Origin of the sequence: Chishuiella sp. (genome assembly GCF_032109125.1) — a bacterium.
GTDB lineage: Bacteria > Bacteroidota > Bacteroidia > Flavobacteriales > Weeksellaceae > Empedobacter.
In genome coordinates, this window is record NZ_DAMCLZ010000002.1 from 1 (window position 1) to 57,671 (window position 57,671).

The 57,671-nt window shown below is 28.5% G+C and carries 51 protein-coding genes, 1 pseudogene and 1 riboswitch; of the genes and pseudogenes, 20 read left to right on the forward strand and 32 right to left on the reverse strand.

The annotated features are described in order from the left end of the window. The first annotated feature begins 1,004 nt into the window (after window positions 1-1,004). Window positions 1,005-2,171, forward strand: coding sequence for an MFS transporter (locus RT575_RS02900; protein WP_313385117.1), 1,167 nt, complete (start codon window positions 1,005-1,007; stop codon window positions 2,169-2,171). 53 nt (window positions 2,172-2,224) lie between these two features. After that, a complete protein-coding gene (locus RT575_RS02905) occupies window positions 2,225-2,548 on the forward strand; it encodes a hypothetical protein (protein ID WP_313578681.1) in 324 nt (107 codons plus the stop codon). Between the two features lie 48 nt (window positions 2,549-2,596). On the opposite strand, the gene lysA is transcribed toward RT575_RS02905, so the two are convergent. Continuing rightward, a complete protein-coding gene (gene lysA / locus RT575_RS02910) occupies window positions 2,597-3,808 on the reverse strand; it encodes a diaminopimelate decarboxylase (RefSeq protein WP_313385120.1) in 1,212 nt (403 codons plus the stop codon). A 364-nt stretch (window positions 3,809-4,172) separates the two neighbouring features. Between lysA and RT575_RS02915 the strand changes: the two genes are divergently transcribed. The 8 genes from RT575_RS02915 to RT575_RS02950 all read left to right on the forward strand — a co-directional run bounded on the left by RT575_RS02915 (window position 4,173) and on the right by RT575_RS02950 (window position 13,119). Next, window positions 4,173-4,640, forward strand: coding sequence for a septal ring lytic transglycosylase RlpA family protein (locus RT575_RS02915; RefSeq protein ID WP_313385122.1), 468 nt, complete (start codon window positions 4,173-4,175; stop codon window positions 4,638-4,640). Window positions 4,641-4,916: 276 nt separating this feature from the next. Next, the gene (locus RT575_RS02920; RefSeq protein ID WP_313578683.1) at window positions 4,917-7,049 is read left to right on the forward strand and encodes a Tex family protein; all 2,133 of its coding nucleotides are present in this window, start codon (window positions 4,917-4,919) and stop codon (window positions 7,047-7,049) included. 387 nt (window positions 7,050-7,436) lie between these two features. After that, window positions 7,437-8,447, forward strand: a complete 1,011-nt coding sequence (locus RT575_RS02925) for a hypothetical protein (protein ID WP_313578684.1) — start codon at window positions 7,437-7,439, stop codon at window positions 8,445-8,447. 13 nt (window positions 8,448-8,460) lie between these two features. Then, entirely contained in the window at window positions 8,461-8,988 is a 528-nt protein-coding gene (locus RT575_RS02930) for a hypothetical protein (RefSeq protein ID WP_313578685.1), read from the forward strand. An 11-nt stretch (window positions 8,989-8,999) separates the two neighbouring features. Continuing rightward, complete coding sequence (locus RT575_RS02935; RefSeq protein ID WP_313578686.1) at window positions 9,000-9,743, forward strand: DUF6882 domain-containing protein; 744 nt, start codon at window positions 9,000-9,002, stop codon at window positions 9,741-9,743. A 96-nt stretch (window positions 9,744-9,839) separates the two neighbouring features. Continuing rightward, window positions 9,840-10,775: an alpha/beta hydrolase gene (locus RT575_RS02940; protein ID WP_313578688.1), complete on the forward strand. Its 936-nt coding sequence runs from the start codon at window positions 9,840-9,842 to the stop codon at window positions 10,773-10,775. Window positions 10,776-10,894: 119 nt separating this feature from the next. After that, complete coding sequence (locus RT575_RS02945) at window positions 10,895-11,404, forward strand: superoxide dismutase family protein (protein WP_313578690.1); 510 nt, start codon at window positions 10,895-10,897, stop codon at window positions 11,402-11,404. A gap of 307 nt (window positions 11,405-11,711) precedes the next feature. Next, a riboswitch (Fluoride riboswitch) is annotated at window positions 11,712-11,781 on the forward strand. Window positions 11,782-11,811: 30 nt separating this feature from the next. Continuing rightward, entirely contained in the window at window positions 11,812-13,119 is a 1,308-nt protein-coding gene (locus RT575_RS02950) for a voltage-gated chloride channel family protein (protein WP_313578692.1), read from the forward strand. A 199-nt stretch (window positions 13,120-13,318) separates the two neighbouring features. Here RT575_RS02950 and RT575_RS02955 read toward each other — a convergent pair whose 3' ends face one another. The 6 genes from RT575_RS02955 to RT575_RS02980 form a co-directional block, all read right to left on the reverse strand. Next, the gene (locus tag RT575_RS02955; protein ID WP_313579158.1) at window positions 13,319-14,641 is read right to left on the reverse strand and encodes an MATE family efflux transporter; all 1,323 of its coding nucleotides are present in this window, start codon (window positions 14,639-14,641) and stop codon (window positions 13,319-13,321) included. Window positions 14,642-14,659: 18 nt separating this feature from the next. After that, window positions 14,660-15,046: a hypothetical protein gene (locus RT575_RS02960; protein WP_313375542.1), complete on the reverse strand. Its 387-nt coding sequence runs from the start codon at window positions 15,044-15,046 to the stop codon at window positions 14,660-14,662. Between the two features lie 96 nt (window positions 15,047-15,142). Further along, window positions 15,143-16,198 carry a 3-dehydroquinate synthase gene (aroB, locus tag RT575_RS02965; protein WP_313375541.1) on the reverse strand — a complete coding sequence of 352 codons (1,056 nt, stop codon included), beginning with the start codon at window positions 16,196-16,198 and terminating at the stop codon, window positions 15,143-15,145. 144 nt (window positions 16,199-16,342) lie between these two features. Continuing rightward, window positions 16,343-18,583 carry a multicopper oxidase family protein gene (locus tag RT575_RS02970; protein WP_313578694.1) on the reverse strand — a complete coding sequence of 747 codons (2,241 nt, stop codon included), beginning with the start codon at window positions 18,581-18,583 and terminating at the stop codon, window positions 16,343-16,345. A gap of 6 nt (window positions 18,584-18,589) precedes the next feature. Continuing rightward, entirely contained in the window at window positions 18,590-19,420 is an 831-nt protein-coding gene (locus RT575_RS02975; protein ID WP_313578696.1) for a DUF3347 domain-containing protein, read from the reverse strand. A gap of 6 nt (window positions 19,421-19,426) precedes the next feature. Beyond that, window positions 19,427-19,999, reverse strand: a complete 573-nt coding sequence (locus RT575_RS02980) for an AraC family transcriptional regulator (RefSeq protein WP_313578698.1) — start codon at window positions 19,997-19,999, stop codon at window positions 19,427-19,429. Window positions 20,000-20,285: 286 nt separating this feature from the next. On the opposite strand from RT575_RS02980, the gene murI reads away from it, so the two are divergent. Beyond that, a complete protein-coding gene (murI, locus tag RT575_RS02985; protein ID WP_313578699.1) occupies window positions 20,286-21,098 on the forward strand; it encodes a glutamate racemase in 813 nt (270 codons plus the stop codon). A 51-nt stretch (window positions 21,099-21,149) separates the two neighbouring features. Next, a pseudogene (locus tag RT575_RS02990) lies at window positions 21,150-21,748 on the forward strand (CDP-alcohol phosphatidyltransferase family protein). A gap of 125 nt (window positions 21,749-21,873) precedes the next feature. Here RT575_RS02990 and RT575_RS02995 read toward each other — a convergent pair. From RT575_RS02995 to miaB, 13 genes are all read right to left on the reverse strand, one after another. Continuing rightward, the gene (locus RT575_RS02995; RefSeq protein WP_313578701.1) at window positions 21,874-22,509 is read right to left on the reverse strand and encodes a sel1 repeat family protein; all 636 of its coding nucleotides are present in this window, start codon (window positions 22,507-22,509) and stop codon (window positions 21,874-21,876) included. Window positions 22,510-23,299: 790 nt separating this feature from the next. After that, window positions 23,300-23,959: a hypothetical protein gene (locus tag RT575_RS03000; protein WP_313578703.1), complete on the reverse strand. Its 660-nt coding sequence runs from the start codon at window positions 23,957-23,959 to the stop codon at window positions 23,300-23,302. A 63-nt stretch (window positions 23,960-24,022) separates the two neighbouring features. Next, window positions 24,023-24,853 carry a restriction endonuclease gene (locus tag RT575_RS03005; protein WP_313578704.1) on the reverse strand — a complete coding sequence of 277 codons (831 nt, stop codon included), beginning with the start codon at window positions 24,851-24,853 and terminating at the stop codon, window positions 24,023-24,025. Window positions 24,854-25,068: 215 nt separating this feature from the next. Next, window positions 25,069-25,755, reverse strand: coding sequence for an SMUG2 DNA glycosylase family protein (locus tag RT575_RS03010; RefSeq protein WP_313578707.1), 687 nt, complete (start codon window positions 25,753-25,755; stop codon window positions 25,069-25,071). 87 nt (window positions 25,756-25,842) lie between these two features. Beyond that, window positions 25,843-27,471 carry a chaperonin GroEL gene (gene groL, locus RT575_RS03015; RefSeq protein ID WP_313375528.1) on the reverse strand — a complete coding sequence of 543 codons (1,629 nt, stop codon included), beginning with the start codon at window positions 27,469-27,471 and terminating at the stop codon, window positions 25,843-25,845. 70 nt (window positions 27,472-27,541) lie between these two features. Further along, window positions 27,542-27,820 carry a co-chaperone GroES gene (groES, locus tag RT575_RS03020; protein ID WP_313385150.1) on the reverse strand — a complete coding sequence of 93 codons (279 nt, stop codon included), beginning with the start codon at window positions 27,818-27,820 and terminating at the stop codon, window positions 27,542-27,544. A 157-nt stretch (window positions 27,821-27,977) separates the two neighbouring features. Continuing rightward, window positions 27,978-30,263 (reverse strand): zinc-dependent metalloprotease, encoded by a 2,286-nt coding sequence (locus RT575_RS03025; RefSeq protein WP_313578710.1) that lies wholly within the window; start codon window positions 30,261-30,263, stop codon window positions 27,978-27,980. 3 nt (window positions 30,264-30,266) lie between these two features. Continuing rightward, entirely contained in the window at window positions 30,267-30,692 is a 426-nt protein-coding gene (locus RT575_RS03030; protein ID WP_313578712.1) for a hypothetical protein, read from the reverse strand. Window positions 30,693-30,794: 102 nt separating this feature from the next. Next, entirely contained in the window at window positions 30,795-31,142 is a 348-nt protein-coding gene (gene secG / locus RT575_RS03035; RefSeq protein ID WP_313385153.1) for a preprotein translocase subunit SecG, read from the reverse strand. 4 nt (window positions 31,143-31,146) lie between these two features. Continuing rightward, window positions 31,147-32,139 (reverse strand): hypothetical protein, encoded by a 993-nt coding sequence (locus tag RT575_RS03040; RefSeq protein ID WP_313578714.1) that lies wholly within the window; start codon window positions 32,137-32,139, stop codon window positions 31,147-31,149. 18 nt (window positions 32,140-32,157) lie between these two features. Further along, window positions 32,158-32,667: an LptE family protein gene (locus RT575_RS03045; RefSeq protein WP_313578716.1), complete on the reverse strand. Its 510-nt coding sequence runs from the start codon at window positions 32,665-32,667 to the stop codon at window positions 32,158-32,160. A gap of 2 nt (window positions 32,668-32,669) precedes the next feature. Next, entirely contained in the window at window positions 32,670-33,932 is a 1,263-nt protein-coding gene (locus tag RT575_RS03050; RefSeq protein ID WP_313385156.1) for a sigma-54 dependent transcriptional regulator, read from the reverse strand. 78 nt (window positions 33,933-34,010) lie between these two features. Beyond that, window positions 34,011-35,456, reverse strand: a complete 1,446-nt coding sequence (gene miaB / locus RT575_RS03055) for a tRNA (N6-isopentenyl adenosine(37)-C2)-methylthiotransferase MiaB (RefSeq protein ID WP_313578718.1) — start codon at window positions 35,454-35,456, stop codon at window positions 34,011-34,013. 135 nt (window positions 35,457-35,591) lie between these two features. Here miaB and RT575_RS03060 point away from each other — a divergent pair, with 135 nt between their 5' ends. From RT575_RS03060 to gldN, 7 genes are all read left to right on the forward strand, one after another. Further along, on the forward strand, window positions 35,592-36,377 hold the full coding sequence (locus RT575_RS03060) for a hypothetical protein (protein WP_313578720.1): 786 nt from the start codon (window positions 35,592-35,594) through the stop codon (window positions 36,375-36,377). A 92-nt stretch (window positions 36,378-36,469) separates the two neighbouring features. Next, window positions 36,470-38,995, forward strand: coding sequence for a type I DNA topoisomerase (topA, locus tag RT575_RS03065; RefSeq protein ID WP_313578721.1), 2,526 nt, complete (start codon window positions 36,470-36,472; stop codon window positions 38,993-38,995). A 6-nt stretch (window positions 38,996-39,001) separates the two neighbouring features. Further along, a complete protein-coding gene (locus RT575_RS03070) occupies window positions 39,002-40,150 on the forward strand; it encodes a hypothetical protein (protein WP_313385162.1) in 1,149 nt (382 codons plus the stop codon). A 107-nt stretch (window positions 40,151-40,257) separates the two neighbouring features. After that, a complete protein-coding gene (gldK, locus tag RT575_RS03075) occupies window positions 40,258-41,697 on the forward strand; it encodes a gliding motility lipoprotein GldK (protein WP_313385163.1) in 1,440 nt (479 codons plus the stop codon). Between the two features lie 35 nt (window positions 41,698-41,732). Beyond that, the gene (gene gldL / locus RT575_RS03080) at window positions 41,733-42,404 is read left to right on the forward strand and encodes a gliding motility protein GldL (RefSeq protein WP_313385164.1); all 672 of its coding nucleotides are present in this window, start codon (window positions 41,733-41,735) and stop codon (window positions 42,402-42,404) included. A 57-nt stretch (window positions 42,405-42,461) separates the two neighbouring features. Then, entirely contained in the window at window positions 42,462-44,030 is a 1,569-nt protein-coding gene (locus tag RT575_RS03085; RefSeq protein ID WP_313578723.1) for a GldM family protein, read from the forward strand. Between the two features lie 25 nt (window positions 44,031-44,055). Beyond that, the gene (gene gldN / locus RT575_RS03090; protein ID WP_313578725.1) at window positions 44,056-44,958 is read left to right on the forward strand and encodes a gliding motility protein GldN; all 903 of its coding nucleotides are present in this window, start codon (window positions 44,056-44,058) and stop codon (window positions 44,956-44,958) included. A gap of 58 nt (window positions 44,959-45,016) precedes the next feature. On the opposite strand, the gene RT575_RS03095 is transcribed toward gldN, so the two are convergent. The 10 genes from RT575_RS03095 to RT575_RS03140 form a co-directional block, all read right to left on the reverse strand. Then, window positions 45,017-45,772: a LuxR C-terminal-related transcriptional regulator gene (locus RT575_RS03095; RefSeq protein WP_313385168.1), complete on the reverse strand. Its 756-nt coding sequence runs from the start codon at window positions 45,770-45,772 to the stop codon at window positions 45,017-45,019. 210 nt (window positions 45,773-45,982) lie between these two features. Beyond that, a complete protein-coding gene (locus RT575_RS03100) occupies window positions 45,983-46,924 on the reverse strand; it encodes a transketolase family protein (RefSeq protein ID WP_313385611.1) in 942 nt (313 codons plus the stop codon). A 23-nt stretch (window positions 46,925-46,947) separates the two neighbouring features. Beyond that, the gene (locus RT575_RS03105) at window positions 46,948-47,652 is read right to left on the reverse strand and encodes a hypothetical protein (protein ID WP_313578727.1); all 705 of its coding nucleotides are present in this window, start codon (window positions 47,650-47,652) and stop codon (window positions 46,948-46,950) included. A gap of 13 nt (window positions 47,653-47,665) precedes the next feature. Next, window positions 47,666-49,132, reverse strand: a complete 1,467-nt coding sequence (locus RT575_RS03110) for a hypothetical protein (RefSeq protein ID WP_313578729.1) — start codon at window positions 49,130-49,132, stop codon at window positions 47,666-47,668. A 20-nt stretch (window positions 49,133-49,152) separates the two neighbouring features. Beyond that, the gene (locus tag RT575_RS03115) at window positions 49,153-49,998 is read right to left on the reverse strand and encodes a transketolase (RefSeq protein ID WP_313385172.1); all 846 of its coding nucleotides are present in this window, start codon (window positions 49,996-49,998) and stop codon (window positions 49,153-49,155) included. A 377-nt stretch (window positions 49,999-50,375) separates the two neighbouring features. Further along, window positions 50,376-50,879, reverse strand: a complete 504-nt coding sequence (locus RT575_RS03120; RefSeq protein WP_313578731.1) for a hypothetical protein — start codon at window positions 50,877-50,879, stop codon at window positions 50,376-50,378. Window positions 50,880-50,980: 101 nt separating this feature from the next. Then, on the reverse strand, window positions 50,981-51,982 hold the full coding sequence (locus tag RT575_RS03125; protein WP_313578733.1) for an NADP-dependent oxidoreductase: 1,002 nt from the start codon (window positions 51,980-51,982) through the stop codon (window positions 50,981-50,983). Window positions 51,983-51,992: 10 nt separating this feature from the next. Continuing rightward, entirely contained in the window at window positions 51,993-52,766 is a 774-nt protein-coding gene (locus tag RT575_RS03130; RefSeq protein ID WP_313578735.1) for an SDR family NAD(P)-dependent oxidoreductase, read from the reverse strand. Window positions 52,767-52,833: 67 nt separating this feature from the next. Beyond that, a complete protein-coding gene (locus RT575_RS03135) occupies window positions 52,834-53,562 on the reverse strand; it encodes an SDR family NAD(P)-dependent oxidoreductase (RefSeq protein WP_313578737.1) in 729 nt (242 codons plus the stop codon). Window positions 53,563-53,592: 30 nt separating this feature from the next. Then, window positions 53,593-54,684, reverse strand: coding sequence for an alkene reductase (locus RT575_RS03140; protein WP_313578739.1), 1,092 nt, complete (start codon window positions 54,682-54,684; stop codon window positions 53,593-53,595). Window positions 54,685-54,772: 88 nt separating this feature from the next. Between RT575_RS03140 and RT575_RS03145 the strand changes: the two genes are divergently transcribed. Beyond that, window positions 54,773-55,180 carry a helix-turn-helix domain-containing protein gene (locus tag RT575_RS03145; RefSeq protein WP_313578741.1) on the forward strand — a complete coding sequence of 136 codons (408 nt, stop codon included), beginning with the start codon at window positions 54,773-54,775 and terminating at the stop codon, window positions 55,178-55,180. A 53-nt stretch (window positions 55,181-55,233) separates the two neighbouring features. Here the strand turns inward: RT575_RS03145 and RT575_RS03150 are convergent, their stop codons facing one another. Together RT575_RS03150 and RT575_RS03155 are read right to left on the reverse strand one after the other, a co-directional pair. Next, a complete protein-coding gene (locus RT575_RS03150; RefSeq protein WP_313578743.1) occupies window positions 55,234-56,508 on the reverse strand; it encodes a hypothetical protein in 1,275 nt (424 codons plus the stop codon). Between the two features lie 104 nt (window positions 56,509-56,612). Further along, on the reverse strand, window positions 56,613-57,617 hold the full coding sequence (locus RT575_RS03155; RefSeq protein ID WP_313578745.1) for a hypothetical protein: 1,005 nt from the start codon (window positions 57,615-57,617) through the stop codon (window positions 56,613-56,615). Window positions 57,618-57,671 lie beyond the last annotated feature (54 nt).

Consider the following 57,671-nt stretch of genomic DNA (forward strand, 5'->3'; position numbering starts at 1 on the left):
GCTTATAATTTACGTAATATGTACAATGTACAAAGTATTCGGGGTTGTTAAGTTTAAAATAAATGTATTACTTAGAACTAACAACTTATAACTTCTAATTTAGTTTTTCAGTTATTAGATACTTACATCTTAAGTTTGAAAAACATTAATAAAGAATAAAAGTTATAGGTTTAAAATTGGAAATATAGAACTATATTTGATTATAATGCTTATAAGGAAGTTTACGATTAATTATGTTTATTATTTATCAATTTATTTTGCTATTATTTTGTGTATTTATGTACATATTTTATCACCTACACATTCAACATATTTGATATATCAATATTATCATTTTTTTTTATTATAATATTTAATATATTCTTTTTATTTTCAGATTTCAAAGTTGAAAAAAACTCTATTGTTTTTAAAAACTTATTTAAAAAGAAATATTACCATAAAGATGATTTTAGAGAAATAACTAAATATTTTTTTTATTTTAAAAAAATAGAAATGAATGATGATAAATCATATATAGTTTGGGATATTTTAGAAAGTATAGAATATAAATAATAGAATGAGTAAAAGCATTGTTTTATTTGTAGCAATAAAATTATATTTTTTTAAGAAGTCTTTAAATTTTTTAGTAGCCAGTATTTTATCATTATTTTAAAAACTATTGTTTTAAATTCTATATCAGGTCTTCTAGATTTTAGTTATATAGTGTTTAAGTTTTTCAGTTATTAGTTTTTAATAATTAAACGTATTATGTAAAACTTATAACTTAGAATTACTTCTTCTAGTTTCTAAATTCAGACTTCCTAAGTTGCAATAGGGATTGCAGTGAAAATCCTTTTATAAACTGATGGCTGAAGGTAGTCGAAGTCTGTTTGGAAAGATTGTAACATAAAGCCTATTCCGAAGGGATTGCCTAAAATTATTAATATTTAAGTATAATTATTAATTTCTTAATTTTTTAAAAATTATCTGATGTACATTTGCAAAAATTATTCTAATTAACATTGATGCAGACAACAGAGTTTACTTCTCAGCAAAAAAATAGAATCAGAATAGCTGTTTCTTTATTTTATTTTTCTCAGGGATTGGCTTTTTCTTCTTGGGCAAGTCGTATTCCTACAATAAAACAAGCACTTGGTATTACTGAAGGACAATTAGGAACTTTATTGCTTATGATGCCAATTGGTCAACTATGTACAATGGTTTTATCTGGTAAATTAGTTTCTAAATATGGAAGTAGAAATGTATTACGAATAGTAGTATTAATTTATCCTCTTATTTTATGTTTAATTGGTTTTGCTCAAAATTTTTATCAATTAGCATTAGCATTATTCTTTTTTGGAGTTTTAGGAAATATGTGTAATATATCTGTGAATACACAAGGGGTTGAAGTTGAGAAAATATTTGGTAAGTCAATCATGTCTTCTTTTCATGGAGCATGGAGTATAGCTGGTTTTACTGGCGCATTGATAGGTTTATTAATGATGAATTTGAATATAGGCACTCCAATACATTTTATAATTATTTATTGTATTATAATAGTTAATTGGTTGATTAATTCTAAGTTTTTACTAAACTCAACAGGTGCAGTAAAAACAACTGAAAAAAAATCTTTTTTTTCTAAACCAGAAGGAGTTCTTGTTCAGCTAGGTATTATTGGTTTTTTAAGTATGGCTACTGAAGGAGCTATGTTTGATTGGAGTGGAGTTTATTTTCAGGATATAGTTAAGGCTCCTGAAAATTTAGTAGTTGTAGGATATGCATCTTTTATGGTAATGATGGCTACAGGACGTTTTATTGGAGACTATTTTATAAGTAAATATGGTAAGAAACGTATTATGCAAATTAGTGGTTTTTTTATGTCATCTGGATTATTACTTTCAGTTTTTTTTCCTCAGCTTATTGTTTGTACACTTGCTTTTATGATGGTAGGTTTAGGAGTTGCTTGTAACGTACCAACAGTTTATAGTGTTGCTGCAAAAAGTACAAAAGGAGCTGCTGGTGTTGCATTAGCAACAGTATCTAGTGTTTCTTTCCTAGGTTTTTTAATGGGACCTCCGTTAATTGGGTATATAGCTGAACTATTTGATCTGAGATATTCTTATGCATTGTTTGCATGTTTTGGACTTATTATGATTATTATGGTTGGACGTATGAAAGCTTTTAAAGAATAAAATAATGTATAACAGATATTTTTGTAACTTGTAGTATTATTTGATATTGCATTATGAAGAATTTATTTATTATTTTTTTACCATTATTAACATTTGCTCAAGGGAATTTTGATAAAAATAATAAGTTATCATTTTCTTTTAATCAAACAAATAAATATTTAAGTCATACTTATAAACAAGATTTATCCATAAAAATGAGTAATGAGTTAATAAAAAATAATTTATTTAATCAAACAAATAGTATACGTTTTTTTACTCCTTTAGAAAATCAAGATGATAAAATTCTTTATGAATATGATGATAAAAAAAGTGTTAGTGAAAATCTTGCTCTAGAGATTATACATACTATTTTCTTTAGTAAGAAAAAACATTTCTAAAAATATACATAAAAGCTCAATCCTAGGATTGAGCTTTTATGTATATTTTTAGAATTTTATATCTTCTGTTGTAGTAATTAAATCTTGAATTGTTTCACGACGACGAATTAAATAATCTTTATCATCAATTAATAAAACTTCTGCAGGTTTTAAACGTGAATTATAGTTTGATGCCATAGAAAAACAATATGCTCCAGCATTATGGAAACATAATACATCTCCTTCACTAATTTGATTAATTTTACGATTTGTACCAAAGGTATCTGTTTCACAAATATAACCAACAACTGTATAATAGCGGCTACGACCTTCTGGATTAGAAATATTTTCTATTTCGTGGTGAGCACTATAAAACATAGGACGAATTAAGTGATTGAAACCAGTATCTATTCCTGCAAAAACAGTAGAAGTTGTTTGTTTTACAACATTCACAGAAGCTAAGAAACTTCCAGCTTCGGAAACCATGAATTTACCTGGTTCGAACATTAATGTTAATGGTTTTCCATACGATTTTTCGAAATCATTGAAACGTTTTGATAAACGCTCTCCTAAATATTCAATATCTGTTTCTGCTGCACCTGGATAATAAGGAACTTTGAATCCTGAACCAAAATCGATGTAAGATAAGTTTTTGAATTCTGCTGCTACTTCGAATAATATTTCTGCTCCTTGTAAGAAAACATCAATATCTAAAATATCAGAACCTGTATGCATGTGTACTCCATCTAAATGTAAACCAGTATTTTCTACAACACGTTTGATATGTGGTAATTGATGAATAGATATTCCGAATTTAGAATCGATATGTCCTACAGAAATATTTGCATTTCCTCCAGCCATAATATGTGGATTGATACGAACACAAACAGGATAATTTGGATAATCTTGACCAAAAGTTTCTAATACTGTTAAATTATCAATATTAATACGTACTCCTAATTCTATTACTTGCTGAATTTCATGATAAGAAACTCCATTTGGAGTGTATATAATTTCTTTTGGTTTAAAACCAGCCATTAACCCTAATTCTACTTCTTGTATAGAAACAGTATCTAATCCTGAACCAAGAGATTTGAAATACTTTAAGATATTAAGATTAGTATTTGCCTTACATGCATAATTTAACTTTAAACGTTTGACAGTAGAAAATGCATTAGTCATTTTTTCATATTGCGATTTTATTTTATTCGCATCATATACATATAGTGGTGCACCATATTTTTGTACTAATTCTAATAGACGTTCTCTATTTAGTTCCATTTTATTATTTGTTTAAAGTTAAATTTGGTATGCAAAATTACATAATCCTATTCGTTTTCTGACGAAAATTCAAAATAAACTTAGTATAAATAATTTATTTTGAATTTTATATAGATTATTAAATGTAATTAAGAATTATATTCGATTATAAAGCATTTGTAGCTTTTACAATTCTTTATAAATATTAGAAATAATAGTTTTTACTCTGTTTATAAATTAAATTTACGATAGATCAATTAGAAATTACCTATAATTATTTAAAAAAATAGTAATTTGTGATTTCAATTATTTGAAATGAGAAGGATAATTTTTAATAATAATAATTAGAAAATAAGTTTGAAATAAATAATAGAAAATGATAAAAATGAAACTGAAAATACAAAGTTCACTACTATTACTATTTTTTACGTTTTGTGTAACCAAAGCAGAAATTATAGGAAATAAAAGAGATACAATTAATAATGATACTATTTCCATTTCTCGATTAGATAGTGCAGATGAATTTTATAGTTTTGATAATAACTATAGAAAACCGAAGAAGAAAAAAATTACAGGTAAAGCATCTTACTATTCAGATAAATACCAAAGAAAGAAAACTGCAAGTGGAGAAAAATATAAAAGAAGAAAAAAAACAGCTGCTCATAGAACTTTACCTTTTGGGACAAAAGTAAGAGTTAAAAATCTTGCCAATGGAAAATCAGTTAAAGTAAGAATTAATGATAGAGGACCTTTTGTTGCTGGTAGAGAAATAGATTTGAGTAAAAAAGCATTTTCGAAAATAGGGAATTTAAAAGATGGAATACTAAATGTAGAAATGACTATTCTGAATTAGATTTAGACCTTTCTGAAAAAAATAGTAATTTGCAGACTGAATGATAAATATACATTTGGGCTAAATTTTATGATTCCTTTTTGCGTTAGGGATTGCAGTGGAAATCCTTTTACAAACCGATGGTTGAGCGTAGTCGAAGTCTGTTTGTAAAAGATTGCAACGAAAAGCCCGACCTAAGGGAACGCCCAATTTATAAAGAAGTTGAATACATCAATTTTAAAATAATAAAAACAAATTATTCTATCATTCAATAAAATTTTAAACAGGACGCTTAACATGAATTTGACAACATACATTCATCATCAATTAAAAGACATTTCCGAAAAATCGATAGAGAACACCATCAATTGTTTGAACAACGATAATACAATTCCATTTATAGCGAGATATCGTAAGGAATTAACAGGGAATTTGGATGAAGTACAGATTTCGAACATCAAAAAATACAAAGCATTATTTGAAGAAATAGAAGCTAGAAAAAATTTCATTTTAACGACCTTAGATGAACAAAACCTACTAACGATAGAATTACAACAGCGTATTCAGAAAAGTTATGATTTGGTTCAGATAGAGGATTTATATCTTCCTTACAAAAAGAAAAGAAAAACAAAAGCTGCCATTGCCAAAGAAAAGGGATTGGAACCTTTGGCAAAAATCATTATGAAACAGAATAATATTTCTGATTTAGAAGATTTGGCAAAAAAATATATCAACTCAGAAGTTCCTACTTTGGAGGATGTTTATGCAGGAGCACAAGATATAATTGCGGAATGGATAAACGAAAATGAATATGTACGTAATAGATTACGAGGAATTTTCAGAAAATCGGCAATCATAGAAAGCAAATTGGTAAAAAGCAAAGCTGATGACGAAAAAGCAGCTACTTTTTCTAATTATTTCGATTATTCTGAAGCTCTAAAGAAAATAGCATCGCACCGATTATTGGCTATTTTGCGAGGAGAAAATGAAGGTTTCCTAAAAGTAGCGGTTAGTATAGAGAAAAAAGAAGCGATAGGTTTCTTAGAATATACGTTGATAAAATCTGTTCAGCCAGAAGTTTCTTGGGTAATAGAAGAAGCGATAAAAGATGCGTACAAGCGATTATTAGCTCCATCGATTTCTAATGAAATATTGAATGAAGCAAAGAAGAAAGCAGATGAAACATCGGTAGAAGTTTTCTCCAAAAACTTAAACCAACTGCTATTAGCTCCACCATTGGGAGAAAAAAGAATTTTAGCGATAGATCCTGGTTACAAATCGGGTTGTAAAGTAGTTGTTTTGGACGAACAAGGCGATTTGTTGCATAACGAAAACATTTATCCGCATGCTCCACAAAGCGAGAAAGCACAAGCTACAAAAAAACTAAAATCACTGGTGAATGCCTATGCAATAGATGCGATTTCTATAGGAAACGGAACAGCATCTCGAGAAACAGAACATTTGGTACAAAACATAGCCTTCGACCGTCCGCTGAAAGTATTTGTTGTGAACGAGGCAGGTGCATCTATTTATTCGGCATCGAAAATTGCACGAGACGAATTTCCTGACAAAGATGTTACTGTTCGTGGAGCAGTTTCTATTGGTCGTCGTTTGCAAGATCCGTTGGCAGAATTGGTAAAAATAGATCCTAAATCGATAGGTGTAGGGCAATATCAGCACGATGTCGACCAAACATTATTGAAAGATGAATTGAATGATGTTGTTTCTTTTTGTGTAAACAAAGTTGGTGTTAACCTGAATACTGCGAGTAAACATTTACTGAATTACGTTGCTGGAATAGGGGAAAAGATGGCAGAGAATATTGTGGCTTATAGAACAGAAAACGGAGCTTTCGAATCGAGAGAAGAATTGTTAAAAGTTCCTCGTTTGGGCGAAAAAGCTTTTCAACAAGCTTCGGCATTTCTTAGAATTCAGCAAGCTGCTAATCCGTTAGACAATTCTGCTGTTCACCCAGAATCTTATGCAATTGTCGAAAAAATGGCAAAAGACCTTAAGGTGCAAATAAAAGATTTAATAAAAGACAAAGAACTTATCAATCAGATAGATCTTACGAAGTATGTAACCAATTCTGTTGGTTTGCCTACGTTACAAGATATAAAAAACGAGTTGGAGAAACCAGGTTTAGATCCACGTTCTACAGCCAAAGTTTTTAGTTTTGATTCTAAATTAAAGAAATTCGAAGATTTACAATTGGGAATGAAAGTTCCAGGAATCATAAATAATATTACCAATTTTGGTTGTTTTGTAGACATAGGAATTAAAGAAAATGGATTGGTGCATATATCAAAAATATGCAACGAGTTTATTTCTGATGTTTCTACAAAAGTACATTTGCAACAACAAGTAGAAGTTACGGTTATTGGAATAGATACTGACAAGAAAAAAATTCAACTTTCTTTGATAGATTAGTTTTATTTGGGCGTTCCCTTCGGGCGGGCTTTTCATTACAATCTTTTCAACAACAAACGGGACTTTGCAAAGTCCCGTTTGTTGTTGAAAAGGATTTCTATTGTAATCTCTAACATGAATGTTTTTTATGAAAAAACATTCATTTATGGTTTTCCGTATTTTTATTTAAGTGTTTAGTTTTATTTTTGTGGGAGTGAGTTTAAAATAGTCAAGTTGTTTAAATTTCTAGTATAATTCATAACTATAGTGTCATTCATAATGTTTAAATTTTCATTTTGAATAGTTTATGAAATTTATAAAAAATTATATTTCGGCAGGCTCAACGTAACATAAAACAATAAAAACAAACAAGGATATAATTCATTACTATATCAAAAAAAATTTTAAATGAAAATTAAATTTTTATTTCTACTATGTTTAATTTACTTCAACTCTTTTGGTCAAAAAGTTATAAATGATGAAGTAACAAGTTTTGAAATTAATGATAAAAATCAAAAAATTGAATTTATTGTTTATGATAATAAACTAGAAGAAAAGAAATCAATTCTACTTTGGTGTCAAGGTTCATTACCTTATCCTATTTATGTAAATACAAATGATGGTTATTGGTTGATTGGAGGAGGAACTACAAATTTTGATATAGAATATATAAAAAAGTATTATCATTTGGTAGTGATATCAATGCCCGAAACACCATTAATAGTTAATGAAAATGAAATTAATGATTCTTATTGGTACTTTGGTAATTCAAAAGATAAGAATACACCAAGTATAGAATTTCAGAATGCAGATTATCTAGATAATTATGTTAATAGAGCAATCAAAGTTTTGAAGTATTTAAAAAAACAAAATTGGGTTGATAGTAAAAAAATAGTTGTAGCTGGTCACTCTCAAGGTAGTAAAGTTGCAACTAAAATAGCTAAGCAATATAAACATGTTTCAAAATTAGGATTATTTTCTCCCAATCCATTTGGTAGAATAGATCAAAACATAAGAGCATATAGAAAAAGAGCTGAAAATAAAGAAATTAATTGGGAAACTGCTTCAGATAATATAGAAAAAGAATATCAAATATATTATGATTCGTTTGATGAAGCAAAACGAAAAAAGTCTCCTTATTTAATTGCTTGGAATTCTTTTTCTGTTCCTTTAATAGATGATTGGTTAACATTTAATAAACCTATTTATATTGCTTATGGTACGAATGATATAGCATCAGAATTATGTGATTTAGTACCTCTTTATTTTATCAGAGAAAAAAAAGAAAATTTAACTTATAAAAGATATTTAAATTCTGAGCACAACTTTTTTCAAATTGACGAAAATGGTAAACCAGATCATCGTAATCCGAAATGGGTAGAAGTAATGAATAATTTTATAGATTGGTCTTTAAAATAATTTTTATTTACTGATGAATTTTATTGAAAGTATATCAAATTATGTTTTAGAGAATTTTACTGTAAAAGATTTACCAATGATTGGAATGATTGCTTTAACAGAAAATATTCAATCAGAATCTATTTACATTTTAGCTGGAATGAACGAAAATGATAATACATTTGAAATCTTACAGTATTTTAATTATAGTTTAAGTGAACTAAAAATTGTATTACCTTCTAAAATAGAATCAGCTAAAATTCTTACAAAATACTATTTAGGTAAAATAGTAAATAATCCAGATAATGCGTTCGAAATTATGAATAAGCTGAATAATGAAGTTTATATGCAAATGAATTGGGATTTTAAAAATTGTAAGAGAGAATATATTGGAGAAGAATTATATCTTGAACATCTTTATACTTGGTATCGTGAAATTCAAGATTGGAATGACGGAGCAAAGCTTTTGTATTATGACAATTTAACTCGTAATGAACAACGAATAAAATTTCAAGAAAACTTGGTAATTGAAGCAAACAAAGTTTTAAATACAAATTATTAAATTTCAAAAAAATGCTTGATTATAATGAATTTTCTCAGTCTGAATTAAATAAATTAATTCCAATTCAAGATAGGTTTAAAGAGAAATATAAAATAGATTCTTTTTCGAATTGGTTCTATGACGATGATTTAAAAATTATAAGATTATATAATGATGATAAACATGAAATTTTCTTCAAATATATTCCAATAGGGACTTATTCTTTAAAATCAGAAACTTGGATGTGGATCTGGTTTAATAATGATGAAAACAATGCAGAAACATTTAAAATCAAAAATTTTGGATTAGAAAATAATTATAGAAAATTGTACGAAGGTACTTTTCCTAGTGATATATATGATGGTTGGGAATTATTAGCAATAAGTTTTAATATTTTAGATGGAATAGGAGTATATACACTAAATACAGAGAATTTAAATTATTATTTGCTCTTAATTGAAAATTTGAATTCAGAAAATGATTCAGCCGTAAAAATTTTAAAACAACAAGTATTACATTGCCCGAATCATGGTTTACAAAGAAAAGCTTTTGTTTGTCAACATTTAAATTTAGAAAAACCTGTGGGCTTTATAGAAGCATTTGATACTTACCCTAAAATGGAATTAGAAGATGATGAAGATCTTCAAGCTTGGTGTAATGATTGTGAAAATATAAGACGTAAATATAATGGATGGAATGAGGAATCTGAACAATACGCACAAATAAAATTAATATGTGAAAATTGTTACTTCGAAATTAAAAATATCAATCAATAATTTTTTGAATGTAAATGATATAATTAATAATATAGCATTAGGATAAAACTAAAAGGAATAAATTTTGATAATTTTTTATCACGTAAAAAAACTATTATGTCATTTAGTGAACACTCATCATATCATTCTAATATAGATAATACTAAACTTTTTTATACCTTATTTATTCCAGAAAATACAGATGTAAAAGCAACACTTATCATTTTACATGGAATGCAGGAACATAGTGGACGATACAGAGAGTTAGCAATCAAATGTACAGAATTAGGTTTAGCAGTGCTTACTTATGATCATGTAGGACATGGAAAATCGGTGAATAATAAGCACGATTTTGGGTTTTTTAGAAAAAATAATCCTGCTGAAAAATTAATAAATGATGCCGATATAATGAGTGATTTAATAGAACAGAAATATCCTGCTATTCCTCACTTTATTTTAGGACATTCTATGGGGTCTTTTATTACACGATGTTTATTGCAACAAAAAAGTAATAAATTTTCTGGCGCTATTATCGTTGGTACAGGAGGATCTAAATTTGGAATAGGAATCTTGAAAACTTATTTTTTTATTACGAATTGCATCGCTTCAAAAAGAAAAACTTACTTTAATACCTTATTCAATAAGGTAAATAATTCTCATTTCAAAAAAGATAAAGATTATAGTCCTGTTAGTTGGCTGAGTCTTAATAAAGATAACAGACAAAAATTTCTTGATGATTCTTTATGTGGTTTACCTTTCACGAATAATGCTTATTATGCTCTGTTTTCAGTTTACAAACAAGCAACAAATAGAAATTGGGCGAACTCAATATCTAAATCCTTTCCATTTCTTTTTGTAAGTGGAGAAGAAGATCCGATAGGAGATTTTAGTAAGGGAGTTATTAAAACTATCGATCAATTGAGAGAAGATGGTTTTATAAATGTAGCATTTAAAATATTTCCTAAAATGCGTCATGAAATTTTATTAGAAGATAATCGAGAGCATGTCATTACTACAATTATTGATTGGATTGACCATGAATGTAATTATTAATGAAAATTAAATGAATAATTAAAAACAGTGCATAAAATAGTAATTGATATTTTAACACTAAAGGTTTATTAACTACTATCAAGTTTTGTAAATTTACTTTAACATTAAACTATTTTAAAATGAATAAAATAAAAACAATAGGTTTAGGATTATTAACAATTTTTGTTGTTTCATCATGTTCTTCAACAAAAAAAGTATATACTATAGCAGCTAAAAGTGATACAAAAACAAATGGAATTGTAACATTTAAAGAAAAAGGGAATATTGTTACCATGGAACTTGATGTAAAAGGTTTAACTCCTGGTGAGCACGCTATCCATATTCACGAGAAAGCAGATTGTTCAGCTCCTGATGGAACATCAACTGGTGGACATTGGAATCCGGGACATACAGATCATGGTAAGTGGGATGTAGGACATTTTCACCTTGGAGATATAGGTAATCTAGTTGCGAACGAAAAAGGAGAAGCTAAATTGACTTTCAAAACTGATAAATGGTGTTTGACTTGTAATGATGAATCAAAGAAAATTATTGGTCATGGATTAATTATTCATTCTACAAAAGATGATTTCCATACTCAACCTACTGGAAATGCAGGTGGTCGTGTTGGTTGTGTAGAAATTAAATAATTTCAACTGAAATCCTATTTATTTTCTAAGGGCAATTGCTACCCACCGTGCTTTATCGCTATATCTTTTTAGATTAGGCATTGCATTTCGATTTGGTCATTGAGCAAAGTCGAAATAAAAAACTAAGTCAAAATTGCCCAATCTAAAAAGGATGTCGCTTCAATCACTATTGCAAATGAATGCCTAATAATAAATTAATTACATAGTAATAATTATTATTAGGCATTATTCAAAAAAAAATGTTTTAAAAAATTATTTATAAAGAAAAATTTTACATTCAAAATAAAAAATATTTTATACATTTGATTCTATATAAGGAAATGGTGTTCTTCCTTTGATAAACCGCTTATAAAGAAGCTGATGACGCCTGATGAGTTAAATAAATTAATAATTTAATCAGGTAGATTATGTCAAAAAATAATAAAAAATCATTCAGCGAAAAATCAATTGTAAATTTTCTTTTTAATACGTTTCCTTCTTTTTCATATATTTTAAAATGGACTGCAATCAGTTTAATTATAGCTTCGTTTATAGGAACAGCTTCTGCGCTATTTTTAATTTCTTTGAATTGGGCAACTGATTTCAGAACATCTCATGAATGGTTAATTTACTTTTTACCTCTTGCAGGATTTATAGTTGGAGCAATTTATTATTATTACGGAAAAGATGCTGAGGCAGGAAATAATCTTTTAATTGATACTATTCATGAACCAACAAAGGAAAAAATTCCATTAAAAATGGCTCCTTTGGTTTATATTGGAACAATTGTAACACACTTTTTTGGAGGTTCTGCGGGTAGAGAAGGAACAGCTTTACAAATGGCAGGATCTATAGCAGATCAATTTTCAAAACCTTTTAGATTAAAACCTTCAGATCGATCGATTCTTATTATCACAGCTGTTGCAGCAGGATTTGGTTCTGTTTTTGGAACACCTTTGGCTGGAACTATTTTTGGTTTAGAATTTTATCTGATAGGTAGAATTCGTTATAATGCGATTTTTCCTGCACTTATTTCTGCTGTTATTGCAGATAATGTATGTAAATTATGGGGAGCTCATCATACACTTTATCATATTACTGCCATTATTCCAAATCTTTCTTTTCCGACTATATTTTATGCAATTTTAGCAGGAATACTTTTTGGTTTATGTGCAATTGTATTTAGTCGAGGACTTTCTTCAACATCAAAATTATTCAAAACAAAAATAAAATATCCGCCACTTCGTCCTTTTGTTGGAGGAATTATTGTGGTATTGGGTGTTTTACTATTAGGAACAACCAAATACATAGGTTTAGGAATTCCAACAATAGTAGATTCATTTCAAGAACAATTACCTGCTTATGATTTTGCCTTTAAAATTATTTTTACAGTAATTACTTTAGCAGCTGGATTTAAAGGAGGAGAAGTTACACCATTGTTTTTTATTGGAGCGACTTTAGGAAATGCATTAGGTTATTTTATTCCTTTACCTCCAAGTTTGTTGGCAGGAATGGGATTTGTAGCTGTTTTTTCTGGTGCAACAAATACTCCAATTGCTTGTAGTATAATGGCGATAGAATTATTTGGTGCTGAATGCGGAATCTTTGTTTCTATTGCTTGTGTTGTTGCTTATTTAGTTTCGGGACATACAAGTATTTATGGTAAACAAATGATTGGAGAATCTAAAAATGAGAAATTTATTTTAGATGAAGGAAAACGAATAAATGAATTGTAATTCTGTAGTTAATTCATTTCAATCAAAATAAATTGACATGATTAATGATTTCTTATGATTTGAAAATGAATGATTAATAAAATTTTATTCGCGTTAGGGATTGTAGTGGAAATCCTTTTACAAACCGAAGACTGAGTTTAGTTGAAGTCTGTTTGTAAAAGATTGTAACGAAAAGCCCGCTCGAACGCCCAAAAATAGTTTAAAAATAATTTATTCTTTTTTTGAAAATGTAGATTAAAGGAAAACTTCTTAGAAACATCCAAACCCCAAAAGCAATCCATATTCCATAAATTTTAAAACCAAATAAATCGGTTAGATATAGAGTAGGTAAGAAGCCAAAAAATGTTGCTACAATTAAGTTATTGCGTAAAAGTTTTGCATCACCCATTCCTTTGAAAAATCCATCGAAAATATACGCTAATGTATTGATAGGTTGCATGAGTAAAACCAGCCAAAAAACTGAATTGAAAATGAGTAAAACGTTTTTATCTTGGTTGAAAATAGAACCTATTTTTCCATAAAATATAAAACAAATGAGGATAAGTCCACATGCAACTAAAATAGAATATTTTGAAATATCTTTGCTTAACGCCCAAAGTTTCGGATAATTTTTTTCGCCTAATAATCGTCCTGCCATTGCATTTCCTGCACCTGCATAACCATCGATAAAAAAGGAGAAGAAAAGCCAAATGTTCATTAAAATACTTTGTGCTGCGATATAATCTTTTCCATAGTCTGTTGCATAAGAATTTGCCATAAAGAAAGCTACGTTTAAAGAAGCTGTTCTTAAAATAAAATTAAAACTTAGAGAAACATACTTTCTGAAAAAAGGATGTATATGTGAACCAGGATTGAGTGAAAAGCTAGTTTTTGTAAAGTAATAATAGAATGCCATAATTACCATAATAAACTGAGCTATAAGACTTGCATAGGCTGCTCCTTTGATATGAAAGGCTGGAATAATTCCTTCTATTCCGAAAATGAGTATATAATCTAAAAAGACGTGTATAAATGCTGCTACTAAGCTACATTTCATTGCCCAAATGGTATTTTGTATTCCACGGAATGCACCAAATAGGGTAAGAGAGATAAGTGTTAATGGGAAACCAAATGCTCTTATTCGGTAATAGTCGATAGAGAATTGTAAAACAGTATCTTTTGCATGGTATAGACCAAAGATATGGTTTGCAAATATATAGGTTGGGAGAAGGATTACTAAACTAAGAAAGATATTAAAATACAATGCTTGTGGAACGAGATATTTTACTTCTTCTAATTTTTTGGCACCAAAACTTTGTGAAACCAAAGAAGATATAGAGGTTTTGGTTTGTGCAACAATCCAAATGATACCAGATAATAGCGAACCAACTAATCCTGTAGCAGCTAATGCTTCTACAGAATTTTCTTTCACATTACCAACCATTGCAATGTCGGTTAATGTGATTAAGGATTCTGCAATTCCAGAAAAAATAGCTGGAATTGCTAATTGATTAATTTGTTTAAAAGTTATTCTATCTTTTATAGAATTCATGGAGAATTTTTATTTTTCTCTGCGTCTGTAAACAGGTTTATTTTTAAAAAGTAAGCTCATCATGAATGCTGTAATACCAACCAATGTGAAATAACCTAAAAGTGGTAATCCTTGTATGTTATAACCATTGTATTTGAACATGAAAATACAGAATAGATAACCTGCAAGAACTGTATAATAGAATAACTTTTTCAGAGAACCGTAATTAAATTTTCCACGAATAAATTCGATTAGATTAAGGAATATTAAAAAGAAATAAACGTAAAAGAATATTTCTCGTAATGGATTTATTGGAAGATCTGTAGTTCTTACATTGACCATTAGGTTGTAATTATATGTACCATTATAAATTAATAGTAATAAAATAAGAACAATGATTAGACGAGTAATTTTCATGATTAAATTTACTGAAAATATGTATTACATTAAAACAAAAAAAAGCTATAAAAATAGCTTTTTTGTAAATTATATATTTTTAATCTCCATAGGGGATTAAAAGCTTATCCATTGATTGTATTTTTCAAAAGCTTGTTTTATTTCTGCTTCTGTACAAATAATATCATAACGACAATGACCAATTTTGTTTACTAAACTAAAATTTATAGAACTGTTTTGGTTCTTTTTGTCATGTTTCATCCAAGCCATTAGGCTAGGGAATAATTTCATATCAATTGTGTTTAAAACATAAATAGATAAGAAACTTTCGCAAATTTCTTCTAAATCAGCTTTAGAAATTAACTCTTGTTCATAACTTAAAAATGATTCTATAATCATTCCAATAACAATAGCTTCTCCATGTAATAAAGGAAAATCTGTTTCTAAGGATTCACTTTCTATTGCATGACCAACTGTATGACCAAAATTTAATATTTTTCTTTCACCTTTCTCATAAGGATCGCTATCAACAACACTTTCTTTGATATGGATAGAATCCATAATAAAAGGAGCTAAAGATTCAGGATCATGTGTAGGTAATTGAACTAAGTTATCCCAATGATCTCTGTTTTTGATTAAACCATGTTTTAGCATTTCTGCTAAACCAGATTTTATTTGACGTTGATCTAGCGTTAATAAAAATTTAGGATCGATTAAAACCATTTCTGGTTGATTGAAAGTTCCAATCATGTTTTTCATTCCTTCTAAATCAATTCCATTTTTACCACCAGCAGAAGCATCTACCATAGATAATAATGTCGTTGGGATATTTACAAATTTAATTCCTCTTTTGAATGTAGAAGCCATAAAACCTCCCATATCAGTTAAAACACCTCCACCAACATTAATAACCAAAGAATGACGATCAGCATCTAGTTCACTTAAAGCTAACCAAAGGTTATTGACAGTTTCTATGTTTTTGTTCTCTTCTCCAGAATCAATTTCTAATATCTCATAAGCCGTAAGATTATCTAAATCGGCTAATAATAGAGGTAAACAATGTACATGCGTATTTTCATCTACTAAGAAAAAGATAGATGAAAAAGTATTCTTTGCAAGGTAATCGTCTAAAATATAAGCGATTGAACCAAAATGGATCGGAGCTGATTTCAAAATTCCAAAAAAATTATAAATGACTACAAAACTACGTAGACCTTTTGGTTCCGACCAAATAAATTGATAGTTTTATTTGAATGTTTTTTTTATCAATTTATTTGATCGAAACTTTTAAAAGCTATCTTGTAGTAAATGATTTGTTTAGTAAACAAGATTTAATCCGATACCAAATTTCATATCACTATCATAATGTGTTCTTAGTTGTAGATTTCGGTTTACAATGTAACTAAGTTCCCCCATATATTCTTTATCAGTATTCCACATAAAACCTGCACGAATACGTTTTGAAATAGGAATATCTTCTCGACCGACTTGTAAACGAACTTTTCCGTTATGATAAATTTCTGTTTGGAAATCGACTAACATCGGTAATCTATACACAAAACCAGCACTGAATAAACCTCTGTTACGATTTGTATCTTGACCAAATATATTTTTTTCTTTAGCGTGTTCTAATGATTTATATTTATTCAAATCAAATCCAACGAAAACTTGAAACCATTGGTTTTGATCTATAAATCGGCCTAAGTGAGTTTCAACTTCAATTCCATCTTGAGGTTTATATCCAATATTCCATTCAGAAGAAAGAACCCAACGTGCATTTTGTACCATAATTTGTCCATCTAAACCATTTGAAGCAAAATCATTTTGAGCAAAAAGATGTTTCATATTACTGTCCATTTGCAGCATTTTATACATGTGGTCTTTGTGATGAAAGTTTGGATTTTTATAATCACCAATATCAAAAACACGATTCATTCCAGCCATCATATGGTATAAAATATGACAATGAAAAAACCAATCACCTTCTGTATTTGCTTGAAATTCGATAACATCAGTTTCCATTGGCATAATATCCAATACATTTTTTAATGGTGAATATTCTCCATTTTTATTAAGAACTCGGAAGTCAAAACCATGTAAATGCATTGGATGACGCATCATGGAATTGTTGTATAAAGTAATACGAAGAATTTCTCCTTTTTTTACAGGAATTTTATCTGCTTCAGATAAAACTTTATTGTTCATACTCCAAACATAACGATTCATGTTACCAGTTAACTCGAAACGTAATTCTTTTACAGGTGCATCCTTTGGTAATTCTGTGTTATGTGGAGCACGTAACATTCCGTAGTTTAAAGTCGTGATATTTGGCAATTCAGTATTTTCATCAGAATCATTCATTCCCTTCATATCCTTCATTTTAGTTGAAGATTTTTTGGATTTCTTTTTTGCTTCACCAGTAATTTCAGGATACATCACTCGGTTCATATCCATTTGCTGTAAGTTCATTTTCATCCCCATGTCGTTCATAGAACCATTCATTTTCATCATATCATTCATCATCTTCATTCCCTCGAAATATTTTAATCTTCCAAGAGGTTCAAGCAATTGTTTTTTACCTTCTCCAATGAATAATGATGTAGATGCTATTCTATCTTCCGATGTTGCTTGTAATTCATAAGACAAACCACCTTCAGGAACAGTGACAATAACATCATAAGTTTCAGAAACACCAATAATTAATCGATCCACTTCAACTGGTTCTACATCTTGTCCGTCATTTGCAACAACAGTCATTTTTCCTCCACCATAACGTAACCAAAAGTAAGTTGAGTTAGAACCGTTAGAAATTCTCAAACGAACTTTATCTCCAGCTTTAAATTGTTTTAATTGACTTTCATTATGTCCGTTGATAGCAAATTTTTCATAATAAACATCACTCACATCCATTGCTAACATACGTTTCCATTCGTTAACGATTTTAGTTTTAAAATGACCTTCTTTTATCGCTTCAGCATAACTTTGTGTAGAACCTTTTTTTATTGCAAACCAATCGTTCGCATTCTGTAGCATACGTTGTACATTCTGTGGATTAAGGTCAGTCCAGTCAGATAGAATAACAGGAACTTCGGGTAAATCATCAATTCCTTTTCTGAAAGTAGGGTCGTCTTTTCTTTTCTTCAAGATAAGAGAACCATACATACCAACTTGCTCTTGGTAACCAGAATGACTATGGTACCAATGTGTTCCGTTTTGTATAATAGGGAACGTATACGTATAGGTTTCGCCAACTTCTATTGGCATTTGTGTTAACCAAGGAACACCATCTTCTTTGTTTGGTAACCATATCCCATGCCAATGCAGAGAAGTAGATTCTTTTTTCAATTCGTTATGAACGCGAATTACAGCAGTATCTCCTTCTGTAAACTCTAATATTGGCATCGGGATTTGACCATTTACAGCAATTGCTTTCTTTGGTTTTCCAGAATAGTTTACAATCGTATCACGAACATACAAATCATATTCGACTTTTTTTTGTGCATTTACATGCAAAGATATAAACCAAAGGAAGCCGAATATTTTGTATATATTTTTCATGTAATTCTAGTTTTTTAATTTCTCAACTGTACTTCCACATGTTAACATTTGGTTTCCATAAAAAGGATTTTTTATTGCATCATCTTTGCTCAACCAGTTTGCACCACCATTAAACATAGGACAATGTTGGTAATAAACAACATAACTTAGTTTAGAAACTTTTGCCAATTTGTACATAGAGTCAGATAAAGAAGCAAATAATTTACGTTGTTTATCAATATCTTTTTCTTGTGCTATTTTTTTAGAAGTCGATTCAATAGAACCTAAAACATCCATCCAAACCATATGTGCCTGATGCTCTATTTTTCCCATATCAACAGCCGATACACTTTTTTGAAAAGCGGTAATTTGACTAGTAACCTTGGCAGAATTTCCAGAGATAAAGGCATCTTTCAGATTAAAATAGGCATCAAAAACAGGACTTAATTCATTTTGTTTTTGGTCAGCTTCTGTGGTTGCCATACTTTCATGATTCATTACTGCATCATTCATAGTAGGCATTTCTTTGTCTCTCTTGTATTGGCAATCTTTTGGTAAGTTAGCATAAGCCTCATCAGGAGCCATATATTCATCATTATCAAAACCAGCAAAAGCAACTTTTTTCAGTACTTCACTTGCTGAGGTTTTATTTTTATCATAAGAAATTGTAGCAACATGACTTTTTGTATCATAATCTACAGCAGCAACTTTTTTTTGATTTCCTGCCTTTTCAATCATATTTTTTGCAAGTGTGCAATCTCCCTTTATATGAAAAGTTTTTGTTTCCTGATTTTTTATTTGTGCATTCAGTCCAAATACAAAAAGATTTGTACAAAGTAATAAGCTATATTTTTTCATGACATATTATATTTTATCAATAGATTTTCTATTATGTTTGTTTAATTGTTTGAATACAGATGGTGTTAAACCAGTTATTTTTTTGAACTGAGCACTAAGATGAGCAACACTAGAATAGTTCAACTGAAAAGCAATTTCACTCAATGACAGTTCATCATAAACCATCAATTCTTTTACTTTTTCTATTTTCTGATGTATAAAATATTTTTCAATCGTTTGTCCTTCCATTTCAGAAAATAAATTCGAAATATATTTATAATCCAAATTCGTTTTCTCACTCAAATAGTCAGATAAATTTACTTTTAATTCACCATTTTCTTGATGAATCAATTGTATAATCAATGTTTTAACCTGTTCTATTAATTTACTTCTTTTATTGTCTATCAGTTCAAAACCAACTTCTTCCAGTTCATTTTTTATCAAATTCAATTGTTCTTCATCAATTGGATTTGTAAGTTCAACTTCACCAAGCTCTATATGATTTGTTTCAATATTATTCATTTTCATAATACGACCAACAACTATTTTGCATCGGTAGCAAACCATATTTTTTATAAATAATTTATTTATATTTTCCATTCGGAACCATTTTTTAGCAAGTTGAAACTAATTTACAATTTATCTCTTACAAATTTCCGATACTTATCAATTATAAAACTTATACAATTATTCGAATGATATATATAATTTACAGATTTATTCTTTTTTAGGGCAAAACCTTCGGTCCGCGCTTTCTGTTGCAATCTTTTTCTAAGGAAAAAGGATTTCCACTACAATCGCTTTTGCAAATACGTTTTTGTAGTAATTGTGTTTTTCATTTCAACATAGCAAAGTCTTTTGTATTTTTGTAGTAAGCAATAAAAAAATGACGCAAGGACCAATTGGTATTTTTGATTCAGGATATGGAGGATTGACTGTTTTTAAAGAAATACAAAAAAAATTACCACAATACGATTACATATACTTAGGAGATAACGCACGTGTTCCTTACGGAACCCGCTCTTTTGAAACAGTATATGAATACACAAAAGAATGTGTGTATAAGTTATTCGATTTGGGATGTAATTTGGTTATTCTTGCTTGTAATACAGCTTCAGCAAAGGCATTGCGAACAATACAACAAAATGATTTACCAGAAGGAAAAAAAGTATTGGGAGTTATTCGTCCAACAACAGAATCTATCAATGATTATACAAAAAATAACAATGTTGGAATCTTGGCAACACAAGGAACAGTTTTGTCTGAATCGTATAAAATAGAAATCAACAAATTTTTTCCAAACATCAATGTTTTTCAACATGCTTGTCCACTGTGGGTTCCTTTGGTAGAAAACAATGAAATTACAAGTACAGCAGCACATGATATTGTAGAAAAAGATATACAACGATTATTTGCTCAATCAACAGCTATTGATACTATTGTATTGGCTTGTACTCATTATCCATTGCTATTGCCAGTGATAAAAGAATATATTCCCTCTCATGTTACGGTTTTATCGCAAGGAGAATTGGTAGCAAATAAATTAGAAGATTATTTGGTTCGTCATCCAGAAGTAGAATCAAAATGTTCTACGAATGCTTCACTTACTTTTTATACAACAGACGATGCAAAAAGTTTCGAAGAAAATACATCTATTTTCTATGGTCAACTGGTGAAAGCGTCACATATAGAAGTTTAGTTGATAGATTATGATAAAATTTTTATATATTAAATAAATTATATTTGATATATGAATATACCATATCTTTTGATTTTCCTAAGATTATTATTTGCACCAATTATAGTTTTATCAGCATTCTATTTGGATGATAAAGCGCGAGGTATTATTATTACCTTGATGTTTTAGGTTTAATATCAGATATTTTTGATGGGATAATAGCTAGAAAACAAAACATTTCTACAGTAAAAATGAGAAGACTTGATAGTCAAGTGGATTTAATTTTTTGGTTATCGATTAGTTTTAGTTGCTATATTTTAAATCCTGAAATTATAGAAAAACATAAGATTGGAATCTTGTTTTTAGTCATAATGGAAGGTTTATGTTATTTGATAAGTTTTATAAAATTTAGAAAAGAAACTTGTACACATGCTTTTTTATCGAAAATATGGGGATTGTTTTTGTTTTCAACTTTCTTATCTATTATAGGATTTAATTATGGAGGAATTATTCTTTATAGTACAATAATTTTGGGTATAATATCTCAACTTGATGTTATTTTAATTATTCTAATACTTCCAAAATGGCAAAATGATATTCCAAGTAGTTACCACTCTTATTTAATTAGAAAAGGTATTCCATTTAAAAAGAATAAATTATTAAATAGTTGAAACGAAAACTATTCGTTGCGTTAGAGATTGTAGTGGAAAGATTTTGCAAAAACTTTTTACAAAATGATTGCTCTGATTTTTAATTTAGCATTTAAACTCCGTATTTTTAATACAGGTGCAATTTTTTATCTTCCAATAATGTTTAGTAAATCATTAGAAATTTCATTATCATTCTGTGAAAGTAAAAATTTTGCATTTTGAATTTCATTATTTTCTAATGATAATAATGCTAATTGATAGTTAGCTTGTTCAATTTCGTAAACGGAATATTCATCAGCTTGATTTATTATGGTTAAAAAAATTTCCTTGGCTTTCAATTTATCTTTTTTTGTTCCTAATCCGTATAAATGATGAAAGGCTAATTCAATCGGAAATATGCCATCAATTTCAAAAACTTTATAAAGTAATTCAAAAACTTTTATATAATCATTTTTATCACGATAAATTGTAGATAAATTAAATGCAGCAATACTTAAATTTTCTGCAATTAATTCGTTGTAAAGTTCAATCGATTTATTAATGTCTTTTTTACATCCTAGTCCTTCAGATAAATAATCAGCAACTCTTATTTTACAATAATTAAAATTTGAACCTTTTAAATACCATTCGAAAGCTTTCTCAAAATTTTGTTTAATTTCAAAATTATTTTCAGAAAAAAGTCCGTCTTCGTAAATTTGGGCAATTAATAAAAATTCAAATTCATTCTTATTTTTTTTAATTAATAAATTGTTCCAATCTTCAAAATTTTCGATTTTTTTCATTTATGATGAGTTTGCTAGTGAAATTGCAGTTAACTTATTTGTAGTCCTAAATATAGGGTACTTTTTTGAATGTTTTTTCAAAAAAAAATGCGTTAGGGATTGTAGTGGAAATCCTTTTCAAAAACAAACAGACTTTGCTAAACTTGTTCAATACAATTTTAAAATAGTTTTTTTACATACACATATTTTATATGAACTAACTACAAAAAATAAACTTCCTTAAATAGCTTTTAAAGAGGTATGTTTTTATTAATCTTTTAATTTTATAAATTTTCCTGAGTTTATCATAACGTGTAAATCGACTCTATAAATAAATTCAAATTTAGAATTATTAATTTTTTTAAATGTATAAAATAAGTCTTGTTTGTTTAACATTTTTTGGACATAAGTTAGATTTGTTTCGTCTATTTTTTCTTTTTCAATTACCAAACTACAATCAAATTTTTTCTCGATTTTACGTTTGATTTTAGTATCATTTTTATAAAATATAATAGTGTCAGTTAAAATTCTAAATTCGAATTTTGGGTATTTTTCAAATTGGTAGTCAAACTCTATTTTATACTTTCCATTTGGTAATATGCAATCTTGAGAGAAAAGATTGTTCGTGAAAAATAAAATCAAAACAATAGTCAAGTTTATTTTGATTGACTTAAAGGAAAATATTTTATCGAAGTTTTTCAAAATTATACATAAGTTTTTTGTGAATTGAGACAGTAGCGGATTAGAAAGCTTAAACATTATTTTATGACTTATCTCTGTTGTTGTGTCAAATCAATGTTGTGTGTAGTTGTTATTTTTTTCTTGAATCTATTAAATCTCGTAATTCTGTTAGTTTATCAAGGTTTTCGACATTATTTTCGTCAAGTTTAACCCACTCAATCCACTTAATGTTCATAGTTACATCATACTCACCTAAAAGTCCATCTAATAATACATAGATAGCATTTTGCATTTGGGCAGATTCATCGTAATTTCTAATATTTAACTCAACTCCTAATTCATTATTACTTGTTGAATGTCTAAAATAAATATCATCATAGCCAATTTTAAATTTTCCAAAATCGAGTGTTAATTCATCTCTAGGAATTCTTTGTCTAAAAGCGTTAAATTGCCAATTTTTTATTCTGGGGCTTATAGCAATTAATTTCTCAACAGCAGGAAAACTTTCTTTAATTCCGTCTGCAGAAACTGAAAATTCCCGAATATTATTTTCGTGTATAGGACTAAATTCAAAGACTAAGTTTTCGTCGATTTTGTGAAGTCTGCTACTTATGTCATCAAATACCTTTTCTTGTTTATCTTTATTTTCAACATTTTCGTAAATAAACTTTTCGTTTTTTTCGAACCATTTCCAAAAATCTTCTTCAGGATTTGATTTAAATATATTGAAAGATAACATAATTGATGAAATAAGTATTAGAGTTAAAATTATTAGTAGTTTGTTTTTCATGGTATTTTGGGATAATTGCGTACAACGTTTCTGGGCTAGCTGTCAGTGGTTAGCTCCAAATTTTTATGAGATTTGTAATTCAGTTTGTTTTATATACAGATTTGCGAAGTTCATAATTATATCCTTTGAGATTTTATCAATAAAATCTGTTCTCCAATTTATTATGTCATCTCTTAAATAATCAATATTTGTGTTTAGAAATTTTTCAATTTCATATTTGGTTATTTTACAAGAGTATAAATATTTTTTGTCAGCAAAATTTGTTGAACTATCACATTTATTTGCTGGAATAAATAAACTTATATCTTGAAGTAGTTCAAAATCTCTAAAAGCTCTAACAGAATTTTCGAGGAGTTTTTTAAATGCAAAATATTCAGTATTAGCAAATCCTTCTCTATAGTAAATTACTCTTTTTTTGTAGTTAGATTTTTCTACATCAAAATATCCAGTATTTTGTTTATTTCTTTTAAAAAATTCCGATTTTGAAAGTTGTAAACCCTTAATATTTTGATTGAAGAAATAATCTAAAGTTAATTCGATTTCATTTAGCTCATTAAATTTTAGAACATCTAATTTTAGATTGGAGTTTTTTACTCTATTTTTAGCTGCTTGAGAATAGCCTTGATTTGTTATCATAAAACCAAAATTAGCATTTACATCCTGCATCATCCCAATAAAACTTTCGATAATTTTAACATTGATATTTTTATTATAGTATTTACAATCTACAATTCCAAGAATTCTTTTTCCAGCTAAATTCCCTCTAATTGCAAAATCTATTTGTCGCTCAACATTACTATAAATACCAAAAATTGAATCATCATATTCAATCTCACATTTAGGATAAATTTCTTTTAAAAAATCAAATAATTTTAATTCGTATTCTTTCCACATTTTTTTTGTTTACTTGCAGCTAACTTATTTACATCCGTAAATATAGGGTACTTTTTTGAATATTTTGCGTTAGGGATTGTAGTGGAAATCCTTTTCTGATTGGATTCATTTCGAGAGCCTCAATGACCAAATCGAAAAGTAATGACCAATTAGAAAAGATTGTAACGAAAAGCCCGACCGTAAGGGAACGCCCAGAAATTAAAAATTATAATAAATTAGTCATCACTTTTCAGTGCTACTATATATTTATCTATGAATAAATCTTTTTCTTTTGATTTGTATTGTTGGATATATCTTGGATGTTCTAAAGCTGTAATTTTATCGAAGAAGTTAGTTTCTTTGTTTATCTTTTTTATAAATTCTGCATTCTTTTTTCCTAATACGAAAACATGAGAACAATCGATATTAAAATTGATTTGTTGTTTTAGACTTTCTATCATAAATGGTTTTACATCCTCAAATAATTGTTTATCGTCATAATAATTCGCATTGATGAAACCATTTTTGGTTTCTTTTGTAATCGCAAGAGGAAAAGGAGAATTAATGTAAACATCATTATAGAATTCTTTTACTCCGCCGTATTCATTAATCATATCATAAATATAAACAGAAGATAATTCGTGCGTATGAGCAGATTTCATGGAAATATGACATTCACTTTGTAATCGTTTGGTATCGGTAAATGGTACGCCTGTTACACCAGCACCGTGACGACTTGGATTGATACCAATTAGAAATTTTCTTGGTTTGGTATCATTGTAAAATTTCTGGTAGAATTCTTCCATCACTTGTATTGTTTCTGGATTATCTAAATAAGGATTTAGTACATGAAAACCTTTGGGAAGATTTCCTTTGTATTCTAAATTTTTATTGAAGTTTATAATTTGGTCAGCGATTGTCATTTTATGTAATTATTGAATACAATTTAATAAAAAAATCGTCTCAACTGAAAGTCGAGACGATTGTAAAATATATTTTTGAGGATGTTATTACATCATTCCTGGCATTCCACCACCCATTGGAGGCATAGCAGGTTCGTCAGATTTGATTTCTGTAACAACAGCTTCAGTAGTAATTAACATACCAGCAACAGATGCAGCATTTTCTAGAGCAACACGAGCAACTTTAGTAGGGTCAATAACTCCAGCTTCGATCATGTTTACATATTCGTCAGTTTTTGCGTTGTAACCGAAGTCTCCTTGTCCTTCTTTTACTTTTGCAACAACTACAGAACCTTCACCACCTGCATTGTGTACAATTTGACGTAATGGTTCTTCAATCGCACGTTTAACGATTTTAACACCAGTGATTTCATCTACATGGCTAGTTTCAACTTCTGCTAAAGTAGCTAAAGCTCTTACAAAAGCAACACCACCACCAGCAACGATACCTTCTTCTACAGCAGCACGAGTTGCATGTAAAGCATCATCAACACGGTCTTTGATTTCTTTCATTTCTACTTCAGAAGCAGCACCAACGTATAATACAGCAACACCACCAGCTAATTTAGCTAAACGTTCTTGTAATTTTTCGCGGTCATAATCAGAAGTTGTTGTTTCGATTTGAGCTTTAATTTGGTTTACACGACCTTTAATTTGCTCAGCATCTCCAGCTCCGTTTACAATTGTTGTATTGTCTTTGTCAATAACAACTCTTTCTGCAGTACCTAACATTTCTAAAGTAGCAGTTTCTAAAGTGATTCCTTGTTCTTCAGAAATAACTGTACCACCTGTTAAGATAGCGATATCTTGTAACATTGCCTTACGACGGTCACCAAATCCTGGAGCTTTAACAGCAGCGATTTTTAATGAACCTCTTAGACGGTTAACAACTAAAGTAGCTAAAGCTTGTCCTTCAACTTCTTCAGAAATAATTAAGAATGGACGACCTGATTGAGCAACAGGCTCTAATAAAGGTAATATTTCTTGTAAGTTAGATATTTTTTTCTCACATAATAAGATGTAAGGATTTTCTAACTCAGCAATCATTTTATCTGTGTTTGTAACAAAGTATGGAGATTGGAATCCACGGTCGAATTGCATACCTTCAACAACGTCAACATAAGTTTCAGTTCCTTTTGCTTCTTCAACTGTAATAACTCCTTCTTTACCTACTTTAGAGAAAGCTTCAGCAATTAAAGTTCCAATTGTTTCGTCATTATTTGCAGAAATAGAAGCAACTTGTTTAATTTTTTCTGAAGAATCACCAACTTCTTGAGATTGCTCTTTTAAGTTAGCAACAACAGCAGCAACAGCTTTGTCGATACCACGTTTTAAATCCATTGGATTTGCACCTGCAGCAACATTCTTTAATCCTTCGCGAACGATAGCTTGAGCTAATACTGTAGCAGTCGTTGTACCATCACCAGCAACATCATTTGTTTTAGAAGCAACTTCTTTTACCATTTGTGCTCCTAAGTTTTCGATTGGATCTTCTAATTCAATTTCTTTTGCAACAGAAACACCATCTTTAGTAACATGTGGAGCTCCGAAAGATTTTTCTAAAACTACGTTACGACCTTTTGGTCCTAAAGTTACTTTTACTGCATTTGCTAATGCATCAACACCTCTTTTTAAAGCGTCTCTTGATTCAATATCGAATTTTATATTTTTTGCCATTTCTTTTATGTTTTATGTATATTTTACAAAGTACAAGTACTTGTTTTATATTTTTTAATTTATTATAGATTTAGATGATTGCTAAAATGTCTGCTTCACGCATGATTAAGTAATCTTTTCCTTCTAATTTTAATTCTGTTCCAGAATATTTACCATAAAGAACTTTATCGCCAATAGCAACTGTTAATGGTTCATCTTTTTTTCCATTTCCTACAGCTACTACAATTCCTTCTTGTGGTTTTTCTTTTGCTGAATCTGGGATAATAATTCCTGATGCAGTTTTAGTTTCTGCTGGAGCTGGTTCAATAACAACTCTGTCTGCTAACGGTTTAATGTTTAATTGTGACATATCTGTATTTTTTTATTTTAAAATTATACCAAATAAAATTACTAAAAACATGCCAATAGCAAAATTCTGCCATTTTTAAAAGGTTAATTAATTGATAAAAAATAAAAAATGCCAAGCTGTCATAAGCTTGGCATAATTTGATTATAGTTATTTAAGATTACTTTTTAATAATTATTTTTTTAGTTGTTATTTCCCCATCAAAAATAACTGTGACAATATAGACTCCATTTGTAAGATTAGATAAATTTATTGTTTGAAATTTATCAGTAGTTAATTGTTTAGAATAGACTACTTGTCCTAATATATTTACAATAGAAATTTCACCTTGTATAAAATCTTCAGAATATGAGATATTGATTATTCCATTTGATGGATTAGGATAGATATCAATATAATATCCAGTTTCATTTTGATCTGATGATGTAATTGTGAAATTACTTGAATTTATAGCTAAAAAAATATTATCAATAGCTTTTATCATAATTCTTGCTTGTTCAGTATTATCTATAGTTTCAGGAACTATAAAACTATAAGAACCATTATTAGGAACAGATTCAGCTAGTGTTGTATCAAAACTTTCTCCTCCGTTTGTAGATAAAAGTATTTTTACATTTTTTGTATTAATACCATTTGTAGTTGTCCCCGCAACATCCCAGGTAATTTTCTTGATTGATTTTTTATTCCATTTTTCATTCGTTGTTTGTGATGTAACCTGAAATGGGCCAACATTTGCAAAACTAACTTTTACATCTTTTCTTGCTGTTAAACCAACATTACTATTATTATCTCTTACAGTTACTGAGAAGTTCATTGTTCTTGAATTATTTGGAATAATCTCCCAGTTATTTTTATCGTAATCTGAAACTGAAGAATAATAATCATTCGTATCATAAATTAGTTGATTATTTACTATTTTTTCTAATTTAGGAAAATATCTTATTCCATTTGTTGTAGGAGAAAATGATCTAAAATTGGGTCCTTGTGTATTAGAAGAAATAGGTGGTGTTACGTTAGAAACTTCTGGATCCATTTGTTCCCATGTATATGTAAGTACATCATTATTTGTATCTGTTGCAGATACGTTTAATGCAAATGCTGTACTATTTGGTATGGTATAGGAACTAGCTAAAGTTGTATTTATTATAGGAGCGCTATTTGTTGTTGAGATACTTTGCCCACAAGAAATTTTGTTTAATGTGGAATGGATCTCTTCGATACTTTTGGTATGATAATAAGCATCACTGTGTTGTTGTACATTAGGAGGACATATACCTGTATAAGCCATTATTGTAGATCCACTTCCTGGTTCTACAGCTGCAGAAGAACTTCTATTACAATTATTATTCTGTGTATGAGTAGCACCAAATTGATGTCCCATTTCATGTGCAGTATAATCTATGTTGAATGCATCTCCTACAGGAGCTACAGTTCCAGTTACTCCTCCAGCCTTATAATCATCATAACATACAGCAGGAGTATATGCTAAACCATTCGAATTACTATCATCATTAACTTGAAAGAATAAATGTCCAATATCATAATTACTTGCTCCAATAATGTTATTTGTAATAACAATATTTTCTTCTATCATTTGTTCAGAATTTGAAGTGTCGAATGTATTACCACTTAAAAAAAATAATTTGTCAGTATTAGGAATTAATTCGAGAAAAACACCAACATCATTTTTTAAGACACTATTTATTCTAGTCATTGAAACATTAATTGCAGCTAAAATTGCAGCTTTTTTTTCTTCAGTAGTTCCAGACTCGATACCAGCTTGTTCTATTACATAATTAGAATATTCTTTTGTAGTAGTAATAGCTAATCTAAATTTTTTAAGGTTTCCATCATTTGCTTTACTAGAGATAATTTTTGATTCTTTGAAATTTAAATTATCTAATCCTAAGCCAGATTCATTTTCATCTATATCACATTTAAATTCTGTTGTATTGTTAACTAAATCACTTTTATCATAAATAATATATCTTGATTTATCTTGAGTATAAACATCAATTAAAATATTTTTTGTTCCATTATTTATTGATCCATATAAACCAAATTCAGGAGAGATACTGAAATTAATTCTTTGGTTTTGATCATTAACATCATAACCTGTGTATGATGTTATATTAGGAAATTTAGATTGTAATTCTATTGAAAAATTCGATGTTTCTACAATTTTATAAGTACTATAACTACCTTTATCATTTGGAAATTTTAAAAGTATAGATGAACCTTTAGTTTCTTTTAAATAATTTATTAGACGATCATATGCTAAATCTAGTTTTAAAGATTTAGTTGGAGTATGTAATCTTGATTTTATTTGACTTGATACTTGTTTTGAATTTTTAGATGATATTGTATTCCAAAAATTCTGTTGACCAAATGAATAATTTATTCCAAGAATAAAAAAAATAGAGGCTATAGAAATTATTTTTTTCATAGTTTATTTAGTTGTTTTAACTATAATTTTTTCAACTGCTTTAGGAACAGTCATCATTAATAGATTTGTTGAATCATTTTTAATGTTATATCCTTTTATAGGAGATAGGTTTATTTCATACTGATTTCTATATGTTGAAATTGAATCGATGTTATAGGCATTTATATGCTCTTTTTTTATTAGAGCAATCTTATTCTTATTAAAATCTATAACTGTTCTTGGTAATGATTTTTTATAAGGATCTATGATTGATTTATAGAGATCTTTTAAATCTTTTTGATTTGTAATAAAAAGAATTTCTGGATAATTAGTAGTTGAAGAAAAAGTAGTGATTAATTTATAATTATTTGTCTTAATACTATTTAATTGAGCATTACAAGAAATATAACTTAAATTAATTAAAAAAATGAGAGTTATAATATTTTTCATTTTATTAAAATTTAAATAACAAAATTATCAAATATTATGCAAGATTTTAAGAAATAAAAAAGTCTCACAAATCTGTGAGACTTTTTTATATATAAATTTTTATTATTTTTTTGGTTGAGCAGGTAGATTATTTTGGCTAGCTCCATTAGCAGCTGGTTGTGCTGGTAAATTATTAGCTGGTTGTGTTGTCTGTTTAATTGTAGGAATTTTATTTGGATTACTATGTGTAGCACTTGCTCCAATAATTAATACAATAATAGCAATGAATAATCCCCAAGTAGTATTGTCTAAGAATTTGTTTGTTCTTTGAACACCAAACATTTGACTTCCTCCGCCACCACCAAATGTAGAAGATAAGCCTCCTCCTTTAGGGTTTTGAGATAATATAATCAATACTAATAATACTCCTAATATCATGATAATAACCATGAAAAACTGAAATAGTCCCATTTTGTTATTTATAGTTTTTTAAATTTTCAATTTCTTTAATTCGATTTGCAAATAAACCATTTTTTTCTGGATATTTCAAAATTAATATCTTATAAGCTTTAATTGCTTTATCAAATTTTTTTTGTTCAATATAAATTTGAGCTAATGTTTCAGTCATTAAATCTGAATATTCTTCACTGTTTTGAACAAAATTAGAAGCTACAGGGCTAGTAAAATTGTCTGTTTTTTTATTAGGAATAATTTTCGGATTTTTTTCTAAAAAATCATCGATTAATTTATATTTTATTTCTCTTTCTTTTATTTCTTGTTCTTGCTCAATTAATTTTTCATCTTTTTCTTGACTAGGAAATTTTTTTAACCAATCAGAAAAAGAGAATGTAGTCTCAGATTCATCTGTATTATCATTATTAGAATTAATTTTTGTTTCAGAATTTACTTCATTTAGAATAGTATTTTCTATTTCCTTTAATTCTTCTTTCAAATCGTTTGATTCTATTATATCATTTTTATTAATAGTTTCTTCAATTACAGATAATTTAATTTCTTCTAATTCTATTTTTTGATTATTTTCTGACTTATTACTATCTATATTATTTTGATAAATAATTTCGTTATTTATTTCAGTTTGAATATCTGTTGTTTCAGCAAAATCATTTGCAGAATTAGATTCAGTATCAAAAATGTCTGCTTCTATCATTTTTTTCTCCAAATTATTTTCTTGGGCTGGTAAAGGAGTATTTATGATTGTTTTATCTTTTTCGATTATTTGATCAGAATTAATATAATGGTACAAATCGACTCTATTACTACTATGTATTGATGTTTTATTTAAGTAATCTTCAAATGAAGGATGATTTTCTTTTTTCAGACCGTATAAAAGTAAAGCACGTAAAGTATAGAAATAAGGATATTTTTCTACTTCTTTTTTAAGAAGAGGAATATCAGATCTTTCTACTTCATAAGGGTGAGCTACTAAATATTCAATTCTAGTCATCATTCAAATATAAGGCTTATTTTACCAATCCATTGCAATTGATGCGAAAACTTGATCTCTAATATCATTAATAATCAGAGGAACAAGAGAAGATTCGACAGAACTTAACATTGCATTTCCATCGTATAACTGAAAAGCAGAAAATGTTTTGTCGTAATTTTTAGATTCATCTTTATTATTAATATAACGAACTTTCACATTGACTGTCAATCTGTTTTTTGCTGCAATAGAATTTGATTGTATTGCTTCTGGTGTAATGTCATATCCTGTTATTTCACCTTCTATTATTAAATCAGAATTTTCATTAGAATTTAGTTTTAATTTAGTTCTATTTCTAAAAACATCTTGTATGGCAATTGTTAAATCCTGACTTAAAGTTGGGTTTTGTTGTGGTGCATAGTTAGGAAATGTGGCTACATAAATTGTATTCCAATCTGGCTGTATCGCAGCACCAGAAAGCGAATATTTGATACACCCTGTTAAACTAAAAATGAATAGTAAACAAAAGCTGAATAACTTTAATTTTCTCATATTTACAAATGATATTGTTTTATTTTACGGTATAATGTTCGCTCAGATATGCCAAGTTCATCAGCGGCCATTTTTCTTTTTCCTTTGTATTTTTCTAATGCAAGTTTAATCATTTCTTTCTCATTATCTTGTAAAGATAAAGATTCAGGTTCCTCAATTGGACTTACATCATAAACATCACTCGAATAATCATATTGTTGTTGATAATTAGAACCTTTCTGAGGGGTAGAAGGAACTACATTGTAATGACTTGGGATAAAATCATTACTATCATCAGCTTGTTCTTGATAAACACGTTGAATTAACTCTTGCGTATTTCCATTAAAATCATCTACGTCTTTGTTTTTTATTAAATCTAGAGTTAAAGCTCGTAAATCATTCAAATCTTTTTTCATATCTAACAGAACTTTAAATAAAAGCTCTCTTTCCATGAAATCAGAAGAATTATTATCTTTTTTATTTGCAACGATTAACATACTTGAATTATTTGGTAATAATTCATGTATTTTTTCTAAATCTATAGTGCGGTTTTTTTCAACAACAGAAACTTGTTCAGCAAAATTTCTTAATTGTCGAACATTTCCTGGCCATGGATAATTAGCAATATAATTTTGTGCTTCAGGAGATAATTCGATATGAGGCATACGATATTTATTTGCAAAATCTGATGCAAATTTTCTAAAAAGAAGATTAATATCCTCTTTTCTATCTCTTAATGCAGGAATATCTATTTGTACAGTATTTAATCTGTAATACAAATCTTCTCTAAATTTTCCTTTTTCTACAGCTTCTTTTAATCTAACATTAGTTGCAGCAACAATACGTACATTAGTTTTTTGTAATTCAGAAGAACCTACTTTCATAAACTCTCCAGACTCTAAAATACGTAGTAAACGGACTTGAGTAGAAAGTGGAAGTTCTCCAACTTCATCTAAAAAAATTGTTCCTCCATCAGCTACTTCAAAATAACCTTTACGTGTTTGTGTAGCTCCTGTAAAAGCGCCTTTTTCATGTCCAAATAATTCTGAATCGATAGTTCCTTCGGGAATTGCACCACAATTCACTGCAATATAATTATTGTGTTTACGCGGAGATTGATTATGGATTATTTTAGGAATAAATTCTTTTCCAACACCACTTTCTCCAATAACTAATACAGATATATCTGTAGGAGCTACTTGTATAGCTTTTTCCAAAGCACGATTCAGAGCAACATTATTACCAATGATTCCAAAACGTAGTTTGATAGTTTGTAAAGAATCCATTTTTTTTATTTTTTATATTATAAAACTAAAATTTAGTTTTTGTTAATAGTAATTTTTAACTTCAATGCAATAAAAATATTATTCAGAAACCATTTGTCCTATTAAAGTAGCAGTTGTACAGCTGTTTGCTTTTACATTAACAAAATCACCAATTTTTGTACCTTCAACTTTAGGGAAAACTAATACAGCATTTTGTGTATTTCTACCATACCAGAAATTTTCATCACGTTTAGAGTTTCCTTCAATTAAAACTTCATGTATTTTACCTACATAAGAATTCATGCGTTCAGCAGAATGTTTTTGCTGCATTTCAATGATTTCTTGTAAACGACGTTTTTTGTCTTCTGGTAAAACATCATCTGGCATTTTTTTATGAGCAGGAGTTCCTGGTCTTTCGGAATAAGCAAACATATATCCAAAGTCATACTTTACATATTCCATTAAAGATAAAGTATCTTTGTGCTCTTCCTCAGTTTCTCCACAGAAACCAGCAATCATGTCATGAGATAAAGCACAATCTGGAACAATACGACGAATTTTATCAATTAATTCAAAATATTCTTCACGTGTATGTTGTCTATTCATTCTTTCAAGAACTGTTGTAGATCCAGATTGAACAGGAAGATGTATGTATTTACAAATATTTTTATGTTTTGCCATCATTTCTAAAACACCTTCTTCCATATCTTGAGGGTTTGATGTAGAAAAACGAAGACGAATATTCGGAAATTGTGTAGCAACCATATCTAATAAGTGAGCAAAATCTACAGCAGTAGCTTTTTGAATATCTGTTGCATTTTTGAAATCTTTTTTTGGTCCTCCACCGTACCATAAGTAAGAATCTACATTTTGTCCTAATAAAGTGATTTCTTTATATCCAGATTCAGCTAATTCTTTACATTCATTTAGAATCGAGTGAGGATCACGAGAACGTTCACGACCACGAGTAAAAGGAACGACACAAAATGTACACATGTTATCACATCCACGAGTAATTGTAACAAATGCAGTAACTCCATTTCCACCTAAACGAACAGGAGAAATTTCAGCATAAGTTTCTTCTTTTGATAATTGTACGTTTACAGCATCACGACCATCTTCAACATCATTTATAAGATTCGGTAAATCTCTATAAGCATCAGGTCCAACTACGATGTCAACTAAATGTTCTTCTTCAAGAAATTTATGTTTTAATCGTTCAGCCATACAACCTAAAACACCAATTTTTAAACTTGGATTTTGTTTTTTTATAGCATTCAAAGTTCCCAAACGTTTACGAACAGTTTGTTCTGCTTTTTCACGAATAGAACAAGTATTTAATAAAATTAAATCAGCTTCATCAACTTTTTGAGTGGTTTGATATCCTTCATTATTTAGAATAGACGCAACGATTTCACTATCAGAGAAATTCATTTGGCAACCATAGCTTTCTAAAAATAATTTTTTTGTAGCATTACGTGTTGGGGCAGTCATTAAAGCTTCCCCTTGCCTTGATTCGTCTATATTTTTTTCTTCTGTATGCATTTTCTAAAATGTATATTTATCGTGCAAAAGTAATAAATTTAAGTGACATATTGACAGTGTAATTTTCTTTTGCATTTTATTAACATTATTGTACATTTGAGCATCAACGAATAATTAACTTAAAAACAAATTAATATGGATAACTTTATTTTGAATAGAATAGAAGAGGTTAAGAAAAATAGCTTCAATATCAATATAGGAGATATATTCTCTAGAGCATGGGATATATTTTCAGCAACTGCTTTTTATGTAATTTTAGGATTAATATTACCTAGTATAATAGCTTGGGTAATTAATTTTATTTTAGGATTATTTATTTCAATTCCGTCATTTGTTGTTACTGATACTGATGATTTTTCTAATTTATCTGCTCAAATCTTAACTCCAATTGCTTTATTTGGTATGGGATTAAGTTTTTTCATCAATGCGGCTCTGGCTCCAATTACCGTTAGTATTTTGACTATAGCAAAAAAATATGACGAACATAGAAATCCTGATTTTAATGATTTATTTATTCATTATAAAGATGGTAAATTTGGTTCTATATTTTTAGCATACATAGCCATTCAAATTATTACAGTTATTGCTACAGCTTTTTGCGTAATACCAGGTGTAATATTTTTAGTAACGTCTTTATTTATTTTTCCATTTATAGTTTTTTCTAATCTTTCAGTTAGTGAGGCTATAAAATCTAGTTTTAGTGTATTATGGAAAAATTTTGGTCAATCATTTTTATTTTGTTTGGCTTCAATCGGAATTTTTATTATAGGAGGTTTAGCTTGTTTAGTAGGGCTTTTAGTAGCTATTCCATTAGTCTATATAGGAATCTATGTGTTTTATAAAGATGTTATTGGTTTCGAAGGTAATTCTAATGAAATAGATCAGTTAGGAAATACTAATGATTATCAGAGTAATTACTAATTTATAAATAAAAAATACCAAGCAGTTAAAAATCATTTTTGGCTGCTTTATTTTTTTGTTGTTAATTTTGCATAAATTTTTAAGAAAACAATATGTCGAAAAATCTCGTAATTGTTGAGTCCCCAGCAAAAGCTAAAACCATTCAGGGTTTTTTAGGTAAAGACTTCATCGTAGAATCAAGTTTTGGTCACGTAGTAGACTTACCAAAGAAAGGAATGGGTATTGAAATAGAAAATCATTACAAACCAATATATGAAGTAACACCAGATAAAAAAGAGGTTGTTAGTAAACTTAAAAAATTGTCTTCTAAAGCAGAAACAATTTGGTTAGCTTCCGATGAGGATCGGGAAGGAGAGGCTATTTCTTGGCATTTATATAATGTTTTAGATTTAAAAAACAAAGAAACTAAACGTATTGTATTTAACGAGATTACTAAAAAAGCTATACAAAGAGCTGTAGAAAATCCACGTCAAATAGATATTAATTTAGTTGATGCTCAACAAGCACGTAGAATTTTAGATAGATTGGTAGGTTTTGAAATGTCACCAATTTTGTGGAAAAAAATAAAACCAGGTTTATCTGCAGGACGTGTTCAATCTGTTTCAGTGCGACTTATTGTTGAAAGAGAGAAGGAAATACAAAATTTCATTCCTGTTTCATCTTATAAGTTTGTAGCAATTTTTGAAACGAATGAGGGGAAAACACTAAAAGCAAATTTAACGAAGGATTTTTCTACATTAGATGAAGCAGAAGATTTTTTAAATTCATGTATTAATGCTGACTTTAAAGTAACAGACTTACAAAAAAAACCTGCTAAAAGAACTCCTTCAGCACCTTTCACAACATCAACATTACAACAAGAAGCATCTAGAAAATTAGGCTTTTCTGTTTCTAGAACAATGCGTGTAGCGCAACAGTTATACGAATCTGGACATATTACTTATATGAGAACAGATAGCGTTAATTTATCTGATGATGCTTTAGCTGCAATTAAATCTACTGTAGAGACTGAATATGGTAAAAATTATGTTGAGATAAGAAAATATAAAAATAAAAATTCTTCTGCACAGGAGGCTCACGAAGCAATTCGTCCAACTCACTTTGAGAATCATACAATTAATGCAGACGATTCTATGCGTAAATTGTACGAATTGATATGGAAAAGAACTGTATCATCTCAAATGGCAAATGCTGAATTAGAGCGTACAATCATCGATATAGATAACAATAAAAATAAATTTACTTTTCAAGCTAAGGGAGAAGTTATTGTTTTCGATGGTTTCTTAAAAGTATATCAAGAGTCTCATGATGATGAAGACGTTGATGATGATAAAGTTTTGTTGCCAAGTGTTCAAATCAACGAAAAATTAATAGCTGACGAAATTAATGGAACAGAAAGATTTACAAGAGCTCCAGCACGATATACAGAAGCATCACTAGTAAAAAAATTAGAAGAATTAGGAATTGGTCGTCCATCAACATATGCACCAACAATATCTACAATCCAAAAAAGAGAATATGTTGAGGTAGGTGAATTAGATGGAAACGAAAGAAAATATACAACATTAACATTAATTGATAATCAGATTAAAAAAGCTGAATTAAAAGAGGTTTTTGGAGCTGATAGAAGAAAATTAATGCCAACTGATATTGGTATTGTTGTAAATGATTTCTTGGTTGACTATTTTAAAAATGTAATGGACTATGATTTTACAGCTCGCGTAGAAAATAGTTTTGATGAAATTGCAGAAGGAAAACAGAATTGGACAAATATGATTGATGAATTTTATACAAAATTTCATCATGTTGTAGAAGATGTTCAAGAAAATGCCGACCGTGCTACAGGAGAAAGAACTTTAGGGAACGATCCTACATCTGGTAAAAAAGTACATGCGCGTATTGGTCGTTTTGGTCCAATGATTCAAATTGGAGAATCTGAAGATGAAGAAAAACCACGTTTTGCAAGTCTTCAAAAACATCAATCTATTCATAGCATTACTTTAGAAGAAGCATTAAAATTATTCGAATTACCGAAAACTTTAGGTGAATATAAAGAACATGAAGTTGAGGTAAATGTTGGTCGTTTCGGCCCTTATGTAAAATTTGATGATAAATATATCTCTATTCCAAAAGAAGAAGATCCAATGGATTTATCTTTTGATAGAGCAATAGAATTAATTGAAGAAAAATTAAAAGCAGATGCACCTATTGCTCAGTATGAAGGTTTAGATGTAACAAAAGGTAAAGGTCGTTTTGGTCCTTTTATAAAATGGAGTGAATGGTTTATTAATGTTCCAAAGCGTTATGATTTTGATCATTTATCTCAAGCAGATATTATTGAATTAATAGAAGATAAAAAGAAAAAAGAATCTGAAAGAGTTGTTCGTGAATGGGCAGAACAAGAAATTCGTTTAGAAAAAGCAAGATGGGGACGTTTTAATTTAATTCAAGGAAAAATAAAAGTTGAATTATCAAAAGAAACAAATCCTGAAGCATTAACTCTTGCAGAGGTTGAAAAGTTGATTGAGGCTGCAAAACCTGTAAAGAAAACAGCAGCTAAGAAAGCAACAACAAAAAAGACTACAACTAAAAAAGTAGCAACCAAAAAAAGTAAATAAAAAGTAATGTATAAAGACTTTTTAAAACCAGTATCCAGAGAATTACAAGACTTTGCAAAGTCTTGTAATTCTTTTTCGTTAGGAACTTCTATAAAATTTAAAGAAGATGTTATTAATGATAATTTAAGTAATGATAAAATTGCATTAATAGGTATAACAGAATCTCGTTCCAAACAAAAAGATTTAATTGAAGATGTTGATTTCGATTTAATCCGTACTCAATTGTATGAATTACAGATGGGAAACTGGAATATAGATTTATATGACTTTGGGAATATAGAATTCTATGACGAAAAAACTGAAACAGAGAAAGTCTTTAAAAATATAGTCAATGGATTATTGAAAGATAATTACATTGTAGTAATTCTAGGAGGAACACCGAGTTTAGGATATCAACAATATAGATCTTATGATAATATAATAGATAAAGTGAATTATTTATCTGTTGATTGTAAATTAAGATTAGAGAATGAAGAAATCGATACAACAGATGATAATTATTTAACAAAAATAATTTCGAAAGAACCATTTAATCTTTTAGATTATACAAATCTTGGTTATCAAACTTATTTTGTAGCTCAGGAGAAATTAGATTTAGTTAATCAATTAAATTTTGAAGTAGTTAGATTAGGCCATTTGATAGATAGAATTCAAGAGGTTGAAATTTATTCTAGAGATGCTAATGCAGCTCTAATAAATTTATCTAGTATTCAAGGAGCTGATTTTTCTTCATCTAAAAACATGACGCCAAATGGATTTTCATCAAGAGAAATTTGTTCTTTGTCAAGGTATTTTGGATTTAGCAATAAATTAACATCTCTTTACGTTTGTGATTATATAGAGAAATATAAAAAATTAGATCATTTATTGATTGCTCAAATGATTTGGTATTTTATTGATGGTAAAAATCATAAACCAGAAATAAAAAAGTTTGATGATACACAATATTTTGATAAAATTTTTGTTCCTAATGAAGGTAGTGATTATACCTTTTACAGAAATACGTATACAAATCAGTGGTGGATAGAAGTTGAAATTACTGTAGAAAATGTAACTAAGAAGGAAATTATTTCATGTTCTGAAAAAGATTATAGTCAAGCATTGAATGGTGAAATACCTAATAAATGGTGGAAATATTATAAAAAATTTTTTTAAAAAAGAATAATATTTAATCGAACCAATTAATAAATTGACTTAATTTGTAAAATTTATTAATTGAACTAAAGTAATAAAAAGCTGTATAAAAATAAATCTATAGTAGAATGAATAGAATTTTGGGAAGTGCATTATTAGTGTCTCTTTCTTTGTCATCATGTAAAATGTTAAAAAACAGAGGAAGTAATGATAGGAATGATGGACAAATAGTTTCGAAAACATCTTCGACATGGACACCAGTTCGTCCAAAAGGAATGGTTCCGATTCCAAGTGGATCTTTTGTTTTAGGACAAACAGATTATGATTTTACGAGAACAAATGATGCTCCTGTAAAAACTGTTACTGTAACAGGTTTTTTTATGGACGATACTGAAATTACAAATTCTGAATACCAGATTTTTGTAAATTATGTAAAAGATTCTATTGCAAGAACTGCTTTAGCTAATAAAGCTGAATCTTTAGGTTTTGATCCTATGAATCCTAATGCTGATGATAGTGGAATAGGTGCATATGCATATATTTCTGGATCAGCTGATGGAGAAGGAACTCCATATGATGAATACCTTAAGCAAAGCAATACAGGCAGAGATGGTCAAAATTTAGATACAAAAAAAATAAATTGGAAACAACGTCTTGAATGGGATAAGTATAAATATCCAGACATAGATTATGCTGAAGTAATGGAAGGTATGTATTATCCTCCTGAAGAAAGACTAAATGGAGATAGACGAATAGATACAAGAAAATTAAATTATTCATTTGTAACAGTTGATCAAACAGCTGCGGCAAAGAAAAGAGGAACTTTTAGAGTTGATTTTCGTAAAGAGTATAGTTTAAATATTTATCCTGATACTACAGTTTGGGTAAGAGATTTTAATTATTCATATAATGATCCTATGCATCAAGATTACTTCTGGCATAAGGCATATGCTAATTATCCTGTTGTTGGTGTTAGTTGGAATCAAGCAGCTGCTTTTTGTGATTTCAGAACAAGATATCATAATACCGCTTTAGCAAATAAAAAGAAAAGAGGTAATCAAGTAAAAGTTATCAGTTATCGTCTACCAACAGAAATAGAATGGGAATATGCTGCTCGTGGTGGTCTTGAAAATGCTCCTTATCCTTGGGGAGGACCTTATTTAGTAGATGATAGAGGTTGTTATTTAGCAAACTTTAAACCTAAAAGAGGTGATTATTTAGAAATAAATGATGGTAAAAAAACAGGATACATGTATACTGCACCTGTAAAAACATTCCGTCCTAATGGTTATGGATTATATGATATGGCTGGTAATGTAGCTGAATGGACAAGTTCTCCTTATAACAGATCATCATATTTATTATCGTCATCACTTAATCCTTCAATTCCAGCTTCTGGTGATTCAAATATGAGTGTAAGAGGAGGTTCTTGGAAAGATATAGGTTACTTATTAATGGTTTCTTCTAGAGATTGGGAAAATAAAGATTCTGCAAGAAGCTTTATTGGTTTCCGAACAGTACAATCATATCCTGAAGGATCAAAAATAAATTATAGAAGAACTAAATAAAAATAACTATACATTAAAACTAAAAAAACATTCACATGGCAGTACAAGCTTCTAAACAAGAACGTTTAACAAATTTTTTATATAATTTCTTTGCCGCAGTTGTAATTATTGGGGCTTTATGTAAAATAACGCATACCAATTTAGGACCAATTTCCGCTAATATAATTTTAACGATTGGATTAGTAGCAGAAGCAATAGTTTTCATTTACTCTGCATTTTTTGATAAACCAGCAGGAAGTTATGAATGGGAAAAAGCTTTTCCTGAATTAGAAGGTAATGCACCAGTTCAAAGAAAAACAGCTGCTGTAGCTTCTGCAGGCAATAATTTAACTGTAGAGTTAGATAAAGTTTTAGCTGAAGCTAAATTAGATAAAGAAGTTTTTGAAAGATTAAGAGGATCTTTAGATAAGTTTGGTTCAGCAGTAAAAGAATTGAACACGACTACATCAGCAGTTGCTTCTACAGAACAATATAGTAATGAAATAGCTAAAGCATCTACAAATATTAGTGCTTTAAACGCTGTTTATGCTCAACAAATAGAAAATAGCCAAAAACAAGTAGAATTAAATAAACAATTTATTGAAGAAATGCAAAAATCTTCAGGTAGTTCAGAGCAGTTCTTGAAAGAAATGCAAGAGCTTTCTGCTAATATTAATGCATTAAATAAAGTATACGGAGGTATGCTTTCAGCAATGAAAAATAACTAATCATTGTATCATTTTTCAATAAATTAACTAAAACATTCATTAATTCTATAAATTATTATGGCAGGAGGTGGTAAATTAACCGGACGTCAGAAGATGATCAACCTTATGTATCTCGTGTTCATAGCTATGATGGCTTTGAACGTAGATCGTGAGGTTCTGAGATCTTTCGAAAGTATAAATACAACATTAGAGTCAACATCAAAATTGACTTTAGAGAATAATAATACGTTTTATAATCAAATTGATTTAAAAGCGAATACTGATCCTTCTTATGCAGATACAAAATCACAGGCTGCAGAAGTAAAGAAACAAACAAATGATTTTGTTTCTTACATTGATGGATTAAAGAAAGAATTAGCTGGAGCTAATTTTATTTCCGGTTCAGAAGATACTGATTATAATGCTTTATCAAATACAGAACCAGTAGTTTCTTTATTTTTTAAAGGTAAAGGAGGAGATAAAGGAAATGAAAAAGCTCAAGAATTTGTTAGTAAAATAGATTCTTATAGAAATTTTTTGATGACATTTGCTCAAAAAAGTGCTCAAAAAGCGAGTATAGAAACTCGTTATAATGAGTTTTTTGGAACAACTACAAAATCAAAAAGACAAACTTGGATTCAAGAGAAGTTTTATGATCAGCCTATGGTAGCTGCTTTAACAAATTTATCTAAAATGCAAATGGATGCTCGTACAGAAGAAGGAAACTTAGTAAGAGCATTATTATCTGGTAAATTAGAAGAGAAAATTGAATTAGATGCTTTTCAAGGTTTATTCTTATCTCCAGGTGTTGTTAAAATAGGAGATGATGCTGTTTTAAACGTTGTTTTAGGAGCATATGATAACTCTATTAAAGGTTCTGTACAAACAAGTGTAGGTAATGCTACAGTTGTAGATGGTAAAGCTTCAATTAAATTGAATACATCAAGTGTAGGTGTACATCAATTAACAGGTAATATATCTTATGAATCTAATGGGCAAACTAAAACAGTTTCTATAGTTCCTTCAACATATCAAGTTGTAGCACAAACATTAGATAAAAAAGCTGCTGAAATTATAGAGAAAGATCCAACAGGAGGTTCAATAGTTGCAGATAATTTACGTGTAGTTTATCGTGGTGTAGTTAATCCAATTTCAGCTACTATTAATGGAGCTAACAGTCCAGTAAGTTTATCTCCATCTTCAGGTAGTGTATCTGGAGCAGGAGCAAATAAATGGAATTATACTCCAGGTGGAGGAAACGAAGTTGTGTTTACTGCAACTACAAAAGCTAGTTCTGGAAAAACATTGACAGTTAGAGAAACTTTCCGTATTAAACCTGTGCCACCTGCACGTGGAGTTATTTTAGGAAAAACAAGTCCAGCTATACCAGATAATGGAGTTGCTGCTCAAACAATTCGTGTTGATTGGCCAGACTTCTTATTCCCTGTATCAGGAGAAGTAACATCATTTAATGTGAAAGTACCAGGTCAGGCAACAGTAAGAGTTTCTGGTAATAAAATGTCAGGAGCTGCTGGAGCAATATCTAAAGCTAAGAAAGGAGATGTAATAGGTGTATTTGATATTAAATATAAAACAAATACAGGATTATCAGGTGAAGCATCATCAATCTCTATTCAAGTACAATAATTTTATAAATTAAAAAAAATAGAATATGAAATATCTTTTGTTTGGTTTAATGAGTTTCTTCTCAACCCTTACAATGGCGCAAAATGTTCTTAATGCTGTTTCGCCAGAACAGTTAAGAAGAGACCGCGAAAATAAAACAAGAGTTGATGAAGCTGGCGATACAATTAGTACAGCACAAGAACCAATGAAATATGGATTTGTTGAAGACAAAGATGTTTTATGGTCAAAAGTTGTATGGGAAGTAATTGATTTAAATGAACGTTTAAATCAACCATATTATATCTCTGGTGATGAGTTAGTACAAAATTCTAAATCATTATATGATGTTTTAGTTGAAGGTATTCGTGATAAAAAAATTACTGAAGTTTATGATGATGAGTATTTTAAAAATAAAATGACTTATGATCAAATTATGGCTCGTAATGAAAAGAAAGATACTCAACAATTTTATTTTGATATGATCCAAGCAGGTGAAAAACCTGATGAAGGTGCTATATTTAATTTTAAAATTAAATCAGACGATGTAAAAATGATAAAGACAAAAGGTCTTTGGTATATTGATCGTCGTTTAGGAGAATTGAAATATAGATTATTAGGTTTAGCAATAATGGGACCTGATGCACAATCTTTAGGAACTGAATTTGCAGACAATTCTTATATTGATTTATTTTGGATTTGGTATCCTGATGCTCGAAAAACGTTAGCAAATTATTCTGTGTATAATCCAGGAAATTCTAATTCAGCAATTAATTTTGATGAATTATTAAATGCTAGAAGATTTAGTTCTATAATTTATAAAGCTCAAACTACATTTGGAACAAAAATGCTAGAAGATTATATTCCAAATGATGCAAAAGCTCAATTAGAAGAACATCATAAAATCAGAAATTCTATTATTCAGACAGAAGCTGATATGTGGAATTACTAATAACTAGTTAGTATAAAATAAGAAGGGACGAAATTTGTATTTCGTCCCTTTTATATTTTTAGAGGATTAAGCTGAATAATTCTGTTGTATTTGCACAATTATTTTTTTTCAAAATATTTCTTCTATGCGTATCAATAGTATGTTTACTTAAATCCATTGCAGATGCAATATCCTTACTTGTATAACCTTTGATTAAGAAATTTACAATTTCCTTTTCTTTTGATGTTAAAATCAAATTATTTTTATTGGAATTTAATATGTCTGTTAAGTTTTGATTTAAGTGGAAAATATTTAATTGTGGAATACCACCCATTTTTATTTGAGTTATATCTGTAGCTAAACAAAAAACACTACTAGGTAAAGAATTATCTCCTAATTCTAAGAAAAAATGTTGAAGATGTATCTGATGTAATTTTTTTTCTGAATCATAGACTCTAAAATCATAATTAAATTTGTAGTTTTTTCTTTTTTTATCTTCAATATGTTCTGAAAAGTTTGATATTTTTTGTTGTATAGCTATTACATGATCTAAATCTTCGGGATGAATAATTTTTACACAAAGTTCTGCTGTGTATTCTGAGGCTGAATAACCAAGTATTTTTTCACATTGCTCTGATACATATTCAAAATGTCCTGACTGAGGGTTTATAACATAGATAAAGTATCCTCCAATAGTAAAAGTATCAAGAATATTTTTATACTCTCTTAGTTTTTCTATTTGAGCCTCTAAAAAACTTAAATTTGATTTATCTGTATTTTTTTTCCATGATTCTTTTACTTTCTCAGTATATATTCTCAGCGTATTCTCGTCCATAATCCTCAATATTTAAATCAATATATATAAATGTACTTTATAAATACCTATTTGTGAGTATTTATGTAAAAAATATTAGCACTAATTTTGTTACTTGATAAATAAGTAAAGTAAATTTTTAACCAACCTAGAATTTATATATTTGTATTTGAATAGAATACAAAAAAAATGAGCTCTTTATGAGCTCATTTTTAATTTATATCTTATTTATTATAATAAAGATTTTACTTTAGCAATTACAGCCGTAGAATCTATTCCATATTTCTTCATTAAGTCAGATGGAGTTCCAGATTCACCAAATTTATCTTCAACAGCTACAAAAGCTTGTTTAGTTGGTAATTTTTGAGCTAATACTCTAGCTACAGATTCTCCTAAACCACCAAGGATATTATGTTCTTCTGCTGTAACAATTTTACCTGTTTTCTTTACAGAATTTAAAATGATTTCTTCATCTAAAGGTTTAATAGTATGAATGTTGATTACTTCACAAGAAATACCTTCTTTCTCCAATTCAGCAGCAGCAACTAAAGATTCCCATACTAAATGTCCTGTAGCTACAATAGTAACATCAGTACCTTCATTCATAAGAATCCCTTTACCAATTTCAAATTTTTGATCTGCAGGAGTAAATACAGGAACAGCAGGACGACCAAATCTTAAATAAACAGGACCATCATATTCTGCAGCAGCAATAGTAGCAGCTTTTGTTTGATTGTAATCACAAGGATTAATAACAACCATTCCTGGTAACATTTTCATTAAACCAATATCTTCTAATGTTTGATGTGTAGCACCATCTTCTCCTAATGTTAATCCAGCATGAGATGCTGCTATTTTAACATTTTTATTAGAGTAAGCGATTGATTGACGAATTTGATCATATACACGTGCAGTAGAAAACTCAGCAAAAGTTCCTGTAAAAGGAATTTTTCCACCAATAGTTAAACCGGCTGCGATACCCATCATATTTGCTTCAGCAATTCCTATTTGGAAAAAACGCTCTGGATTTTCTTTTATAAATTGATCCATTTTTAATGATCCAATTAAATCAGCACATAATGCAACAACATTAGGATTTGTTCTCCCTAATTCAGTTAATCCGTCTCCGAATCCACTACGCGTATCTTTTTTTTCTGTGTATGTTAAATCTATCATTTTTTATTTTTTAAAAAGGACTAACCTTTGTTTTGTTTTTTGTACTCTTTATATTGTTTTTTGTAATTATCTATTGCTGCTTTCTCATCAAAACTGATTATAAAATCATTTTCAATTGTACTGTTCTTTTCATTCTTAATAATGTCTTTAATTCGTCCAATTTTTTCTAGTGAATAAACATTTCCTATTTTATAAATTAGACCTTTTAAATTGATATTAGAATTAAAAAATGATACCGTATTAATACTTGATTTAGGATCAATACATATTTTAGTAATGATATTTTCAGAATTCTTTTTTTCTGTTACAGAATAGATCTCACATGTATTGTTTAAAACTTTTTCTTCTTTGTTCTCTTTTTTTATTTGAAATACATTTTTATTTTTTGTATTCAAATCATTGATATTAGGATTATCACTAATTAAAAAATTAGCACCAAGCATCTCTTTTGTTCCTTCGAAATCTATTTGAAAATTTTTACTATTTTCATCAGAGTATACAACGTACATATTTTCTCCAATTTTTATTGTTGCATAGTTTCCCATTGGAGTTTGAGTGATTAATAAATTTACTTTATTATCTTTTGTAGATAATATATTAAGAAAATCAGAATAAAAATCACTCTTCATGCGATATTGTATGATATCTTCAAATTTATATGTCTTAACTTGACAAAACACAAATTGTGAAAGAATGACAAAAATAAAGCTATAAAGAATTTTCATTTATATTAATTTTTTAATCGAGAGAATTTAAGAAATTATTCAATTTACTTTTATCTTCTTTCGATAGTTGATCGTATTTATTATAGATTTCTAAATTACTTTTTCTTAATGAATTTATTGTTTCTGTTAGTCCAACACTTCCACTATTATAGATATATAAATCACAAATTTGACCTACATAGTTATTAACTTCTTTTGCTAAACTTTTATCAGAAAATGTAGGAATATTGTTTTTTAAATTTTTACAATGTTCTGGTGCTATCTTTAAAAAGTCAGAAACATCAGGATTATCAATTGCTAAATCAATTATTCCTGTATCAATAGTTTTATAAGTTGATTGATATGGTTCGTAATATTCTGCTAAATTATATGTAGCAGCAGCTGCAGAATCAATATCTTCAGTAGAATTAGCAACATTCAGATTAGTTTTCAATTCAAACTTATTGGCATCATCAAAATATTTTTTAAATAATTTATTTAATTCAGCTAATTCTTCTTTAGAAATAAGTTTATTCTTTTTGAATTGTTTTAATATCTGATTCGTTGAAGCTTCTGCTGTTTTTAGAGATTTAGATCTATCATAATCAGGAGTACCATCATAATCACTATCACCATAAACTAAACCATAATTTAGTAAAGCAATATTGTTAAACAAATTATTTACGTTCGTATTATCAGATGTTTGGTAGTTGTAATAACTATTAATAGGATCATCATAACGATTATCAGGAGAATAATAATCTGATGCTGCAACTGTATCTACAGCAACATTATCAGCATACAATTTTTTATATTCCTCTTTTCTTTTACTTAATTCTTTTGTGAAAAAATCAATTTCTTTTTTTTCATCAAAACTAATTTTAGCAGAAGAATTAGAAACATTTTGTATAGTTAATCCATTAAAATCTCCAGCATCAAAACGAACTAAAAGACCTTTAATTTTTGCTTGAGGAAACATAAAACTAACATTGTTTATGGAGTTATTTTCATCAATACAAAGAGTAGATTTTTTTTCTTCGTTTTGTAAACTATTTGATGTTAATTCGTATTCATTACATTTAAAACCATTAATCGTTTGAGATGAACTTAATTTTTTAATTGAGACAAAAGAATCAAATAAATCATTTTTGTAAGGTTGTAAATCCTCTTCTGGAGTTCCTTCATAAAAATAAGGAATTTTTATCGATAATTTATTATCTAGAGAATTTGTATAAACATCAAAAAATTTATTGTTGTTTACAAAAAATGACTCACGATTAAAACTTTTTCCAAATTCACCAAATCCTTCTACTATTCCTAGCAGAGCATCTTTAGTAATATAATTCACTAAAGAAATAGATTCCTTACCATCCAAATATTGGTTGTATTCATCGGGAGTATTAATTTTATAAGATATTTTTTTATCAAAATTATACACCTTCTCTTGCCCATAAGAAGCAATAGAAAAAAGAGAGATCAAAGAAAAAAGAAGTTTTTTCATCTATTTTGTGGTTTAGGTTTTTAGTAATCTTTCAATTCCGTTTCAGGATTTTGTTCTAATGCATTTGCTAATTGCTCATCATTTGGCGCTTTACCATGCCAAGAGTGGCTTCCCATCATATAATCAACACCATTCCCCATTTCTGTATGTAATAAAATAGCAACAGGTTTTTTATTTCCAGTTAATGCTTTTGCTTCTTCTAAAACAGCAACAATTTTTTCGATATTGTTTCCATCTTGTTCCTCTAAAACAATCCAACCAAAAGCTTCAAATTTAGCTTTCAAGTCACCTAAAGGTAAAACCTGATCTGTATCACCATCAATTTGGCGACCATTGTAATCTACAGTAGCAATAATATTATCTACATTTTTACCAGCAGCATACATCAAAGCTTCCCAAACTTGACCTTCTTGTAATTCACCATCACCATGTAATGTATAAACTAATTTGTCATCATTGTTTAGTTTTTTTGCTTGTGCAGCACCAATAGCAACAGATAAACCTTGTCCTAAAGAACCAGATGCAATTCTAATTCCAGGAAGACCTTCATGTGTTGTAGGATGTCCTTGTAAACGAGAATCTAATTTTCTGAAAGTAGCCAACTCACTTACAGGAAAAAATCCTGAACGTGCTAATGTGCTATAAAAAACAGGAGAAATATGTCCGTTCGATAAAAAGAATAAATCTTCTCCTTTTCCATCCATAGAGAAATCAGAAGAATAGCTCATTACTTTACCGTATAATGCTGTTAAAAATTCAGCGCAACCAAGAGATCCTCCTGGGTGACCACTATTTACAGCATGTACCATTCTCAAAATATCTCTTCTTGTTTGTTGTACTTGTGTTTGAAGTTCTTGAAGTGTCATTGTTTGTTTATAAAAATTTCGAAACAAAAATAATCCTTTTTTATTCGGCAAAAAAATGATAAATGATAAATAACGGTTTTCAGTGATTACAGAACCTTAAAAAAACATTTTTATTTATATAACTCAAAAAATAATTAGTGCAAATCCTTCGAGACAGGCTTTCTCGTTCCCAATCTTTACTAGCAATAAAAGAGGAAATGTTTTTATAAAAAGGAGATGCTAGCAAAGGATTTTAACTTCAATCCTTTTTGTAATATCTTGTTAAGTGAAATAAAAATTAATTCAGATTTTATCTTAACTAGATATTTACTTTTACAAAGTGTATGTATAAAGATTTTATTGAAATTGAATAGTATTTTACGATTACATTAAAAATATTATTTCCACATTTTTTCTGTTCCATTTTTTATTAATACTTCAATTTTATTTTTCATAGCATGAACTTTTATAAGAGGAAATTCAATTTGATTTTCTCCTGTCAAGGTAACTTCTTTATCTATTACTTCACTTATTTTGTACATAAAGTCTACTATTTTCTCATAATCTAAAAAATTTTTTATTTCACGAGGCTCAATATCAAATTCTATTTGTTTATCCCAAAAGAAATGTGTGTTGATATTAATATGTTCAATTTTTATAGAAGCTATTTTAGATTCCAAATTTTCATTATCACTTGTCAACAATTTGGTAACATATTCCTTATCTATTTTATTTATGATTATATTTTGTCCATGTTTACCAAATTCTATTGAATAATTATTGTTTAAAAAATCAATTATATTTTTCCAATCTTCTATATCTACTTTTTTAATGTAAATGTCTAGTAAAGAACCGTCAGGCTTAAATATCCATTTTATTTCTTCCCAATTAGTTATTTTCATTATTAATATATTAAAAAAAGTTTTTTCAAATTAATATAAAAATTTTAGTATTACAGTTAATGTAAAAAGAAATTTAATTAGAATAAGTTGATTTTTAATATTTATTTTATTTTAATAACTACTTTTCCTTTAGCTCTTCCTGTTTCTACGTAAGCCATAGCATCATTTACTTGCTCAAAATTATATACTTTATCAATTATAGGATGAACGATATCTGATTCTATTAATTGAGTTATTTCAGCTAATTGTTTTCCATTTGCTTTCATAAATAAAAAGTAAAAATTTACGTTCAACTTTTTTGCTAATTTTTTAGGTGAAGCACTTAATAATTTCATAAGTAATTTAGTATACCATGGTAAGTTAAGTTCTTTGGCAAATTCTAATGTAGGAGGTCCAGTTAATGTAATTAAATTTCCAGTAGGTTTTAATATTTTAAGAGATTTTTCTAATACAACTTTATCTCGATTGCTATGTAGTACGAAATCATAATCGTTTAATACATTAGCGAAATCTTCTTTTTTGTAATCTATAATATAGTCGGCGCCTAAATTTTTTACTAACTCAAGATTACTTGTTCCTGTAGTTGTTGCTACTTTTGCACCAATATGTTTTGCGATTTGTATAGCAATGCTTCCTACACCTCCAGATCCTGCTTGAATAAATATTTTTTGACCTTTCTTTACGTTTGCTTTTTCAAATGCTTGTAAAACGGTTAAGGCAACTAATGGTATAGAAGCAGCTTCCTCCATCGAAATATTTTTTGGTTTTATAGCTAAATTATTTTCATTAACAGCAATATATTCAGCAAAAGTACCAATTTTAAAATCAGAAACTCTTGAATAAACTTCATCACCAACTTTGAAAGATTTTATTTTCGATCCAACTTTTATTACCTTACCAGCCATATCATGACCATTGATAACGGGTAATTTGTAAGGTAAGAAAATTTTGAATGCGCCAGTTTTTATCATTGAATCTAGTAGATTTACTCCAGCTGCATGAATTTCTACTAAAACTTCATTTTCCTTTATATTAGGAATTGAAATATCAACTAATTCTAAACGATTTTTTTTTCTATATTTTGTTACTTGATATGCTTTCATTTTTATAGTATTAATGGTTATTATTTAATTTAATTAACTCTTTTTCAGAATTAATTAAATTATAAGCTTTATTAGGCATTATACGATTTAGTGTGTATATAATTTTGCTTGCTCCAACTCGAATAGTATAATTATTTTGTTCCATTCCTTTGATTAAAGATTCAACTAATTGTTGTGTACTTATTTTTTTATCAGTTCTATCTTTTACCATGTCTGTATCAACTAGAGGAGGTAATAATTCAAATATTTTTACTGAACTGTTTATTGATTGTAAATGAGATCTTAAGGTTTTAGTATAAAAAGATAATGCAGTTTTTGATGCAGAATAAGTTGCTTCTGAAACAGAAGGAACAATACTAAGTATTGATGTTGTATTAATTATAGCAGATTCTGAACGAGATTTTAGCATTTCTATAAATAAATTATTTAGTCGAATAACACCAAAATAGTTTACATCCATTTCATAAATAGCACCTTCTAAGTGTTTTTTATTTTCACTACCTAAATTCAGTTGATTAATGCCTACTCCTGCATTATTATATAAAATATCAATTCCACCCAATTCTTTTATGTCATTAAAAAGTTGAATAGCATCTTCTTCTTTAGAAACATCACTTTGAAAAATGATTACTTGAGGAAACATTTTTTTAAAATCATTTAATTTTGATTTGTTTCGACCTGTTACAATAACTTTATTTCCTAGTTTTAAAAATTGACGAGTAGCTTCTAAACCAATACCAGATGTTCCTCCAGTAATAAGAATTGTTTTATTTGTTAAATTCATAATTATTGAAATAAATTTAATTAAATCAGTCGATTAGTTATTATAAAAATAATCGACTAATTACATTTTAATTTTGTGTTAGTTTTGAGATAGCTTCACCAATGGCTTTAGCATATATTTTTGTTTGACCGACTGGTATATCGAATAAATTATTTTCTAATCCAATAACTAATTCATCGGCAACTTCACTCGCAGGAATACCTTGTGCACCTCCAATTTCGGCTGAAAAATCTGTATTTACTAATGGGGGATATACTTCGTAAACTTGAATATTTTTTTGATTTTCATAAGTTTGTCTTAATGCTGTTGTATAGCTATGTAATGCAGCTTTAGATGCACCGTAAGTAGGGACTAACTTATGACTTCCATAAACTGCAATTGATGAAATATTTATAATGGCTGCTTCTTTTTTCTGAATTAAATGAGGTAATAATAATTCTGTAAAATGTATTATAGCAAAATAATTTGTATTCATTTCTATAATTGCTTTTTCATGAGCATTTGTTGTTTCATTTAATAGATATGAAAAAGCTGCACCAGCATTATTAATAATTATATTAACATCAGGATGATTATTTTTTAATTCGTTAGCTATTCGAATTCTATCTTCTTCTAATGCTAAATCTCCTTGCATTGCAATAGCATCATCTAATTCTAGTAAGGCATTTTCTAAACGTTCTTTATTACGCCCGTTAATTATGATTTTATTTCCTAGTGCATTTAATTTTTTTGCAATTGCTAAACCAATTCCAGCGCTTCCGCCACTTATAAATATTGTATTATTTGTTGTTTTCATTTGTTTATAATTTTTAGTTAAAATATATTGTTAATTTAGAGTAGGATAATCAATGTAACCTTCTTTTCCTGGAGTGTAAAATGTTTCTTTATTTGGTAGGTTCAAAGGAGCATCTTTTTTGTAGCGTTCAACTAAATCTGGATTAGCAATAAATGGAGCACCGAAAGATACTAAATCAGCATCTCCATCTTCTAACACTTTAGTTGCTGTATCTTTATTGAATCCTCTATTTATTATAATAGTACCATTGTATATTTTGCGAAAATATTTAGTAACTTCTTGTATAGCATATTTATTATTGCTAACGTCAGTAAATGGTTCTATTAAGTGGATATATGCTAAATCATATTCATTTAATTTATTTACTATATAAGTATAAGTTTCAATCGTTTCATCATCAACAGATATTCCCATAATTCCATCAAGAGATGGATTTAATCGTACTCCTACTTTTTTTAAATCCACAACTGTTTTTATTTCATCTAAAATTTCAAAAAGTATTCTAGCTCTATCTTCAGGATTTCCACCATATTGATCTGTTCTATTATTTGAATTTTTACTAAAAAATTGTTGTAATAAATATCCATTCGCTGCATGCAGTTCTATACCATCAAATTCGGCTTTAATAGCATTAATAGCACCTTGTTTAAAATCATTAACAGTTCTTTTTATATCATCAATCTTCATTGGTTGAGGAGCAACGGTTTGTTGTAAACCTTTTTCAGTAAAAACCTGTTGTTCTGGATTATAATCTGACGGAGCTAAAGGTAATTTACCTTCGTGTAAATCAGGATGAGAATATGCTCCAGTATGCCATAGTTGAGCAAAAATTTTTCCATTTTTATTATGAACGGCTTTAGTAGCCAATTTCCAACCTTTAATCTGTTGTTCTGTATAAATTCCAGGAATATTAATAGAACCTTTTGCTTCCTGACTAATAAATGTTCCTTCAGTAATTATAAGTCCTGCACTTGCACGTTGTTCATAATATGTCGCTGTTAATTCTGTAGCAACATTATCTTGATTATTAGATCTTGCTCTAGTCATAGGAGCCATTACTATACGATTATTTAGTGCTAAACCATTTTTATTATATGGCTCAAATAAGAATGTTTTTTCCATTTTAAATTTTTATTTGTAATTTTACTTGCATTTTGAAAGTGTAAATGTATAACATTTTACTTTTATTTTGCAAGTGAATTTTATATTTATGAAAAAAATTAAAAAAAGATCTGAATGTCCTATTAGTTCTTTCCTTGATATTTGGGGGGATAAATGGTCAATGTTAATTATAAGAGATTTAATGTTTTCTAAACAATGTACTTATGGAGATTTTATTAAATCAGATGAAAAAATTGCTACTAATATATTAGCATCAAGGCTACAAATGTTGGAAGAAGAAGGAATTATCATAAAATCTGAACATCCAGATAGTAAAGCAAAAGTATTATATAAATTATCTCAAAAAGGCATAGATATATTTCCTATAATGGTCGAAATAAATTTGTGGGCAGATAAATATCTTCAGTTATCAGACGAAAGAAAATTAATTATAGAAGAAATTAAAAAGAATAAAAATGCTTTTGTAAAAAAAGTAATGGAAGAAATGGAATCATAAAAAAACCTCTCTAATAAGAATTAGAGAGGTAAAAAAATAATAGTATTATTTTTTTAATTATAACCGGACATTCTCTGAGCGACAATATTTATTATTCGTGTATTATCGGTATCTGTTGCAGTATTTTTATTATCAACAATAATAAATATTGTCATTCTATACCATACGCCATCTACTACAAAATCTATTGTTTCCGTCTCTTGTGCTGGTATAGTTCCAGTAACAGCTGTACGAGCTGCTGACGTACTGATGTCATTGTATCCTAAGTTTAAATAAATTCCATCATCAGTATTTACATATCCACCAGGAGCTAATAAGATGTTACCTCCCATGTAATTTGTAACATTAGAAACAGCACTATACCATAATTTTATATTACTTGTTGTAGCATTATATATTCTAGGGATATTTGGATAAACAGCACCAGTTGTATTTGAAGATGCATTAAAATAAATATCAATTCTAATTTTCCCCATCAAAATACTTCCACCAGAAGAATTAGCACTTAATAATCCTACATACGAAGCAGGAATTTCATAATTAAAAAATTGAAACTCTCCTGGTTCAAGTGTTCTTGCACCTCCTACAACAGCATTACAAGTTTGACCTCCTATCGAAATAGGAAAAGTAGTAGTTGTTGGACTAGAAACAGTAGTAGTTCCTGAAACTGAATATATTAATTCTCCTGTACCTAAGTTAAAATTACCAGCGGTTAAAGTAGCAGTTAAACCATTAAGAGGACCAATTGTTTGTGCAGGATAGATACCTCCATTTCCATCAGTATATGGAACTGTAAGAGTACCATTAAATTCTGTTCCTAAAGTATAATTAATAGGTGAAAGTTTTACAGCAGAACACGTTATTGAATTAACAGAACCTGTATTTAATGTTTTTCCATCGAGTGTTTTCCATTGTGTACCATCCCAAAATACATATCCTGCATAAGTAAATGTACTTTCAGTACCTAAATTATAAACTAATAATCCTGTAGCAGGGGAAGAAATAGTTGTATTATCATTATATGATTTAAGAGCAACTCTTGGTCCTAAAAAACCTTTTTTACTTCCTGAAGCTAATTGACTTACATTTAATTCCATAATTGCTGAAGATACAGGAATTGCACCTACACCAACACTACCATCCTTCATAATGATAAAATCATCTGCAAGTTGTGCATCAGTAGGAGTTCCCGTTGTAGTGTTTGTTGTAGCTGTGGATGTTTTTCCATCTACATTAAAAAGTCCTTGAGGATTTTGTGTGTTTATTCCTACTTGTGCTTTTACGATAAAACTAAAGAGTACAAAGATGTAAAAATGTATTGTTTTCATTTGTTATAATTTACTGCAAATCTATTTTGAAGTATAAAATGATAAACAATATTATATCCTCTTATATCCTCTTGCGAGTGAAAGTGAGAGGGAGTATAAAAAGTTTAAATATTTAAAAACCATAATTTTGAGTCTTCTTCAAGAGGAATGCTTAATTTTTTTCGAAGACGATATTTTTTACTTTCTACAGATTTAATAGATGAATTTGTATAGAGTGCAATTTGTTTTGTAGTGAATCCGAGCTTTAACATTCCACAATATTTTAAATCAGAAACATTTAATTTACTAGATGATTGTAATTTTACTTTTTCTAAAAAATCAGGGAATAATTTTGATAATTTATCAACAAAAATAGAATCGTTTAATTGTAAAGAATCTATAAGTTCTTGTATGTTTTCAACTGATATATCTTCTTTATTTTGAATTTCTTTTAAATGATTTAATTCTTTATTCAAATTTTCAATCATTTGTTTTTTTGATACATTTTTATTTAATGAATAATAATAATTATTTCTTTTTTCTTCAAGAAATATAAAGTTTACAATTAAAAATAGAATCATGCAAGTAATATTTATAATAAATAAAGCATGCTCATACCCATTTAATTTTTTATTTATTTCCACTAATTTAAAATCATTAATAGCTGATATATAAAAACTTATTATGATTATAAAAATTAAGGAGTAAAAAATAAATTTATCTTCTTTAAAATTGAAAAAAATTGGTAATGCAGTCAGAAGAGGAAAATAAAAAAGAAAAACACCACTTTTTATTCCACAAAAAGAGGAAAAATAAGTTATAATAGCTGATAGAATGCAAAAAATAAAAGAAATAAAATAATTATTTGTTCTAAATTTTGTCAGGAATAAACTTAAACTAATGAATATTAAGAAAATAAATAAAAGAAAAAATCCTTCTTTGGTGAATCCTAAATAAATAAAATTTGAAAAGCCATGAATTAAAAATATAATAGCTGTTAAAGTTAGGTATCTATTTATTATTATTTTATAGTCTTTTTCTCTGTCAGAATCAGTTTTATTAATTCCTCTTAAAGAAATAAATTCATAAATTTTTAAAAATAAATCTTCAAAATAATTTATCAATTTCATAAAACAGGTTTAATTATTTATGTGTAACTCTTATTTTGGCTAAATTAATAAATT

Bases quoted from the DNA above. Each gene is read 5' to 3' on its own strand.
- RT575_RS02900 (WP_313385117.1), top strand. From the start codon at position 1,005: ATGCAGACAACAGAGTTTACTTCTCAGCAAAAAAATAGAATCAGAATA.
- RT575_RS02905 (WP_313578681.1), top strand. From the start codon at position 2,225: ATGAAGAATTTATTTATTATTTTTTTACCATTATTAACATTTGCTCAA.
- lysA (WP_313385120.1), bottom strand. From the start codon at position 3,808: ATGGAACTAAATAGAGAACGTCTATTAGAATTAGTACAAAAATATGGT.
- RT575_RS02915 (WP_313385122.1), top strand. From the start codon at position 4,173: ATGAAACTGAAAATACAAAGTTCACTACTATTACTATTTTTTACGTTT.
- RT575_RS02920 (WP_313578683.1), top strand. From the start codon at position 4,917: ATGAATTTGACAACATACATTCATCATCAATTAAAAGACATTTCCGAA.
- RT575_RS02925 (WP_313578684.1), top strand. From the start codon at position 7,437: ATGAAAATTAAATTTTTATTTCTACTATGTTTAATTTACTTCAACTCT.
- RT575_RS02930 (WP_313578685.1), top strand. From the start codon at position 8,461: ATGAATTTTATTGAAAGTATATCAAATTATGTTTTAGAGAATTTTACT.
- RT575_RS02935 (WP_313578686.1), top strand. From the start codon at position 9,000: ATGCTTGATTATAATGAATTTTCTCAGTCTGAATTAAATAAATTAATT.
- RT575_RS02940 (WP_313578688.1), top strand. From the start codon at position 9,840: ATGTCATTTAGTGAACACTCATCATATCATTCTAATATAGATAATACT.
- RT575_RS02945 (WP_313578690.1), top strand. From the start codon at position 10,895: ATGAATAAAATAAAAACAATAGGTTTAGGATTATTAACAATTTTTGTT.
- RT575_RS02950 (WP_313578692.1), top strand. From the start codon at position 11,812: ATGTCAAAAAATAATAAAAAATCATTCAGCGAAAAATCAATTGTAAAT.
- RT575_RS02960 (WP_313375542.1), bottom strand. From the start codon at position 15,046: ATGAAAATTACTCGTCTAATCATTGTTCTTATTTTATTACTATTAATT.
- RT575_RS02970 (WP_313578694.1), bottom strand. From the start codon at position 18,583: ATGAAAAATATATACAAAATATTCGGCTTCCTTTGGTTTATATCTTTG.
- RT575_RS02975 (WP_313578696.1), bottom strand. From the start codon at position 19,420: ATGAAAAAATATAGCTTATTACTTTGTACAAATCTTTTTGTATTTGGA.
- RT575_RS02980 (WP_313578698.1), bottom strand. From the start codon at position 19,999: ATGGAAAATATAAATAAATTATTTATAAAAAATATGGTTTGCTACCGA.
- murI (WP_313578699.1), top strand. From the start codon at position 20,286: ATGACGCAAGGACCAATTGGTATTTTTGATTCAGGATATGGAGGATTG.
- RT575_RS02995 (WP_313578701.1), bottom strand. From the start codon at position 22,509: ATGAAAAAAATCGAAAATTTTGAAGATTGGAACAATTTATTAATTAAA.
- RT575_RS03000 (WP_313578703.1), bottom strand. From the start codon at position 23,959: ATGAAAAACAAACTACTAATAATTTTAACTCTAATACTTATTTCATCA.
- RT575_RS03005 (WP_313578704.1), bottom strand. From the start codon at position 24,853: ATGTGGAAAGAATACGAATTAAAATTATTTGATTTTTTAAAAGAAATT.
- RT575_RS03010 (WP_313578707.1), bottom strand. From the start codon at position 25,755: ATGACAATCGCTGACCAAATTATAAACTTCAATAAAAATTTAGAATAC.
- groL (WP_313375528.1), bottom strand. From the start codon at position 27,471: ATGGCAAAAAATATAAAATTCGATATTGAATCAAGAGACGCTTTAAAA.
- groES (WP_313385150.1), bottom strand. From the start codon at position 27,820: ATGTCACAATTAAACATTAAACCGTTAGCAGACAGAGTTGTTATTGAA.
- RT575_RS03025 (WP_313578710.1), bottom strand. From the start codon at position 30,263: ATGAAAAAAATAATTTCTATAGCCTCTATTTTTTTTATTCTTGGAATA.
- RT575_RS03030 (WP_313578712.1), bottom strand. From the start codon at position 30,692: ATGAAAAATATTATAACTCTCATTTTTTTAATTAATTTAAGTTATATT.
- secG (WP_313385153.1), bottom strand. From the start codon at position 31,142: ATGGGACTATTTCAGTTTTTCATGGTTATTATCATGATATTAGGAGTA.
- RT575_RS03040 (WP_313578714.1), bottom strand. From the start codon at position 32,139: ATGATGACTAGAATTGAATATTTAGTAGCTCACCCTTATGAAGTAGAA.
- RT575_RS03045 (WP_313578716.1), bottom strand. From the start codon at position 32,667: ATGAGAAAATTAAAGTTATTCAGCTTTTGTTTACTATTCATTTTTAGT.
- RT575_RS03050 (WP_313385156.1), bottom strand. From the start codon at position 33,932: ATGGATTCTTTACAAACTATCAAACTACGTTTTGGAATCATTGGTAAT.
- miaB (WP_313578718.1), bottom strand. From the start codon at position 35,456: ATGCATACAGAAGAAAAAAATATAGACGAATCAAGGCAAGGGGAAGCT.
- RT575_RS03060 (WP_313578720.1), top strand. From the start codon at position 35,592: ATGGATAACTTTATTTTGAATAGAATAGAAGAGGTTAAGAAAAATAGC.
- topA (WP_313578721.1), top strand. From the start codon at position 36,470: ATGTCGAAAAATCTCGTAATTGTTGAGTCCCCAGCAAAAGCTAAAACC.
- RT575_RS03070 (WP_313385162.1), top strand. From the start codon at position 39,002: ATGTATAAAGACTTTTTAAAACCAGTATCCAGAGAATTACAAGACTTT.
- gldK (WP_313385163.1), top strand. From the start codon at position 40,258: ATGAATAGAATTTTGGGAAGTGCATTATTAGTGTCTCTTTCTTTGTCA.
- gldL (WP_313385164.1), top strand. From the start codon at position 41,733: ATGGCAGTACAAGCTTCTAAACAAGAACGTTTAACAAATTTTTTATAT.
- RT575_RS03085 (WP_313578723.1), top strand. From the start codon at position 42,462: ATGGCAGGAGGTGGTAAATTAACCGGACGTCAGAAGATGATCAACCTT.
- gldN (WP_313578725.1), top strand. From the start codon at position 44,056: ATGAAATATCTTTTGTTTGGTTTAATGAGTTTCTTCTCAACCCTTACA.
- RT575_RS03095 (WP_313385168.1), bottom strand. From the start codon at position 45,772: ATGGACGAGAATACGCTGAGAATATATACTGAGAAAGTAAAAGAATCA.
- RT575_RS03105 (WP_313578727.1), bottom strand. From the start codon at position 47,652: ATGAAAATTCTTTATAGCTTTATTTTTGTCATTCTTTCACAATTTGTG.
- RT575_RS03110 (WP_313578729.1), bottom strand. From the start codon at position 49,132: ATGAAAAAACTTCTTTTTTCTTTGATCTCTCTTTTTTCTATTGCTTCT.
- RT575_RS03115 (WP_313385172.1), bottom strand. From the start codon at position 49,998: ATGACACTTCAAGAACTTCAAACACAAGTACAACAAACAAGAAGAGAT.
- RT575_RS03120 (WP_313578731.1), bottom strand. From the start codon at position 50,879: ATGAAAATAACTAATTGGGAAGAAATAAAATGGATATTTAAGCCTGAC.
- RT575_RS03125 (WP_313578733.1), bottom strand. From the start codon at position 51,982: ATGAAAGCATATCAAGTAACAAAATATAGAAAAAAAAATCGTTTAGAA.
- RT575_RS03130 (WP_313578735.1), bottom strand. From the start codon at position 52,766: ATGAATTTAACAAATAAAACAATTCTTATTACTGGAGGAACATCTGGT.
- RT575_RS03135 (WP_313578737.1), bottom strand. From the start codon at position 53,562: ATGAAAACAACAAATAATACAATATTTATAAGTGGCGGAAGCGCTGGA.
- RT575_RS03140 (WP_313578739.1), bottom strand. From the start codon at position 54,684: ATGGAAAAAACATTCTTATTTGAGCCATATAATAAAAATGGTTTAGCA.
- RT575_RS03145 (WP_313578741.1), top strand. From the start codon at position 54,773: ATGAAAAAAATTAAAAAAAGATCTGAATGTCCTATTAGTTCTTTCCTT.
- RT575_RS03150 (WP_313578743.1), bottom strand. From the start codon at position 56,508: ATGAAAACAATACATTTTTACATCTTTGTACTCTTTAGTTTTATCGTA.
- RT575_RS03155 (WP_313578745.1), bottom strand. From the start codon at position 57,617: ATGAAATTGATAAATTATTTTGAAGATTTATTTTTAAAAATTTATGAA.